Raw genomic sequence first — 54,495 nt, forward strand, 5'->3', positions numbered from 1 at the left:
GCCGGCATCGACTGGTTGCGGGAGGTCGCGCTCCAGGCGGTCGACGCCCGCGGCTTCACTGGCCTGCCGCGACGGGTGCTCAAGCAGGTCAAGCGCGGTGACGACGACCGCGCCATGCTCGTCCTCGAACGCCAGCCCCTCACCTCACCCGAGCGACACTCCGAGGTGCACCGCGGACTTGCCTGACGCTCAGGCGCCGCGCGAGTAGAGGTCGCGGATCACGTCCTCGATGTCGGGCTCCTGGATCGAGAGGTCCGCGACGTCGTACGCCGCCGCGACGGCCGCGACGATGGGGGCCGCGCTCGCGTCGGACGGGAACGACAACCACTGCCGCGGCCCCTCGACCGTGCGCACCTCGGCACCGGGTACGTCGATCGGCGGGGCCTCGTCGACGAGGTCGACCACCAGCGTGCGCCTCGAGCCGCCCTGGGCGTGCAGCCCGGCGAGCGAGCCGTCGTAGACCGACGTGCCGTGGTCGATCACGATGACCCGGTCGCACAGCGCCTCGATGTCCTGCAGGTCGTGGGTGGTGAGCAGCAACGTCGTGCCGCGCTCGGCGTTGAGGGCGCGGAGGAACTCGCGCAGCCGGCCCTTGCTCACCACGTCGAGCCCGATGGTGGGCTCGTCGAGGTAGATCACCTCGGGGTCGTGGAGGAGCGCGGCGGTGATGTCGCCGCGCATCCGCTGGCCGAGGCTGAGCTGCCGGACGGGTGTGTCGAGCTGGGCGCCGAGGTCGAGGAGGTCGACGAAGCGGTCGAGGTTCTCGCGGTAGCGGGCCGGCGGGATCCGGTACATCTTCTGGAGCAGCTCGAAGGAGTCGCGCAGCGGCAGGTCCCACCACAGCGTCGAGCGCTGGCCGAAGACCACGCCGATCCTCCGCGCGAGGTCGACCCGCTGCCGGCTGGGGTCGAGCCCGCCCACCCGGACCTCGCCGCCGGACGGCACGAGGATGCCGGTGAGCATCTTGATCGTTGTCGACTTCCCGGCCCCGTTGGGTCCGATGTAGCCGACCATCTCGCCGGCGTCGACGGAGAAGGTGAGGTCGTGCACCGCCACCACCTGCTCGCGCACGCGGCGGCGCCGACCCTCGACGCGGCGGCGTACGTCGAAGGTGCGCTCGAGGTCGCGGACGTCGATCAGCGGACCGTCGTTCGGTCGAGACATGGGTCAGCTCCCGGTGGAGGTGTAGTGGCGGACGCCGGTGCGCCACACGAGCAGCGCGGCGACCATCGTGAGGATCCCGGCGACGGGGGAGGCGAACTGGAGGGCGTCGGGCGAGCCGAACGGGTCGGAACGGCCGAGGAGGTAGAGGCAGGGGTACCAGTTCACGAAGGCGACGGGGATGACGAAGGTCAGGCCCACCATCACCTCGCGCGGGAAGATGCTCAGCGGGTACTGCGTCACGGTCGCGCCGCCGTAGGTGAAGGCGTTGGCGAACTCGGTGGCGTCCGTCGTCCAGAACTGGATGCACGAGAACCCGACGAAGAGCCCGAAGAACAGCAGGGCGCCGCTGACCAGCATCGACACGGCGACGAGGACCCGCAACGGCGTCCAGTCGACGTACGTGCACGCCCAGCCGAAGACCACCGCGGCCTGCGTGAGCCGGCCGAGGCGGCGCAGCGTGAACTGGTCGGCGCACACCTGGACGAGCAGCGGCACCGGCTTGGTCATCATCTGGTCGAGCCGGCCGGTGCGGATGTAGGTGCCGATCCGCTCGACGCTCCCGATCGCGGTGTCGGCGACGGCGAGCGCGAGCGACGCGCTGCCGTAGAGGAGCGCGACCTCGTGCAGCGTGAAGCCGGCGAGGTCGCGCAGGTGGGAGAACATGATCCAGAGCCCGACGAAGTCCAGGCCGGTGATCAGGCCGTTGCCGACGGCGAGCAGCACGAACGACGTGGGGTACTGCCACGCCGCGCGGATCCAGAGCCAGGCGATCTGGCCGTAGGTGCGCAGGTCACCCACCCTGCACCACCACCTTGCGGGTCGCGAGCCGCAGCACGCCGTGGCAGGCCGCGAGCAGCACGACGGCCCACGCCACCTGGAAGCTGAGGGCCGCGAGCAGGTCGACGCCCTGGTGCTTGCCGAGCCAGATGTCGGCCGGCACCTGGACGTACGACGCCCACGGCAGGGCGTTGGCGACGGTGCCGAGCCACCCCGGGAACAGCACGAGCGGCAGCATCATGCCGCTGAAGAAGATCGCGAACGCGCCGCTCATCACCTTCACGCCCGACTGGTCGAGCAGCCAGAAGGCGGTGCTCGCGACGAGGAACCTGATCGCAAAGCTCACCACGACCGCGAGCACCAGCGAGACGGCGAAGGCGGCCGCGTCGAGGGCCGAGCCCGGCAGCGCGATGTCGAAGACGACCAGGCCGATGACGGTCGGCCCGAAGCCGCGGGTGAGGAGGTGGTAGGCCGCACGGCCGAGGTCGCTGGCGAGGTACCACCCGACGAGGCCGACGGGGCGGTAGAGGTCGATCGCGATGTCACCGGTGCGGACCCGCTCGGCGAGGTCGTCTGTGGTGCCGCCGCCCCACAGCGCGATCGTCATCAGCAGCGCCTGGCCGAGCCAGACGTAGGTCACCGCGTCCTGGGCGTCGTACCCGCCGGCGGTGGGGTTGGCCTCCCACAGCGCGAGGTAGGCGAAGGAGTAGATGATGCCGAAGACCGAGTTGGTGAAGATCCCGGAGACGGTGGCCGCCCGGTAGGTGGAGTAGCGGCGGAACGCACGGGTCGCGACGGCGACGTGCAGCATCCCAGCCCCCTAGTGCAAGTTGATCCCCGGCCCACCCACGAGGGGGCCGGGGATCGTCTCACATCTGTGGGGTGCGCCGCACGTCAGTAGCGGCGGACGAGGTTGACGACGCCGATCACGCGACCCTGCGCGTCCTGCTCGATGGAGACGCCGGCGCGGCGGGCGCGCGGGCTGAGGAGGATCTCCCGGTGGCCGGGGGAGTCGAGCCAGAGGTCGACCATCACCTCAGGGGTGAGCCCGACACCGCGTACGAGCGTCTCGCCGGCCCACGAGTTGTCGCACTTGCGGATGACCTCGTTCTGGTCGCGGTGCTCGAAGAGGCCGGTGCGGGCGATGCGCTGGCCCCACTCCTCGGCGAGCTGGTCGGTGCACGCGTCGAAGTTCCAGATCTTGCGCAGGCCGTTGGCCGCGCGGGCGTTGTTGATCTCGACCATCAGCGCGTCCTCGAGGACGTCGCTCGCCACGGTCTCGACGTCGAGGTCCGTCCCGGCGCTCGAGACCACGTGGGCGGCCGTGCGCGGCACGGTCCAGCTCTTCGCCTCGGCCGCCCCGTGGGCGCTGCACATCGCGGCTGCGGCAACGGCGACCGTCGCCAGCCGGACGAGCGAGCGGGGGTGCGACACGGGAGTTCCTCCAGGGGCGGATCCACGCATGCGGGGGAGTGGATCTTGAGAAAAACTAGTAGAACCGAGCCTCGACGATAGGGAGTGCGGTACGTGGATGTCGAGATGTCGGGGTGTTCGGGCGTGAATCTCGCATAAAGCATCAAGGTTCAGGCCCGGTCAGATCAAAGCGTCTTGACCGTTTTTGCACGGGCGAAATCGCAAAAGGGGCCCGGTGGTCTGGACCATCAGGTCCGCGACCGCCGGGCCCCTCGAGGGCCGGACGAGTGGGCGCCGCCGGGGCGCCGGGCTCAGTGCTGGTAGGTGCCGTGGATGATCGCGCGCCCCAGCGTCTTGAAGGCCAGGTTGAACGAGACGACGGCGGGCGAGGCGTCCGCGTCGACGCCCAGGCTCGACTCGCCCACGGCGTGGACGACGAAGAAGTAGCGGTGCACCTGGTCGCCCTCCGGGGGCGCCGCCCCCATGAACCCGGACTCGCCACCGTCGTTGCGGACGTGGAACGCCGCTCCGGGCAGGTCGCCCGAGGCCGCGCCCGTGTCGAGGGACGTCACGTCCGCCGGCACGTCGACCAGCACCCAGTGCCAGAACCCGCTCGGCGTGGGTGCGTCGGGGTCGAAGCAGGTGACGACGTAGGACTGCGTGCCCTCGGGCGCGCCCGACCAGCTCAGCTGCGGCGAGGTGTTGCCGAGGGCGGCCACCTGGTCGTCCTTCAGCGGTGCGCCGTCGGTGACGTCGTCGCTGGTGACCGTGAAGGAGGCGGTCGCCGGGAGGAGGTCGTAGGGGTGGGGGGACACGGGTCGATCGATGCTCATTCCTCGAACCTAGTCAGGTCGTCCACGCGCAGGAAAGGGACAATGGGGTCATGCCCGACCCCCATCCCTACCTGGCCGGCCTCGTGCTCGCCGGCCGCAAGGTGGTCGTGGTCGGCGGCGGTCACGTCGCCCAGCGCCGCGTGCCCACGTTCCTCGCCGCGGGCGCCCGGGTCACCCTCGTCAGCCCCGAGGTGACGCCCGCGCTCGAGGGCCTCGCCGGTGAGCTGACGCTCCACCTCCGCGACTTCACCGAGTCGGACCTCGACGGCGCGTGGTACGTCGTCGCCGTCACCGACGACCCCGAGGTCAACGCCCGCGTCGCCGCTGCGGCCGAGGCCCGCCACACCTTCTGCGTGCGCGCGGACGACGCCCTCGGCGGGTCGGCGTGGACCCCCGCCGTCGGTCACCACGGGAGCGTGACGGTCGGCGTGCTCGGCAACCGCGAGCCCCGCAAGTCCGCGGCACTCCGCGACGACATCGTCACGGCCCTGCGCGACGGGCACCTGAACGCCGCCGACGCCCACGACCGAACCCCCGGCGTCGTGCTCGTCGGAGGCGGGCCGGGCGAGCCCGACTTCGTCACGGTCGCCGCCCGGCACGCGCTCGCCTCGGCCGACGTCGTCGTCGCCGACCGGCTCGCACCGCGCGAGCTGCTCGACGAGCTCGGGCCCCACGTCGAGCTGATCGACGTCGCCAAGCTGCCGCGCGGGCGCTCGGCGACGCAGGAGGCGATCAACCAGGTGATCGTCGACCGGGCGCGCGCCGGCAAGCGGGTGGTCCGCTTCAAGGGCGGCGACAACTTCGTCTTCGGCCGCGGCTTCGAGGAGCTGCTCGCCTGCGCGGCCGCCGACGTGCCGGTCACCGTCGTGCCGGGCCTCACCTCCGCGATCTCCGTCCCGGCCCGCCTCGGGATCCCGGTCACCCACCGCGGCGTCGCCCACGAGTTCACCGTGATCTCCGGCCACCTCCCGCCCGGTCACCCCGGCTCCCTGGTCGCCTGGGACGCCGTGGCACGGCTCCGCGGGACGGTCGTCCTGCTGATGGCCGTCGACAACGCCCCGGCGATCGCGACTGCGCTGGTCGACGGCGGCCGGCCGGCCTCCACGCCCGTCGCCGTGATCGTCGACGGCACGATGCCGACCGAGCGCACGGTGCTCACCACGCTCGGCTCGCTGGCCGACGACCTCGTCGCCCACGACGTACGCCCTCCGGCGATCATCGTCATCGGTGACGTGGTCGCGGTGGCGCGTCCGGCACACTTCCCCCGTGGCTGACCCCGAGCAGATCGTCGACGTCTCCGACCCCGACGATCCGCGCCTGGCCGACTACCGCGACCTGCGCGACGTCGAGCTCCGCAAGAGCCTCGAGGCCGAGCACGGGCTGTTCCTCGCCGAGGGGGAGAAGGTCGTACGCCGCTCGGTGGAGGCGGGCTTCGCGCCGCGGTCCTTCCTGATGGCGCCGCGCTGGCTCGACGGCCTCGACGACATCATCGGCAGCACCGACGCCCCCTGCTACGTCCTGTCCGAGGCCCTGATCGAGCAGGTCACCGGCTTCCACGTGCACCGCGGTGCGCTCGCCTCGCTGCAGCGGCGACCGCTGCCGACGGTCGAGGAGGTGCTGTCCGGTGCCCGGTCCGTGCTCGTGCTCGAGGACCTCGTCGACCACACCAACGTCGGCGCGATCTTCCGCTCCGGCGCCGCGCTCGGGTTCGACGCCGTGCTGCTGGCGCCACGCACCGCCGATCCGCTCTACCGCCGCTCGATCAAGGTCGGCATGGGTGCGGTCTTCTCGACGCCGTGGACCCGTCTCCCGGACTGGTACGACGCCCTGCCGGACCTGTCGCGGCGCGGCTTCACTACCGTTGCGCTGACCCTCGCCCCGGACTCCGTGCCGATCGAGGAGGCCGTCGACGGCGTCGACCGGCTGGCGCTGGTGCTCGGCTCGGAGGGCCACGGCCTCTCGTCGCGCTGGGAGTCCTCCGCCGACCGCCGGGCGATCATCCCGATGCGCGCCGGGATCGACTCGCTCAACGTCGCCGCCGCGACGGCCGTCGCCTGCTACGCCGCGGCCCGCCGCTGAACCGACACCCGGTTGCTCAGGTGCGCAGCCGGTGCCGCAGCCGCCGTGCCGCGACGACGACCAGCACGATCGCGAGCAGGACGTAGACGACGTTGCTCACGGGGCCGACGTACCCCTCGACGACGTGCCACTGCTCTCCGAGCTCGTAGCCGGCGAGGATGAGGGCCGCGTTCCAGACGAGGCTGCCCGCGGTGGTGAAGACGCAGAAGCGCAGCAGCGGCATCCGGTCGATGCCCGCCGGGATCGAGATCAGGCTGCGCACGCCCGGCACGAGCCGGCCGACGAACACGGCGGTGCGCCCGTGGCGGCCGAACCACGCCACCGCCCGGCGCACGTCGGAGGCGTGCACCAGCGGGATCCTGTCGGCGAGGGCGCAGACGCGCTCCAGCCCCCAGGCGGCACCGAGCCAGTAGAGCACCAGGGCACCGAGCAACGAGCCGGCGGTGGCCCAGGCGATGGCGGCGGTCAGGCTGTAGTAGCCCTGGCTGGCGGTGTAGCCCGCCAGCGGCAGGACGAGCTCGCTCGGCACCGGCGGGAAGACGGTCTCGAGCGCGGTCGCGAGCCCGACGCCGGGCGAGCCGACGGTGCGCATGACCAGGACGACCCAGTCGAGGACGGCCTCCATCAGCTGCGCTGCCGCAGCGTCTCGTGCAGCACGATCGACCCGGCGACCGCGGCGTTGAGGGACGAGGCCGTGCCCACCATCGCGATGCTGGCGACGTCGTCGCAGACGGTGCGCCAGCCGGTCGACAGGCCGTGGGTCTCGTTGCCGACCACGACGACCACCCGGCCACCGAGGTCGACCTCCGCGAGCGCGCTGCCCTCCTCGTCGGTCCCGACGATCCGGTAGCCGTGGGCGTGGGCGTGCTCGACCACCGGCCCGGGCCCGGGCACGCGCAGCACGGTCAGGGCGAAGAGCGACCCCGTGCTGGCGCGGACGGCCTGCGGGTCGTAGGGGTCCGCCGCGTGGCCGGTGACCACCAGCGCGGAGGCGCCGAAGGCGTCGGCGGAGCGCGCGAGCGTGCCGATGTTGCCCGGGCTGGTGGGCCGGTCGAAGACGACGATCGGGCCGTGCGGGCGAGCGGATTCCTCGAGCCGCGACACCCCGTCCTCCGGCAACTCGACGACTGCGACGAGCTCGCCGCCCTCCTCCCGGCCGCTGAGCCGCGCGTGCAGCTCGGGTGCCATCAGGACGCGCTCGCCGTCGGTGGTCGACCAGAGGTCGTCGGCCCAGGCCGACGACGTACCGTCCGCGCGGAGCAGCGCCCGCACCGTCCAGCCCTCCTCGACCGCCCGGGTGATGGGGCGGACACCCTGCACGAGGAACTCGCGGCTCCGGTGGCGCTTGGAGCGGTTGGTCAGCAGCGCCTCCCACTGCTGGAAGCGCGCGTTCTCGCGGGTGACCCGCAGCTCGGCACTCACGAAGCGGGCCAGGTGAGCGGGTAGTCCTCGGCGGCGGCGTCGTGCTTCTTGGTGAGCTTCTTGCGCGACTTGGCCGACAGCCGGTCGCCGAAGACGGTGCCGAGCGTGTGGTCGGTCTCGTGCTGGAGGCAGCGGGCGAGCAGGCCGTCGCCCTCGAAGCTGACGGGCTCGCCGTCCAGGCCGGTGCCGTCCACGCGGGCCCAGTCGGGTCGAGCGCACGGCTCGAAGGACCCGGGGAACGACAGGCAGCCCTCGTCGTCCGAGTCGAGCTGGCGGTCCTTGCCCTCGGGCAGCGTGAGCACCGGGTTGCACACGACGCCGACGGTGCGCACGCCCTCGTCGTCGGGGCAGTCGAACACGAACATCGCGACGTCCTCGCCGACCTGGCAGGCGGCCAGCCCGACGCCCTCGGCGGCGTACATCGTCGCCACCATGTCGGCCGCCAGCGTCGCCAGCTCGTCGTCGTACGCCGTCACGGGCGCCTGGGCGCGGTGCATGACAGGCGTCCCCCAGCGGGTGATCGCGCGGGGTGACCCGCCCGTCGGGAGGGGCCCGTGCGGCGCGCGGGGCTCGGTCGTGTCGTCGTCGGGCATGCGGAGAATCGTAGTGGTGGGGGTGTGGGTGACCCGCACCACGTACGACCCTCTGGTCAGGGGTGTAACTCGGAGTTACATTGAGGGCATGTCCCTTCTCAACAGCCTCCGCCCGGGAGGTCGCCACGGGTTGTCGTCCCGCGAGGTGCGCGACCCCATCGGGCTCGCCGTCGCGGCCGTGAACCGGCTCGCCCAGAGCGACCTGATCGACCGCGTCGGCCTGCGCAGGCAGAGCGAGCAGGTCGTCTACTCGACGACCCGCAACGGCTTCCGGGTCGCCACCGCAGCAGGCCGCACGTTCGCCCGTGCGGGCCGACGTACGGCGGGGGAGCGCCCCGCCCGCGCCGAGTCGCGCGGTGTCTTCGACCTCAACCCGACCGAGGACGAGGCGATGCTGGTGGCCGTGGTCGAGGAGCTCGCCGCCGAGCTGCTGCGGCCGGCCGCCGCCGCTGCCGACGACGCGTGCGCCGCCCCTGACGACGTCCTCGCCGCGGTCCAGGAGGTGGGCCTGCCCGGGCTCGGGGTGCCCGAGTCGCTCGGCGGCATCATGGAGGAGCGCTCGGCGATGGCCGGTGCGCTCGTCGCCGAGGCGCTCGCCAAGGGCGACATGGGGCTGGCCGTCGCGGCGCTCGCGCCCGGCGCCGTCGCCACCGCGCTCGGGCTCTGGGGCACCGAGGAGCAGCAGCAGACCTACCTGCCGGCCTTCACCGGCTCCGAGGTCCCCGCCGCGGCCCTGACGATCGCCGAGCCGACGGTGCTCTTCGACCCCTTCGAGCTCTCCACCACCGCGCTGCGCGACGGCGACGGCTTCGTGCTCGACGGCGTGAAGTCCGCGGTCGTCCGCGGGGCCGACGCCGAGCTGTTCGTGGTCGCCGCCATGCTCGACGGCACCCCGGCGCTCTTCCTCGTGGAGTCGGGCGCCGAGGGTCTCGAGGTCGAGGGCGACCCGTCGATGGGACTCCGGGCCGCCGCGCTCTCGCGCCTGCACCTCACCGGCGTACGGGTCGGGGCGGACGCGCTGCTCGGCGACACCGACGGCGAGGCCTACCGCGAGTGCGTACGCCTCTCGCGGCTCGCGTGGTGCGCGCTGGCCGTCGGCACCGGCCAGGCGGTGCTCGACTACGTGAAGGACTACGTCAACGAGCGACAGGCGTTCGGCGAGCCGATCAGCCACCGCCAGTCGGTGGCGTTCATGGTCGCGGACATCGCGATCGAGCTGCAGGCGATGCGGTTGCTGACGTGGAAGGCCGCCTCGCGCGCCACCCGCGGCCAGGACTTCGCCCGCGAGGTCGGCCTCGCCCGCCAGCTGTGTGCGGAGAAGGGCATGCGGATCGGGCTGGACGGCGTGCAGCTGCTCGGTGGCCACGGCTTCGTCAAGGAGCACCCGGTCGAGCGGTGGTACCGCGACCTGCGGGCCGTCGGAATCATGGAAGGCGTGGTGATGGTCTGATGATCAACCTCGAGACCCCCAAGAAGCAGGCGGCGCTGATCGACCAGGCCCACCAGCTGGCGATGAACATGCTGCGTCCGATCTCGCGCAAGTACGACCGCGCCGAGCACGAGTACCCCAAGGAGCTCGACATGCTCGCCGCGCTGATCGACGGCGTGAGCGAGACCGGCGCGACCGGCGGCGCCGGCGCGGGCGGCGTACGCCGCGATGACAAGCCCGACAGCGATCCCGACAAGGTGCGCAACGGCGCCAACCTCGCTTCCGTCCTGTCGGTCGCCGAGATGTGCTGGGGCGACACCGCCCTGCTGCTCTCGATGCCGCGCCAGGGGCTGGGCAACTCGGCCATTGCGTCGGTCGCCAACGAGGAGCAGCTCGAGCGCTACCAGGGCACCTGGGCCGCGATGGCCATCACCGAGCCCGGCATCGGCTCGGACTCGGCCAACCTCACGACCACGGCCGTCAGGGACGGCGACGAGTACGTCATCAACGGCGAGAAGATCTACGTCACCTCGGGCGACCGTGCCGACAGCGTCGTCGTCTGGGCGACGCTCGACAAGGAGCTCGGCCGCGCCGCGATCAAGTCGTTCCTCGTCCGCAAGGACAACCCCGGCCTCAAGGTCGAGCGGCTCGAGCACAAGCTGGGCATCCGCGCCTCCGACACGGCGGCGATCACCTTCACCGACTGCCGGGTGCCGGCCGAGGACCTGCTCGGCTCGCCGGAGATCGACACCAAGTCCGGTTTCGCCGGCGCGATGGCGACCTTCGACAACACCCGCCCGCTGGTGGCGGCGATGGCGATCGGCTGCGCCCGGGCGTCGCTCGACCTGACCCGTGACCTGCTCGAGCAGGCCGGCGTCACCGTCGACTACGACCGCCCGGCCGAGCGGCAGAGCGCGGCGGCGGCGAAGTTCCTGCAGCTCGAGGCCGACTGGGAGGGCGCCAAGCTGCTGATGATGCAGGCGGCGTGGATGGCCGACAACCGCAAGCCCAACTCGCTCGAGGCGTCGATGGCCAAGGCGAAGGCCGGCCGCGTCGGGTCCGACGTGACGCTGTCGTGCGTCCAGCTCTGCGGCACCCTCGGCTACAGCGAGGGCGAGCTGCTGGAGAAGTGGTCGCGCGACTCCAAGATCCTCGACATCTTCGAGGGCACCCAGCAGATCCAGCAGCTCATCGTGGCCCGCCGGATCCTGGGGCTGACGAGCAGTGAGCTGAAGTAGCAAGACCCGGAGTCCCCGAACGCACGAAGCCCCTCCCGGATCATCCGGGAGGGGCTTCTGCGTGCGGGTCAGGCCGCCTTGAAGGGGTCGTGCTCGGCGAGGATCTTGTCGACGCGGGCCTGGTCGATGCGGTGGAAGACCCGCTGGTCCTCCTGCTGGTCGCGGATCACCTTGGCGAGCGTGAAGGCCGACGTCGTCAGGTAGAGGGTGCCGAGGGCGAGGAATCCCTTGATCCACGGGTCGGCCTCCATGAAGTAGACGGCGACGAGCATCGCGAAGAGCGAGGCGCCGAAGGAGATCGCGGCCTGGGCGGCGAAGGCGGTGGTGTTCTTGGCGGTGGAATCGGTCTTGGAGGTCATGAGTGAAGCGTGCTCGCGTGGCCGACGTCCCGGACGTGCTGAACTACCCGATCCCGGCTGAGTACGTCCGCTCAACCCGCACCGGTACGTTCGGGCCATGCCGGAGCAGCTGCCAGAGCACATGTCGCCCGAGGAGTTCCGTCGCCACGGGCATGCCGCCATCGACTGGATCGCCGACTACTGGGCCTCCCTGGACGACCTGCCGGTGCGCGCCCAGGTCGCCCCCGGAGACGTACGGCGTCAGCTCCCGGAGTCGGCACCCGAGACCGGCGAGCCGTTCGACGCCGTGCTCGCGGACCTCGACCGCATCGTGGTGCCGGGCCTCACGCACTGGCAGCACCCGCGCTTCTTCGCCTACTTCCCGGCCAACTCCTCGCCGGCCGCGATCCTCGGCGACCTCCTGTCCAGCGGCATCGGCGCGCAGGGGATGATCTGGGCGACGAGCCCGGCGGTGACCGAGGTCGAGCAGGTGGTGCTCGACTGGTTCGCCGAGGCGCTCGGGCTGCCCGAGGCGTTCCGCAGCGACGGCCCCGGCGGGGGCGTCATCCAGGACACCGCGTCGACCGCGACGTTCACGGCGCTGCTGTCCGCGCTGCACCGGGCCAGCGGGGGAGAGGCCCGGGTGTCCGGCGTGGGTGACGTCGGGTGGCGGGTCTACGGATCGACGCAGGCGCACTCGTCGCTGGTGAAGGCCGCGATGATGGCCGGTCTGGGGGAGGAGGCCGTGCACGCGGTCGACATCGACCCGGACACCCAGGCGATGGACGTCGACGCCCTGCGCGACGCGATCGTCGAGGACGTCGAGGCCGGCCTGCGCCCGGTGATGGTCCACGTCGCGGCCGGCAGCACGTCGACCGGCGCGATGGACGACATCGCGGCGGTCGCCGAGGTCGTCCGGGAGTGGGGTGTCTGGGTGCACGTCGACGCCGCCTGGGCCGGCGTCGCGGCTGTGTGCCCCGAGCTGCGCGACCACCTCGCGGGTGTCGAGGTCGCGGACTCTTTCGTCACCAACCCGCACAAGTGGCTGCTGACGACCTTCGACTGCAGCACCTTCTGGGTCCGCGACCGCGCCGCCCTGACCGGCGCGCTCTCGATCCTCCCGGAGTACCTCCGCAACGCGGCCACCGAGTCCGGCGAGGTCGTCGACTACCGCGACTGGCACCCCCAGCTCGGCCGTCGCTTCCGGGCCGTCAAGCTCTGGGCCGTGCTGCGGACCTACGGCCTCGAGGGCGTGCGCGCGCACGTCCGCAGCGGCGTCGCGCTGGCGGAGCACGTCGCCGACCTCGTCGCGGCCGACGACCGCTTCGAGATGGTGACCGAGCCGGCGCTGTCCCTGGTCGTGTTCCGGCTCACGGCGGGCGACGAGCAGACGCTCGCGGCGATGGAGGCCGTCAACGCGTCGGGCGAGGCCTACCTCAGCCACACCACCGTCAACGGCCGCGCCGCCATCCGGCTCGCGGTCGGCAGCTGGCGTACGACCCAGGCCGACGTCGACCGCACCTGGCGCGCGCTGCAGGAGGCGGCGGCCGCACAGGGCTGAGCCCCGTCGGGCCGCGTAGAGTCCGCACACGTGCAGTTCCTCGACAACGCCCCCGCGCACGACCTCACCTACGACGACGTCTTCATGGTGCCGCGCTCGTCATCGGTGGCCAGCCGCTACGACGTCGACCTGAGCACCGCCGACGGCACCGGCGCCACCCTGCCGCTGGTCGTGTCCAACATGACGGCCATCGCCGGCAAGCGGATGGCCGAGACGGTCGCCCGCCGCGGTGGCCTCACCGTCATCCCGCAGGACATCCCGATCCCCGTCGTCGCCGACGTCGTCGCGTGGGTCAAGCAGCGCCACCGCGTCTTCGACACCCCGATCGAGCTGCGCCCCGACCAGACGGTCGCCGAGGCGCTGTCGCTGATCCCGAAGCGTGCCCACAAGGCCGCCGTCGTCGTCCAGGACGGCCGTCCGGTGGGCGTCGTCTCCGAGGCCGACTGCGCCGACGTGGACCGCTTCGCCCAGGTCTCGACGGTCATGAGCACGCACGTGGTCACCGTGTCCGTCGGCACCGACCCGCGCGAGGTGTACGACGCCATCGAGCGCGCGAAGGCACCCCTCGCGGTCGCCGTCTCCGAGTCCGGCGAGCTCGTCGGTGTGCTGACCCGGCTCGGCGCCCTGCGCGCGACGCTCTACACGCCGGCCCTCGACGCCAGCGGCGGCCTGAGGATCGCCGCCGCCGTCGGCGTCAACGGCGAGGTCGCCGACCGCGCGGCGGCCCTGCTCGACGCGGGCGTCGACTGCCTCGTCGTCGACACCGCGCACGGCCACCAGGACCGGATGGTGCAGGCGCTCCAGTCCGTCCGTGCGCTCTCGCCCGACGTCCCGGTGGCGGCCGGCAACGTCGTCTCGGCGGAGGGGACGCGTGCGCTGATCGAGGCGGGCGCCGACATCGTCAAGGTCGGCGTCGGTCCCGGCGCGATGTGCACGACCCGGATGATGACCGGCGTCGGCCGCCCGCAGTTCTCCGCAGTCCTCGAGTGCGCCGCCGAGGCGCGCTCCCACGGCAAGCACGTGTGGGCCGACGGGGGCGTGCGCCACCCGCGCGACGTTGCGCTCGCCCTCGCCGCCGGTGCCTCGTCGGTGATGATCGGCTCGTGGTTCGCCGGGACGCACGAGTCGCCGGGCGACCTCGTCCACGACGTCGACGGCCGACCGTTCAAGGTGTCCTTCGGGATGGCCTCGGCTCGCGCGGTGGCCAACCGCACGGCGGGCGAGTCGTCGTACGACCGGGCGCGCAAGGGTCTCTACGAGGAGGGCATCTCGTCCTCGCGGATGTACCTCGACCCCCAGCGACCGGGCGTCGAGGACCTCATCGACCAGATCTGCTCGGGCGTGCGGTCGTCGTGCACCTACGCAGGCGCGGCCGACCTCGCCGAGCTCCATGAGCGGGCGCTGGTCGGCGTGCAGTCCGCCGCCGGGTTCCACGAGGGTCGACCGCTGGACCGGTCGTGGTGAGTCCCGGGGGCGACCTCCGGCACGTCTTCGTCATGACCTACGGTCGGTCGGGCTCGACGCTGCTGATGGGCATCCTCAACTCGATCCCCGGCTGGCTGCTGCGCGGCGAGAACCGCCACGCGATGCGCCACCTCTACGACTTCCACCGCAGCGGGCTGGCCGAGAGGGCGCGCGTCGACCCCGACCGGGCCGCCGAGCCGACGCACCCGTGGTTCGGCATCGAGTCGTTCCCCGAGCAGGCCTCGCTCGAGCACATCCGGGCCCTCGCCGAGGCGACGCTCCTGCGGCCGGAGCCGACCACGCGGGTCACCGGCTACAAGGAGATCCGGTGGTACGACGCCGACCTCGCGGACTACGTCGGCTTCCTCCGGCAGGTGTTCCCCGGCGCGCGCTTCGTGGTCAACACGCGCCGGCTCGAGGACGTCGCGGCCAGCAACTACTGGACGCACAAGGACGACCCGCTGGCCCAGGTGACGGCGATCGAGGACAAGATCCTCGCCACGGTCGACGGTCTCGGCGACGCGGCGTACCGCGTCCACTACGACGACTACGTCGCCGACCCCGGTGTGCTGCGCGGGCTCTTCGACTGGCTCGGCGAGGACTTCGACGAGCAGCGGATCCGCGAGGTCATGGCGACGCCCCACTCGCGCCGGGGCAAGCACCGCGACTGACGTCGAGACGTCATACGGACGGGGCGAGCGGATGCCCGCTCCGGATGACGTCCTGCCGGGGCCAGCTAGGACCGCCCCCGCTCCACGACGACCTCGGCTCCGCGGCGCACCGCACGAGCCACCCGCAGCCTCAGCACCCAGCTGTAGGCGAGCACGAGCTGGGAGTAGCCGGGAGTCGGACCGTGGTAGCCGAGGAAGCCGCGGGGCCCCTCGACCATTGTCCCGGTGGTGACGTCGTACCTCGCTTGGTGCCACGGGCACACGAGGCAGCCGTCGGCGTCGATCGTGCCCTCCGAGAGGTCGCCGAGCTGGTGCCGTCAGCGCCGGCAAACGGCGAACAGCTCGCCGTCGTCGCGGTTGCCGACCGCCCACGCGTCCGCGCGTCGTACGGATCCGGACGGCAGCTGGTCTGCCGGCACGCTCGGGTCGTCACTCACGGCGCACGCCGGATGCTGACGGGGCCCTTGCGCGCCGCGCGGACGAGCGAGCTGGCCACCGTGCGCGGACGGAGCACCGGCGAGCCTCCCGAGGCGCCGTCGCGCATGCCCGCGATGGTCTCGTCGAGCACCTCGACCGCGTCGTGGGTGGGCGCCCAGCCGAGCTCGGACGCTGCACGTGAGGTGTCGAGCAGGGGGACGGCGAAGGCCAGGTCGATCCATCCCGGGTCGAGGGGCTGCACCCGGGCGTGCCAGCTCGCCGACACCGTCGCGCGCAGGACTGCGGACGGCACGTGGAGGAGCCGGGCACCGAGGGCGACGGCGATCAGGTCCGCGGTGACCGCCGGGGTGGCGGAGAGGTTGAAGGCGCCCGGCGCCCTCGCGTCGAGCACCCGGGCGACGGCGTCGGCGACGTCGTCGGCGTGCACCATCGGGATCGCGAGCGCTCGGTCGAGCGGCAGCACGGGCACGTGCGCCAGGATGCGCGAGGGCACGACGGCCGGCAGTCCGTACCGCAGCAGCGCACTCCCGGCGGTGCGCTGGCCGACGATGCCCGGACGCAGGCGGCTCACCGTCATCGCAGGCTCGTGCCGCTCGAGCATGTCGAGCCGGCGCTCGGCGGCCGCCTTGTGCCGGCTGTACATCGAAGTGGGGACGCCGTCCGTCGGCCAGGACTCGTCGACGGGCTCGTCGCCGCGCCTGGGGGAGTACGCGCCCACCGAGGACATGTGCACCAGGTGCGGGACCCCGGCGGCCGTCGCGGCGTCGATCACGCGGCCCGTGCCGCCGACACCGAGCTCGCGCAGGTAGTCCTCGCGGTGCGACGGCTGGAAGCCCCAGGCGAGGTGCACGACGGCGTCCGCCCCCGCGAAGACGCTGCTGAGGGCGGTCACGTCGTCGCGGGCGAGGTCGACGGACGCCCACCGCACGCCGGCGAACGGCCCGACGGCCTCCGGGGGGCGGCGGGCGACACCGACCAGGTCGTGCCGGCCGTCGGCGTGGAGCCGCCGCAGGACGGCGGAGCCGACGTTGCCGCTCGCTCCCGTGATCACGATTCTCATGCCGCCCCGTACCCCGACGACGACGTCCCAGACGGCCGACGGTGTGCGACGGCGCAGGCTCCTGGTCCTCGTCGCCGACCGTCTGGTCTCAGGTCGACGACGGGAGGTCGGCGGCCCGGACGACGAACGTCCCCGCTGCCATGTCGCCGAGTCGCTGCCTGTGGCGCGACGAGAGCACGGCGATCCCGGCCGGGACCCCGCCCAGCAGGAACGGGTTCACCTCGACGAGACGGGTCAGGGTCCGGATCGCGGCGCGACGGAGGCCGGGCAGGTCGCCCTCCGCGGTCACCACCCGCGTGCCCGTCACCACCTTGCCCAGCGACCGACCGGTGAGCCCCTCGCTCACCGGGAAGTAGAGGACGAGGAGCAGCAACCACACCGGCAAGGTTCGCTGGTAGAGGTCGTTGCCCAGCACCGCATCGGGGACCAGGAGGAAGAGAACAAGGACGACGAAGTCGATCCACGCACCGATCCACCGGCGGGGCAGGATGCCCGGTGTCAACGCCAGCTCCCGAGCCGGCTCACGTTCTGTCACGGGCGCGATCGTAGGGGCTCTCAGCGCGACGTGCGGGGCGTCCGTCCCTTGGTGACCCCGACGAACGCCTGGGTGACCTCGTCGTCACGCTCGACCTTCCACACCAGCGCGATCGTGGTCGGGTCGAGGTCGGACACCAGCCGGTGGACGACGTCCTTGCGCTGGTGGAGCCGCGCGACCGACATCGGGAGGATCACGACGCCCGTGCCGGCGGCGACCGTCTCGATGGCCTCCTGCTCGGTCATCGGCGGCCACTCGAGCTGGTCGACCGTCGGTCGCCAGCCACTGGCGTGGGGGCGTACGAGCTGCTCGTCGACGAGGTCGTCGGTCGTGACCTCGTCGTCGGCCGCGGCGAGCACGTGCTCGCGCGACGCGACCGCGACCTGCAGCTCGTCGTAGAGGCGTACGCAGTGCAGGCCGTCGCGGTCGACCGGCAGCCGCACGATGGCCATGTCGAGGCTGCCGTCGCGGACGCCGTCGACCTGGTCGGCCTCCGTCACCGGCACGAGGTGCAGGCTCTCGCGGCGGCCGGCCCGCCAGCTCCGCGCCCACTTGTCGGGGGTCGCACCGGTGACGAAGCCGACGCGGAGAGGCGCGATCATGTGCTCGATCCTAGGCCGTCGGGTCCTTCTCGACCGACAGCACGAAGTCGTCTCCGTGCTCGGTCACGCCGGTCACGACCGCGGCCTCGACGGCCTCGATGGCGTACTGGCGGCGTACGACGAGGGGGTCGGCGGACAGGTCCTTCACCAGCGCGACCGCCAGGGCGACCATCACGAGGACGAACGGCAGCGCGGCGATGATCGTGATCGTCTGGAGGCCGCTCAGCGCGTCGGCGCCGCCGGCGAGCAGCATCACCATCGCGACCAGGCCGGTGGCGACGCCCCAGAACACGACCGTGGGCCTCCGGGGCTCGAGGGAGCCGTGCTCGGAAAGCGAGCCCATCACGATGGACGCGGCGTCGGCGCCGGAGACGAAGAAGATCGCGACGAGCACCATCACGAGGATGCTGGACACGGTGGCGAGCGGGAACTGGTCGAGCACCGTGAAGAGCTGGGTCTCGATGCCGCCCGCGCCGGCGATGTCGACGCCGTCCTGCTGGAGCTTGATCGCGGCGCCGCCGAAGATCGCGAACCAGACCAGGCTCACCAGGCTCGGCACGAGCAGCACGCCGGTGACGAACTGCCGGATCGTGCGGCCGCGCGAGATGCGAGCGATGAACATGCCCACGAACGGCGTCCACGAGAGCCACCAGGCCCAGTAGAAGACCGTCCAGCCGGCGAGCCACTCGCTGACGTCCGAGCCCTCGGCACCGGTGCGCGCGGCCATCTCGGGGAGCTGGCTGACGTAGCTGCCGAGTGCGGTGGGCAGGAGGTTGAGCATGAACACGGTCGGGCCGACGACGAAGACGAAGAGGGCCAGGGCGAGCGCCAGCACCATGTTGATGTTGGACAGCCACTGGATGCCCTTCGCGACACCGGACACGGCCGACAGCACGAAGGCCACGGTGAGGATCGCGATGATGCCGATCAGGAGGCGGTTGCCGGTCACGCCGATGCCGCCGACGATCTCGAGGCCGCTGCGGATCTGGAGGGCGCCGAGGCCGAGCGAGGCCGCGGAGCCGAAGAGCGTCGCGAAGATCGCGAGCATGTCGATGACCTTGCCGGCCGGTCCGTGGGCGCGCTCACCCAGGAGCGGCTCGAAGGCGGCGCTGATCAGCTGGACGCGGCCCTTGCGATAGGTGCCGTACGCGATCGCCAGGCCGACGACGGCGTAGATCGCCCACGGGTGCAGGGTCCAGTGGAAGAGGGTGGTCGCCATCGCGGTCTCCGCGCTGCCGGTCTCGCCCGTGCCGGGCGGCGGGGTGGCGAAGTGGCTCACGGGCTCGCTGACGCCGTAGAACATCAGGCCGATGCCCATCCCGGCGCTGAACATCATCGCGACCCACGAGACGGTCCGGAACTCCGGCTGCTCGTCGTCGCGGCCGAGGGGGATGTTGCCGAAGCGGCCCATCGCGAGCCAGATCACGAAGACGACGAAGGCCGACGCGGTCAGCACGAAGAGCCAGCCGGTGTTGGTGATCGTCCAGGCCAGGCCCTTCTCCGACGCACTGCTGAGCGAGGCGGTGCTGACCAGGCCCCACACGAGGAAGCCGACCGCGATGAGGGCGGTGACACCGAAGACGGCCTTGTCGAGACCGGAGCCGCGGGGCTCCACGGGCTCGATGGAGGCGTCGAGCGCGGGGTGGGTGTCGTCGGCCGTGCCGGTGTCGTCGGTGGGTGGCTGGGTCGGGGGTGCTGCGATACGTGTAGCCATCGGTCGACCAGACCAAGAATCACGACATCAAGCAAACCGGCGGTATGCGGCTCCGCTCAGGTCGAGAGAAGGCTCACACGTCGGGCGGAGGCGGACCACCGGGCTTGCCGGCGTCGGCATAGGACCGGACGACGGACACGTTGAGCGGGAAGTCGACGGGGAGCTCGCGGAAGAGCAACGCGCCCGCGGTGGACGCGGCCGCCGTGATCTCGGCGGCGACCCGGTCGGCGAGATCGGCGGGCGTGTGGACCACGACCTCGTCGTGCAGGAAGAAGACGAGGTGGGGCCGTGACTCGAGCGGGCCGTCGTCGACCAGGCGCCAGAGCCGGTTGCGGAGGTCGGCGAGCCAGCACGACGCCCACTCCGCTGCCGTGCCCTGGACGACGAAGTTGCGGGTGAAGCGGCCGTAGGCCCGGCGGTGACGGTCCTGGTCGTCGAGGTCGGCGGGCGGTGCGTCGGGCGACTCGTCCCACGACCCGCCGCCCAGCGCCGGGCACCCGCGGCCCAGGAGGGTGCGGACGACCTGTCCGCGCTCGCCGGCCCGGGCTGCCTCCTCGACCAGCCCGAACGCCGCGGGGTAGCGCCGGGTCAGGCCGGCGACCATGCGCCCGCTCTCGCCGCTCGTGGCGCCGTACATCGCCCCCAGGAGGCCGAGCTTGGCGTCCTGCCGGGTCGCGACGGCACCGTCGTCGACCATGCCCTGGTAGAGGTCGGCGCCCCGCGCCGCCCGTGCCAGCGCCCTGTCGCCGCTCATCCCGGCCAGCACGCGCGGCTCGAGCTGCGCGACGTCGGCCACGACGAGCACCCAGCCGTCGTCCGCGACGGCGGCCGACCGCACCTGGACGGGGAACGACAGCGCCCCGCCGCCGTTGGACGACCAGCGGCCGGTCGCCGAGCCGGCGGGTTGGTAGACCGGCCGGAAGCGGCCGTCGCCGACCCACTGGTCGATCCACGCCCAGCCGTTGGTCGAGAAGAGGTGCGCGAGCTGCTTGTAGCGCACGAGCGGCTCGACGACCGGGTGCTCGATCCGGTGGAGCGTCGACCGGCGGGTGTCGGGCACCTCGATCCCGGCCCGTCGCAGCGCTGCCAGCAGGTGGGGGCGTGAGTCGGGATTGAGGTCGGGGCTGTCGAGGATGCCGCGCACCTCGACCGCGAGCTCCTCCAGCAGTCGTGGCCGGGCTCCTCGGGGCGGTCGCGGCCCCAGCAGGTCGGTGAGCAGCCGGTCGTGGACCTCGACCTGCCACGGCACGCCGGCGTGGGTCATCTCCGCCGCGACGAGGGCGCCCGCGGACTCGGCGGCGAGCAGGAGCCCGAGTCGTACGGCCTCCGGCGAGGCCTCGACGGCGGCGAGCTGGCGGGCGTCCTCGAGGTCGGCGCGCAGGTGCTCGGTGGCGTCGTCGGCGCTGACGAGCACGGGCTCGGTCGGCTCGGCCGGGCGCAGCCGGTCCCACAGGTCCGCCTCCTCGCCGTCGAGCAGCCGGGCGTCGACGGCCGGGGCACGGCGCAGCACGCGGTGGCAGAGCCGCAGGTCGTGGCACCGCTCGACCCGGACGCCGGCGGCGAGCAGCGGGGCGTACCACCGCGCGGTGTCGTCCCAGACCCAGCGCGGCGCGTCGTCCGCCTCGCGCCGGGCGACGAAGGCCGGCAGCGCGGTGACGTCGAGCACGTCGACGTGCCCGTCGTCGACCACCTGCACGCGCTCACCGGGCAGCCGGGAGAGGTGGACGCGCGCCATGGGGACACCTTCCCGCACGGCACCGACGACGCCCTCGTTTTGACCATTCGGCCCTCGATGTCGTCCTCTAGTCCTACGGGTGTGCGGTTGGCGCACGGTCCGGGGAGGGATGTGTCGTGTCGAGGTTCTCGCCCGTACTGGTGGCGCTGTCGCTGGCGCTCGGTCTGTCGTTGGCTGCCGGCGTCCCGGCGAGCGCGACCACGGCTGCGCAGTCGTCCGTCGGCCAGCTCGCTGCTTCCGCGCCTGCAGCTGCCGCCGCCAAGCTCGGCAAGAAGAGGTGGAAGGCGCCCAACGGCCCCTTCTTCAACGACCCGCACCGCAAGGCCAACCACTTCGCCATCGAGCGCAAGATCATCGAGACGATCCGCCACACCAAGCGCGGCTCGATCATCCGCATCGCGGTCTACTCCTTCGACCGCGTGCCGGTGGCCAACGCGCTCGTCGCGGCGCACAAGCGTGGCGTCAAGGTTCAGATGCTCCTCAACGACCACCTCGAGACCCGCGCCATCCAGCTGGTGCGGGCCGAGGTCGGCAAGAACCGGAACAAGAAGAGCTTCATCTACAAGTGCGTGGCGAGCTGCCGCAGCACGCAGAACGAGTACAACAACCTGCACACGAAGTTCTACTCGTTCAGCAAGGCCGGGAAGTCCCGCGACGTGATCGCCGTCGGGTCGGCCAACCTGATGCTCAACGCCGCGCTCCACCAGTGGAACGACCTCTACTTCAGCCACGGCGACCACGAGCTCTTCCGCCAGTTCGTCTCGCTCTTCAACAACATGAAGAAGGACTGGGACGTCCGCCGTCCGCCGCGCTTCTTCTGCGGCACCCCGACGGGCGCCGCGTGCGACGACTCGGTCGACAAGTACACGGTGTGGGCCTTCCCCAAGCTGTCCGGCCCGAAGAACGACCTCGTGCTCGACATGCTGGGCAAGATCCAGTGCGTCACGCCGGACGCCGCGGGCAACCCCGTCCGCACCAAGCTCGCGCTGTCCATGCACACGATGCGCGGTCGCCGCGGCGACTACCTGGCCGAGGCGATCCGCAACAAGTTCGCCGAGGGTTGCGACTTCCGCGTCAGCTACGGCCTGATCGGCTACCACACCAAGCAGATCCTCGGCGCGCCCACGGCTCGCGGCCGGATCCCGCTGCGGTCCACCGGCATGGACTACAACACCGAGGACGACTACGACCTCAACAAGGACGGCGAGGACGACCTGATCCTCGACTACTACAGCCACCAGAAGTACTTCACCATCCAGGGCACCTACAACGGCGTCCCCGGCACGGAGATGGTGCTGACGGGGTCGTCCAACTGGGCCAGCCTCAGCACGGCCAACGACGAGCTGTGGATGACCATCCGGGGCGCCCGGACCGTCAAGAAGTACCTCAAGAACTTCAACTACCAGTGGGACCTCGCCCGCAACTCGCGCGACGCCTACACGACGACGTACTCCACGTTCCGGGTCTCGCGGATGGTGAAGCAGGCTGATGGCACCTACGCCAAGCGCTACGCCACCGTGCGCCGCCCGATGACCACGATCGAGCGCGACAACTACAGCAAGGGTCCCTACTGGGAGTCCGACTGATCGGCCGGGCGGCGGCCGGGGGGACCTAGGCTGCCGCCATGCCGACCGACCCGCGCGGGCTGCGCGCCGACGCGCCGCTGCTCGACGCGTGGCTCCGGTTCCACGAGGTGGCGCCGACGCCGTTCACGATCCCCGGCCACAAGCAGCGCCACGACCTGGTGGGTGACGTGGTCGCCGGCGACGTGCCGCTCTACGCGGGTCTCGACACGATGAAGCTGACCGCCGGGGTGCTCGCCGAGGCGGAGTCGCGTGCCGCGCGCCTGTGGGGTGCGGACGTCTGCCGGTTCTCGACGGGCGGGTCGACGCATGCCAACCAGGCCGTCGCCCTCGCGGTCGCCGACGACGGCGACACGGTCGTCGTGAGTCGCACCCTGCACCGCTCGATGCTGCTCGGCCTCGTCCTCGCCGGGCTGACGCCCGTGTGGGTGCGGCCCGAGGTCGACCTCGCGACCGGGCTGCCGCTCGGCGTCGCCCCGGACTCCGTACGACGTGCGCTCGACGCGCACCCGCAGGCCCGGGCCGTCTTCGTGGGCGACCCGTCCTACGTCGGGACGGTCGGTGACGTCGCGGGCCTCGCCGAGGCGGCGCACGAGCACGACGTGCCGCTGGTCGTGGACGCGGCGTGGGCCGCGCACTTCGGCTTCCACCCGGACCTGCCTCGGCACGCGCTGCAGCTCGGCGCGGACGTGATGGTGACGAGCGCGCACAAGACCCTCCCCGCATGGAGCCAGGCCGCGATCGTGCTGGCGCGCACCGAGCGGGTGGACCCGGCCCGCCTCGAGGCCGGGGTCGAGGCCACCGCGACCACGAGCCCGGCAGGCGCGATCCTCGCGAGCACCGATGCCGCCCGCGCCCTGCTGGAACGCGACGGCGCGGAGCTGCTCGGTGCGGCCATCGAGGCGACGCGCGAGGCCCGGACCCGGCTCGGTGAGGTCGACGGCCTCGTCGTCCTCGACGGCGCGCACGTCGACCCGCTCAAGCTCACGGTCGTCCTGTCGGGGGCCGGCGTCGACGGCAATGCCGTGGAGCAGGACCTGCTCGCCGCAGGCCTGCCGGTGGAGTCGGCGGACCGCGACGTCCTGATGGCCGTGGTGTCGCTCGCCGACACCCGTACGACCCTGGCTGCGCTCGCCGACGCGATCGTCGGCTCGGTCGAGCGGCACCGAGGGCCGGCGCGCGGCGTCGTCGGCCCGGCGGCGTACGGCGTGGAGCCGGAGACCGTGGTGCCACCGCGGCAGGCCTACTTCGCCAGGTCGGAGCACGTCCCGGTCGAGCAGGCGGTCGGGCGCACCAGCGCCGAGCTCGTCGCGCCCTACCCGCCCGGCATCCCGGTGCTCGCGCCGGGGGAGCGGGTCACCGACGCGACCCTGGCGGCCCTCGGGCACGCCCGCGCCGCCGGCGTCCGGATCGCCTACGCGGCCGACCCGACATTGGGGATGTTGCGCGTCACGGTCGACTGAACGACGGGGAGGTGCGCCCATGATGCCGGGGTGCCGCGCCGACCCCCGCTCCTCGCCGTCGTCAGCGTGCTCTACCTGGGCTTCCTCGGCGCCGTCACCCTGACTCCCGGGCAGGGACATCCCGACTACTACGACCTGGCCGAGCGCATCCTCGCGCGGATGCAGCAGTACCCCGACCTCGACCCGCTGACCTACCGGCTGTCGCCCGAGCGGATCGAGTTCCTCGCCAACGTCGGGCTCTTCGTCCCCCTGGGCGTGTTCTTCCAGCTGCTCGCCGGCAGGCGCCCGTGGTGGTCGGCGCTGATCGCGGGTGTCCTGCTCACCGCGACCATCGAGACGGTGCAGGGACTCATCCCGGACCGGGTCTCGGACCCTCGCGACGTCGCGGCCAACTCCGTCGGGGTGCTGGTCGGCATCGCGCTCGCCGCTGTCCTGTCGTCACCCGACACGGGGGACCGGGCCCGCGAGCGGGAGCGCGCGCGGCTCTAGCGAGGGAGCTCAGGTCGCCCGCGGCTCGGCGGCGGCGAGCAGCCGCAGCCCCTCGTGGCTCGGGCTGCCGGGCGTCGCGGTGTGGACGAGCAGCGAGTGCGACTGGAACGGGTCCTGCACGATCTGGCAGCTGAGCTCGAGCTCGCCGACCGAGGGATGCAGGTAGCGCTTGACCTCCCGGGGTCGGATGCCGACCTCGTGCTCGGCCCACCGGGCGCGGAACTCCTCGCTCCGGGCCAGCAGCAGGTCGGCGAGCTCGGCGGCCCGCGAACCGGGCCCTCGCAGCGTGACGATGCCGCGCAGCCCGGAGGCGTACATCCGCGAGTAGAAGTCGTGGTCCTCGCGCGGGTGGAGGCGCCGCGCGGTCGGGTCGGTGAACCACCGGTAGCCGATGCTGCGGGCCGGGCCGGTGTGGCGGGTCGAGTCGCCGACCAGTGCCACGCTGAGCGGTGTCTGGCGCAGCGTCTCGCCGAGCTCGGTGACGATCTCGGCGGGGGTGTCGGTGAGCCGGTCGAAGATCCGGAGCATCCCCGGCGCGACGTGGTCGCCGGCGGGGCCGCGGGTGGGTGGCCGGTGGCCGGCGAGGCGGAAGAGGTGGTCGCGCTCGTCGAGCGAGAGGTGCAGCCCCTGGGCGATCGAGGCGACCATCTGCTCGGACGGCTGCGGACCCCGCTCGCGCTCGATGCGCGAGTAGAAGTCCGTCGACATGTGGCTCAGGGCGGCGACCTCCTCGCGTCGCAGTCCGGGCGTACGACGGCGCGCACCGCGCGGCAGCCCGACGTCCTCGGGCTGGAGGGCCTCGCGGCGCCGGCGCAGGAAGTCCGCCAGTCCGGCGCGATCGATCATGCCGCCATCCTCGCCTGTCCCCGCGAACGGATCCACGGATCGTCAGGCCGTGGCTGGGGTCGGGCCACGCAGGCACGCTGGTCGGACACCACCGAACCGAGGAGACACCCCGTGCGACCCAGGCAGTACGAGCTCACCCTTCCCGACCTCGCCGGCCGGCGCGCGCTGGTCACCGGCGCCAGCGACGGGATGGGTCTCGGTATCGCCGCCGCCCTCGCCGGGGCGGGCGCCGAGGTCCTGCTCCCCGTGCGCAACCGGGCGAAGGGCGAGGCCGCGGCCGCGACGATCCGCTCCGACGTGCCGGGTGCGCGCCTGGTGCTGCACGACCTCGACCTGTCGTCGCTCGACTCGGTGGCGACGCTGGGGGAGCGGCTGGTCTCCGAGGGCGAGCCGATCCACCTGCTCGTCAACAACGCCGGCGTGATGACGCCGCCGGAGCGCCGGTCCACCGCAGACGGCTTCGAGCTCCAGCTCGGCACCAACCACCTCGGGCACTTCGCCCTGGTCGGGCGGCTGCTCCCGCTGCTGAGGGCCGGCCGCGCCCGGGTCACGACCCAGGCCAGCGTGGCCGCACGCCGCGGCGCCATCCACTGGGACGACCTGTCGTGGGAGCGGTCGTACGACCCGATGGCGGCCTACCGTCAGTCGAAGATCGCGTGTGGCCTCTTCGGCGTCGAGCTGAGCCGGCGCAGCGCAGCGGCCGGGTGGGGCATCACCAGCAACATCTCGCACCCGGGCGTCGCACCCACCAGCCTGCTCGCCGCGCGTCCGGAGCCGGGGCGTCCCGACGACACCACGGAGGTGAAGGTCATCCGCTGGCTGTCGTCGCACGGTCTGCTCGTGGGGACGGTCGACTCCGCCCGGCTCCCCGCCCTGATGGCGCTCACGACGGGGGACGACGGCGGCTTCTACGGGCCCCAGTGGCCGGGCAGCACGGGTGGCCCGCCGGGACAGCAGTCGCTGTGGGCACCTCTGCGGCGTACGGACGACGCGGCACGGCTGTGGGACGTGTCGGAGCGGCTGACGGGAGTGGCGTACGCCTGAGCGGTAGGTCCGACCCGGATGATGGGTGGGGTGCTGCACCGACATCCGTTCCTGAGCCTGCTGACCCTGCTCTACGTCGGCTTCGTCGGCCTGGTCACGCTGACGCCCGGGTCGGACACCCCGGACTACTACGACCTCGCCGCCCGCGTGCTCGCGCGGATGCAGCGCTACCCCGAGCTCGACCCGCTGACCTACCGGCTGTCGGTGGAACGGATCGAATTCCTGGCCAACATCGGCCTCTTCGTGCCGCTCGGCGTGTTCCTGCTGCTGCTCGTCGGCACCCGCGCGTGGTGGGTCGCGCTGATGGCGGGCATCGTGCTCACGTCGATGATCGAGCGCGTCCAGGGGGAGATCCCGGGTCGGGTGTCGGACCCGCGTGACGTCGCGGCCAACTCCATCGGGATGTTCGTCGGCATCGCGGTGGCGATCGTCCTGACCCTGCCCGCGACCCTGCGCCGCAACCGGGAGCGGCAGGCGTAGTCGCGCGCACCCCGATCCGCACACGTGTCCGAGTCGTGGCCCTCAGCCGGGATGCCCGAGGGCCACGTCTCGGACACGTGTACGCCGACCGGGGCTGAGGACTACCGCGCGCCGCCCGAGGCGTGCTCGCGGGCGGCGGCGACGAGGCCGGCCATCAACCCGATCTCGACCCGTGTCTCCGGGTGCCACTGGACCGCCATCCGGAACCGGTCGCCGGCGGCCTCCATCGCCTCGACGGTCCCGTCGGTGGCGCGGGCCACGGCCGTGAAGCCGGGGTGCGTGGCCACCGACTGGTGGTGGTGGCAGCCCACCTCGACGCGCGGGCCGACCAGGGTCGCGAGCCGGGAGCCGGCCGCGGTCTCGACCTCGACGTCGCCGTAGGCGTCACCGCCGGGCGAGTGCTCGTCGTGGCCGACCAGGTCGGGGGTGTGCTGGTCGAGCGTCCCGCCGGCGTGCACGGCCATCAGCTGCATCCCGCGGCAGATGCCCAGCACGGGGAGCCCGGCCTCGTCCGCAGCGGTGAGCAGCGCGAGCTCCCACGCGTCCCGGTCGGGCCGCCAGCCCGTCGTCCGCTCGTGCGGCTCGGCGCCGTAGCGCGCCGGGTCGACGTCCGCACCGCCCGAGATCACCAGCGCGTCGATCCGCGACACCACGCGTGCCGCCGCCCCGGGTGCAGCCACGGGTGGCAGCAGCAGCGGCACGCCGCCCGCGGTCTCGACCGCGACGGCGTACTCGGTGGGCAGCAGGTCCGCGCGGGTGCTCCACACGCCCCACGCGGCCTCCTGGCGGTACGTCGTCAGCCCGACGACGGGAGAGTCCACCCCGACCTGCCTCAGAGCGGCGTCACGTAGGCGCCCGAGATGCCGCCGTCGACGAGGAACGTGTTGGCGGTCATGAAGCTCGACTCGTCGGAGGCGAGGAACAGCACCGCGTTGGCCATCTCCTCGGGCTCGGCGAAGCGGCCCATCGGGACGTGCACGAGGCGGCGCGCGGCCCGCTCCTCGTCCTTGGCGAACAGCTCCTTGAGCAGCGGGGTGTTGACCGGCCCCGGGCAGAGCGCGTTGACCCGTACGCCCTCGCGGGCGAACTGCACGCCGAGCTCCCGCGACATCGACAGCACGCCGCCCTTGGAGGCGGAGTAGGAGATCTGCGAGGTCGCGGCACCCATCACGGCCACGAAGGACGCGGTGTTGATGATCGAGCCGCGCTTCTGCTCGAGCATGTAGGGCAGCGCCGCCTTGCAGCACAGGTAGACGCTCGTGAGGTTGACCTCCTGCACCCTGCGCCAGGCGTCGAGGTCGGTGTCGAGGATCGAGTCGTCCTCCGGCGGCGAGATGCCGGCGTTGTTGAACGCGATGTCGACCGAGCCGTAGGTTTCCTTCGCCGTCCTGAAGAGCGCGTCCACCTCGTCCTTGGAGGTGACGTCGACGTGGACGTAGGTCGCCACGTCGGGGCCGCCCAGCTCGGCGACCAACGCCTCCCCGCCGGCGTCGTCGATGTCGCCGATCACCACGCGCGCCCCCTCCTCGACGAAGCGGCGTACGGTCGCGAGCCCGATGCCGCTGCAACCACCGGTGACGACGGCCGTACGGCCCTCGATGCGTCCTGCCATGTGTCTGTTCCTCGACTCTCGTGCTGGGGGGATCAGTGGGCGATGAAGACGTTCTTCTCCTCGGTGAACGCCTGGGGCGCGTCGGGGCCCAGCTCACGGCCGAGGCCGGACTGCTTGTAGCCGCCGAACGGCGTCCAGTAGCGCACCGAGGAGTGGCTGTTGACCGACAGGTTGCCGGCCTCGACGCGGCGCGCGACCCGCAGCGCGCGGCCCACGTCGCTGGTGAAGATCGATCCGGACAGGCCGTAGTCGGAGTCGTTGGCGAGCGCGACGGCCTCGTCCTCGTCGTCGAAGGCCATCACCGCGACCACGGGGCCGAAGACCTCCTCGCGCCACACGGCCTCGCCGGTGTCACGGGACTCGACGACGGTGGGCGGGAGCCACCAGCCCGGTCCGTCGGGTGCGCTGCCGGTGAAGGCGACGCTCGCTCCGTCGATGTAGGCCTGGACGGCGTCGCGCTGGCCCGACGAGACCATCGGGCCCATCTCGCTCTGCTCGCTGGCGGGGTCGACGACCCGGAACGCCTTGACCGCCGTCTCGAGCCGCCCCACGAACTCGTCGTACGCCGATCGCTGCACGAGGATCCGCGAGCGGGCGCAGCAGTCCTGGCCGGCGTTGTCGAAGACGGCGCCGGGCGCACTCGCCGCGGCCGCCGCGACGTCGGTGTCGGCGAAGACGATGTTGGCGCTCTTGCCGCCGAGCTCGAGGGTCACCCGCTTCACCTGGTCGGCACAGCCGGCCATGATCTGCTTGCCGACCCCGGTCGAGCCGGTGAAACAGACCTTGCGCACGAACGGGTGGGTCACGAAGCGCTCGCCGACCACGGACCCCTTGCCGGGGATGACGGTCAGGACGCCCTCGGGCAGGCCGGCCTCGATCGCGAGCTCGCCGATGCGGATGGCCGTCAACGGCGTGAGCTCGGCGGGCTTGAGGACGACGGTGTTGCCGGCCGCGAGTGCCGGCGCGAAGCCCCATGCGGCGATCGGCATCGGGAAGTTCCAGGGGACGATGATGCCGACGACGCCGAGCGGCTCGTGGAAGGTGACGTCCGTGCCGCCGGGCACCGGGATCTGGCGGCCGAAGAGTCGTTCGGGGGCTGCCGAGTAGTAGTTCAGGCAGTCCCGCACGTTGCCCGCCTCCCACCGCGCGTTGCCGATCGTGTGGCCGGCGTTGAGCACCTCGAGCCGGGCGAGCTCCTCGTTGTGCGCGTCGACGATCGCGGCGAACGCGCGCAGCAACCGGGCACGCTCGCCCGGGGCGACGTCGCGCCACGCGGCGAAGGCGTCGTGCGCCCGCGCGATGGCGGCGTCGGCCTCCTCCAGGGTCGCGGAGGCGGGGGAGTGGTCGAGCTCCTCGCCGGTGACGGGGTTGATCAATGTGCTCATCGTTGCCCTTCCTCACAGCCTCTCGAAGCCGCGTCGCAGCTCCCAGTCGGTGACCGTCGAGTTGTACGCCGCCAGCTCGACGTCGGCCATGTTGGCGTAGTGCTCGACGACGTCGTCGCCCAGGGCGGCGCGGACCACCGCGGACGTGTGGAACCTCTCGCGGGCCGCGCCCATCGTGTTGGGCACCTTCGGCTTGTCGGAGGCGTACGCGTTGCCGGTCAGCTCCGGCTCGAGCTCGAGCTCCTCGTCGATGCCGTGCAGGCCGCCCGCGATCATCGCGGCCAGCGCGAGGTAGGGGTTGGCGTCTGCGCCCGGGATCCGGTTCTCCATCCGCGCGCCGGCGCCGCGCCCCACCAGCCGCATCGCACAGGTGCGGTTGTCGAGGCCCCAGCCGAGCGTGGTGGGGGCGAACGAGCCGTCGGCGAAGCGCTTGTAGGAATTGATGTTGGGCGCGAAGAACAGCGTGAAGTCCGCTGCCGTCGCGAGCACGCCCGCGATGAACCTGTCGTAGAGCGGCGTCCGCGCGTCCTTCTCCTCGTCCCAGAAGACCAGCTCGCCGTCTGCGCCACGGAACGACATGTGGATGTGGCAGGAGTTGCCCTCGCGCTGGTTGGGCTTGGCCATGAAGGTCACCGACCTGCCGTGCTGGGCGGCGATCTCCTTGGCGGCGTTCTTGTAGACGGCGTGGTTGTCGGCGGTGGTCAGGGCGTCGTTGAAGAGGAAGCCGATCTCGTGCTGGCCGAAGTTGCACTCGCCCTTCGCGCCCTCGACGTCGAGCCCCGCGGCGTACATGTGGTTGCGGATGTCGCGCAGCAGCGGCTCGACGCGGGTCGTGCCGAGGATCGAGTAGTCGATGTTGTACTGGTTGGCCGGGGTGAGGTCCGTCCAGCCCTTGCGCGCAGCGTCCTCGTAGGTGTCGTCGTAGATCACCAGCTCCAGCTCGGTGCCGGCGAGGGCGACGAGGCCGCGCTCGGCGAGCCGGTCGAGCTGCGCCTTGAGGATCGCGCGCGGGCTCGCCGACACGGGTCGGTGGTCGGTCCACTCGAGGTCGCACTGGACCATCGCGGTCGCCGGCAGCCAGGGGAGCAGCCGGATGGTCTGCTCGTCCATCACGAACTCCATGTCGCCGTAGCCCTGCTCCCACGACGTCATCGCGTAACCGTCGACGGTGTTCATGTCGACGTCGACCGCCAGGAGGTAGTTGCACCCCTCGGTGCCGTGCCCGACCACGTGGTCGAGGAAGTAGCGCCCGTGCAGCCGCTTGCCCTGGAGGCGGCCCTGCATGTCGGTGAAGGCGAGGACGACGGTGTCGATCTCGCCGCCCTCGATGCGCTGGCGCAGCCCCTCCATGGTCAGGTGCCGGTCGTTGCGTGTGCTCACGGGTTCTCCTGGTCGCAGTACGGGTGGGTCATCCGCGCCTCATCCCAGCAGGCCGCGGAGGAGTGCGGCGGTGTCGTCGCAGTGGTCCTCCATCACCTTGCGGGCGCGGTCGGGGCGACCGTCGACGATGGCTCGGCAGATCTGGCGGTGCTGGCGGTGCGAGTGGCCGATGTTGGGCTCGAGCGCCGGGATCGCGCCGAGCATCGAGTCGAGGGTGGACTGGACCGCGGTGACCGCCTGCTGCAGCAGTGCCGATCCGCTGAGCGAGGCGATGGTGAGGTGCAGTCGCGAGTCGGCCTGCCGGTGGGCGCGCTTGCCGTTGGCGTCGTGGACCCCGGTCTCCGCGGCGGCGAGCCGGTCGCGGTCTGGACCGGTCAGGTCGTGGCTGGCCGCCAGGTGGGCGGCACCGGGCTCGACCACCCGGCGGAACTCGAGGGCGTCCAGCCACTCCGACTTCGTCGTCGCGGACACCTTGGCCAGGCCTCCGGTGAAGCGGCCGCGCGCCTGCGACGTGACCGTCGAGCCGCCACCTCGGCCGCGCTTGGTCTCGACGAGTCCCGCCTGCCGCAGCGCGGCGATCGCCTCGCGCAGCGTCGCCCTGCTGACCGCGAGCCGCTCGGCGAGCTCGCGCTCGGGAGGGAGCAGCGTGCCGACGGGATAGACGCCCAGCCGGATGGCCGTCGCGAGCTGCTCGACGCACCCTTCGAAGGCGTGGTGACCGCGCACCGGTCGGAGCACCGCGGCGGTGAGGTGCTCGTGCGGCTGGGCGGTCATGCGCGCCAGTCTCGGCGTGACGACCTGCACACGTCAATGGTCGGAGTTCATACCAATTTTCCGGAGTTCTGGTCCGGGGTATTCACAAGCGGGCAAGGGCGGGTCTAGGTTGCCGACGACCCACTTGACGCCCGAGAGGTGTGCCCATGTCTGCTGAGTCCGCATCCGAGACCCCTGCCCAGCGCAGCATGACCGAGGACGAGGAGCACCTCGCCAGGCTCGGCTACAAGCAGGAGCTCGCCCGGTCCTGGTCCGGCTTCTCGAACTTCGCGATCTCGTTCTCCATCATCTCGATCCTCGCCGGCTGCCTGACCACCTACGGAGCAGGCATCGCGAACGGCGGTCCGGTCTCGATCTCGTGGTCGTGGCCGATCATCTCGGTCTTCATCCTGATCATCGGCTTCACGATGTCCGAGCTGGTCTCGGCCATGCCGACCTCGGGAGGCATCTACTACTGGGCGTCCAAGCTCGGCGGTCCCGCGGCCGGGTTCTTCACCGGCTGGCTCAACCTCATCGGCCTCATCGCCGTCACGGCGTCCGTGGCCTACGGCTGCGCGACGTTCTTCCACCTGACGTTCCTCGCCTGGGGCTGGCAGGACGAGTTCTCGCTCAACGTGGTGTTCGTGTTCTTCCTGGTGATCCTGGCCTTCATCACCATCGTGAACATCTTCTCCAGCCACCTGCTCGCCGTGATCAACAACATCTCGGTGTGGTGGCATGTCGCCGGCGCCGCGTTCCTCGTGCTCGTCCTGATCATCGTCCCCGACCAGCACCTGAGCGTGTCCCAGGTCTTCACCGACAAGTTCAACGGCTCCGGGTGGGCCGACGGGTCGACGAGCAGCCTCGTCTACTTCTTCGCGATCATCCCGTTCGGATTCATCCTCACCCAGTACACGATCACCGGGTTCGACGCCTCGGTGCACCTGTCGGAGGAGACCCAGGGCGCCGCGAAGACGGCGGCCAGGGCCATCTGGCAGTCGATCTTCTACTCCGCCGTCGGCGGCTACATCCTGCTGCTCGCGGTCACCTTCGCGATCCCGCAGGTCGACGGCGCCCCGGACTACGCGAGCATCCCGGCAGGCGGTGTGGCCTACATCTTCGACACGGCCCTCGGGTCGACGTGGGGTGGCCTGCTGCTGTTCATCTCCTCGGCCGCGCAGCTGTTCTGCGCGACGGCCTGCCTGACGTCGACGTCGCGGATGATGTTCGCCTTCAGCCGTGACAGGGCGGTCCCCGGCTCGCGCTACTGGTCCAAGGTCAACGCGTCGCGCACCCCGGCCAACGCGGTGATCTTCGCCGCCGTGCTCGGGGCGCTCATCACGCTGCCCGCGCTGAAGTCCGTCAACGGCATCCCGACGGCCTTCTACGCGGTCACGTCGGTGTCGGTCATCGGTCTCTACTTCTCCTTCGCGATCCCGATCTACCTGCGCTGGCGTGCCGGCGACTCGTTCGAGGTCGGCAGCTGGAACAACGGCAGCAAGTACAAGTGGATGAACCTCGTCGCGGTGATCGAGATCATCGTCGTCGGCTTCTTCCTCATGATGCCGACCTCGCCGTTCGGTGCGCCGTGGCGTGACGAGTTCGACTGGGCCGCGGTCAACTACGCCCCGATCATGGTCGTGGCCGTGCTGCTGCTCCTCCTGCTGTGGTGGCAGGTCTCGGCGAAGAACTGGTTCAAGGGGCCGGTCAAGACGATCGACGAGGACGTCGTCAGGGCCTTCGAGAGCTGACGCGACGAGCCCCGAGCTGAGGACCCCCGGGTCATCGACCGGGGGTCCTCTGCGTGTGTGCACGATCTGTCAGTGGTCGGCGCGCCAGTCGTCGTACGCCACCAGCTCCTCGCCGGCGAAGCACTTCCCGTCGGGGACGACGGAGGCCGGGACGTCGTACCTCCCCAGCACGCGGCAGCGGAATGGCTCCTGCGCGCCCAGCCTGGTCGGCGTACGCCATCCGGTGTCGGTGCGGACGGCGATCTGCACGTAGCCACCGCCGGGGCACGGGGCAAAGTTGCCCATGTCGCTGATCAGCGCGTAGCCGTCGGAGCGCCAGGTCTTCACGATCATCGTCGCGGCCGTACGGCACCTCGGGCGTGGGTCGTTGTCCTGCCAGAGCCGGGTCAGCCGACGCTCGACGAAGTCCTGGAACGGCTGCGACGTCCGCGAGATCCGGTCGAGGTGGTCGAGCGTCACGGTGGCACCGAAGCCCCGGTAGGTGACCGTGCGGACGGACTCGGTCGCGGCCCCGGCGGAGGCGGCGGGCAGCAGGGCTGCGACCAGGACGATGATGGACAGGGTGCGACGCATGCAGTCTCCCGAGTGGGGGCGGCCGCTGGTCGGCCGGTCACTCATCAGGACGCCGCGGCCGTCGCGAAGGTTGCGCCGGAGAACGACGAAGCCCCAGGCCGATGACCTGGGGCTTGCGTGCTGATCTGTGTCCGAGGGGGGACTTGAACCCCCACGCCCTAATACGGGCACTAGCACCTCAAGCTAGCGCGTCTGCCAATTCCGCCACCCGGACGAGTGCTGGAGAACAGTAGCAAAGGGATTCGCTGCACCTCACATCGGGGAAGACGTGCACTTCTGGGGCAGGATGGACGGCATGGATGCCGCCTCCGCACAGCCGTCCCGGGACCTCTCGTACGACCCCGCGAAGGAGGTCGTGCAGCTCTGCCAGGAGCTCATCCGGATCGACACGTCCAACTACGGGACCGACGACGGACCGGGGGAGCGCAAGGCCGCCGAGCACGTCGCGACGCTGCTCGACGAGGTCGGGATCGAGAGCCGGGTCATCGAGGGCAGCCCCGGTCGCACCAACGTCGTGGCCCGCTGGGGTGGCGGTGACGGCCGTCCTCCGCTGCTGCTGCACGGGCACCTCGACGTCGTACCGGCCGAGGCGTCGGACTGGCAGGTCGACCCCTTCAGCGGGGAGATCAGGGACGGGTACGTCTGGGGCCGTGGCGCCGTCGACATGAAGGACTTCGACGCGATGCTCCTCAGCGTCGTCCGGGCCCGCGCCCAGGCCGACGCGGCGCCCGACCGTGAGGTCGTGCTCTGCTTCACCGCCGACGAGGAGGCCGGCGGCCACGACGGCGCCCAGGTCCTCGTCGAGGAGCACGCCGACCTGCTGGCGGACTGCACGGAGGCCGTCGGTGAGGTCGGCGGGTTCTCCGCCACCGTGCGCGGTCGCCGGGTCTACCTGATCGAGGCCGCGGAGAAGGGGATGGCCTGGATGCGCCTCACCGCCCGCGGCCGCGCCGGGCACGGCTCGATGATCAACTCCGACAACGCGGTGACCCGGCTGTCCGGAGCCGTCCACCGGATCGGCGCCCACCAGTGGCCGGTCCGGCTCACCCCGGCGATGGAGGTGCTGCTCGCGACGATCGGCGACCTCGCCGGCACCGAGGCCACCCCGGCCAACGCCGAGGCCCTGGTCGAGGAGTTCGGCGACGCCGCCAGGATGCTCGGCGCCGTCATCCGCAACACCGCCAACCCGACCACGCTCCGCGCCGGCTACAAGACCAACGTGATCCCGACCGACGCCCACGCCACGGTCGACGGTCGCTTCCTGCCCGGCTACGAGGACGAGTTCTTCGCGACCCTCCACGAGCTCGCCGGCGACGGCATCGACATCGAGTTCGAGTCGCACCAGCAGCCGTGGGAGACGCCGTACGACGGCGACCTGGTTGACGCGATGACCCGGAGCCTGATGGCCGAGGACCCCGACGCCCTCGTCGCGCCGTTCCTGATGAGCGGCGGCACCGACGCCAAGCACTTCCGCAAGCTCGACATGCGGTCCTACGGCTTCGCGCCGCTGCGGCTGCCCGCCGACCTCGACTTCACCGCGCTCTTCCACGGCGTCGACGAGCGCGTGCCGGTGGATGCGCTCGAGTTCGGTGCGCGGGTCTTCGACCGGTTCCTCGACGACATCTGAGCCGCAACGTCATACGCACGGGGCATCCGCTTGCCCTGTCCGTATGACGTCCGTGGACAGCCGGGGGTGATCGCCGACGCCGACCGGGGCCACGGAAGGTGTTGCGCACGTCACGGCCGGACATCGGTGAGGGAATGCGCCGCGCTGTGGCACAGTTGCCACCACGAAGAGCTTGCGTGCTCTGGGGGCGGTGGAACTCCGCACCGGCGGTCACAGTCCGCGACCCGACCACAGCCAGTGGCCGGTTGACCAGGTGGAAATCCTGGACCGACGGTCATAGTCCGGATGAGAAGTGCACGCTGACGGCTCCGCGCATGCCCGTCGAGGGTGTGTGTCCACCGTCGCCCGCCCCCCGGAGTCCCCACGAGAGGACCCGAGGCGGAGATGACGACCAGCGAGGCAGAGCGCAGCGCCATGCGGCGCGCACTGGCGCTCGCCGTGACGCCCGGCGTCCCCCTCGGCCCCAACCCGCGTGTCGGCTGCGTGCTCCTCGACGACGCGGGAGCGACGATCGCGGAGGGGTTCCACCGCGGGGCCGGCCACCCGCACGCCGAGGTCGAGGCCGTGCGGGCCGCGGGTGATGCCGCGCGCGGCACGACCGCCGTGGTCACCCTCGAGCCGTGCAACCACACCGGCCGGACCGGACCGTGCTCGGAGGCCCTCGTCGCCGCCGGCGTACGCCGGGTCGTGTTCGCGCAGACCGATACCAACCCGGTCGCCGTGGGTGGCGCCGCCCGGCTGCGCGAGGCGGGCATCGAGGTCGACGGCGGCCTGCTCGCCGACGAGGCGCGAGCGGTCAACCGCACCTGGACCTTCGCCCTCGAGCACGGTCGGCCGTTCGTCACGTGGAAGTTCGCGACCACCCTCGACGGCCGCAGCGCCGCAGCCGACGGCACCAGCCGCTGGGTCTCCAGCCGCGCTGCGCGTCTCGACACCCACCGGCTCCGCGGGCTCTGCGACACGATGCTCGTCGGCACCCACACCGTCGAGGTCGACGACCCCGAGCTCACCGTCCGTGACGAGGTCGACGAGCCGGTCGAGCACCAGCCGCTCCGCGCGGTGATGGGGCTGCGCGACCTCGCTCCGGACCGGCGGATCCTCAACGACAGGGCCGAGACCGTGCACCTGCGGACGCGCGACCCACGCGAGGCGCTCGCGACGCTCTTCGCCCGTGACCGCCAGCACGTCTTCCTCGAGGGCGGGCCGACGCTGGCCCGCGCCTTCCTCGAGGCGGGGCTCGTCGACGAGATCGTCGCCTACGTCGCCCCGATGCTGCTCGGCGCCGGCACGAGCTCGGTGGCCGACCTCGGCATCACCACGATCGCCGACGCCCGCCACCTCCACGTCTCCGACGTGACGGTGCTGCAGGGCCACGACGGCCAGGACACCAACGTCCGTCTCACCATGACCCCTCTCCCCACCGACAGGAGCAGCTGATGTTCACCGGCATCGTCGAGGAGCTCGGCACCATCGCCGAGGTCACCGACCAGGGCGACGCCATCCGCCTGACCGTCGAGGCGGCCACCGTGCTCGAGGGCACCGGTCTCGGCGACTCGATCTCCGTCAACGGCTGCTGTCTCACCGTGTCCGAGCTCGGCGACGGTCGCTGGACCGCCGACCTGATGCAGGAGACGCTCGACAAGACCTCGCTGCGTGGCGTCGCGCCAGGTGACCGGGTCAACCTCGAGCGCGCCGTCACCGTCGACAAGCGGCTCGGCGGGCACATCGTCCAGGGCCACGTCGACGGCGTTGGCGAGATCGTCTCCCGCTCGCCCAGCGAGCACTGGGACGTCGTCGAGGTCTCCCTGCCCGCCCACCTCTCGCGCTACCTCGTCGACAAGGGCTCGATCACCGTCGACGGCGTCAGCCTCACCGTCGTCGAGGCCCGCGAGACCAGCTTCACGGTCAGCCTCATCCCCGAGACCCTGGCGCGCACGACGCTCGGCAGCCGCCGCGTCGGCGACCTGGTCAACCTCGAGGCCGACGTCATCGCCAAGCACGTCGAGAAGCTCCTCGGCGGTTACCTCCCCACCCCCGCACCCCTGCAGAACAAGGAACTCTGATGAACGACGTCCTCGAGTGGCTCGTCCACGGCACCATCCCCGTCCCCGGCGGCGAGCTCGGCGCCCGTGAGGTGATCGGCAACCTCTTCGGCCTCGCCAGCGCCATCCTCGGCATGAAGCGCTTCGTGTGGGCCTGGCCGATCGGCCTGATCGGCAACGTCCTGCTCTTCACCGTCTTCGCGACCGGCGAGCTCTCCGGCCAGATCGACGAGCCGCTCTGGGGCCAGGCGGGCCGCCAGGTCTTCTTCGCGATCGTCTCGGTCTACGGCTGGTGGCGCTGGTCGCAGCTCCGCCAGGCCGGTGGCGCCTCCGACGGCGGCGCGATCGCACCGCGCTGGGCGACCAACGCCGAGCGGCTCCAGCTGCTCGTCATGGGCGTCGTCGGCTACGCAGCGGCGTACGTTCTGCTGACGCAGGTGCTCGGCTCGTGGGGGCCGACGACCGAGGCGTGGATCCTCGCCGGCTCGATGCTGGCGACGTACGGCATGGCGCGCGGCTGGGTCGAGTTCTGGCTGATCTGGATCCTCGTCGACGTCGTGGGCGTGACCACGCTCGTGCAGGCCGGCTACTACCCGACCGCCGGGATGTACCTCTTCTACGCCGTCTTCGTCGTGATCGGCTTCGTCGTCTGGCTGCGTGACGCCCGCACCGTGACGGACGCCCACGACGACACCGACGACAAGCAGGCGATCCGCGTATGAGCGACACCGTGCGCCTGGACTCCGTCGAGCGGGCCATCGAGGACATCGCGGCCGGCAAGGCGGTCGTGGTCGTCGACGACGAGGACCGCGAGAACGAGGGCGACATCATCTTCGCCGCCGCCAAGGCGACGCCGGAGCTGATGGCCTTCACGATCCGCCACTCCAGCGGCGTGATCTGCGTGCCGATGCCGGGCGACATGCTCGAGCGGCTCGAGATCCCGCTGATGACGCCGCACAACAAGGACAAGCTGCGCACGGCCTACACGATCTCGGTCGACGCCCGCGACGGCGTCAGCACCGGGATCAGCGCCGCCGACCGCGCCCACACCGCGCGCACGCTCGCCGACTCGGCGACCGAGCCGTGGGAGCTGACCCGCCCCGGGCACGTCTTCCCGCTGCGCTACCGCGAGGGCGGCGTGCTGGTCCGCCGTGGCCACACCGAGGCTGCCGTCGACCTGGCCAGGCTCGCCGGGCTGACACCGGCCGGCGTCCTTGTCGAGGTCGTCAACGACGACGGCACCATGAAGCGCGGGCCCGAGCTGCGCGAGTTCGCCGACGAGCACGGCCTGGCGATGATCTCGATCGAGGACCTCGTCCGCTACCGCCGCCGGCACGGGCGCCACGTCGTCCGCGTCGCGGAGACGCGGCTGCCCACCCGGCACGGCGAGTTCACGGCCGTCGGCTACCGCATCACCATCGACGACAGCGAGCACGTCGCACTCGTCCACGGCGACATCTCGGGCGACGAGCCCGTGCTCACGCGCGTGCACAGCGAGTGCCTGACCGGCGACGTCTTCGGCAGCGAGCGGTGCGACTGCGGCCCGCAGCTCGACGAGGCACTGGCCGCGGTCGTGGCCGAGGGCAGGGGAGTGGTGGTCTACCTCCGCGGCCACGAAGGTCGCGGGATCGGGCTGCTCGCCAAGCTCCAGGCCTACGAGCTCCAGGACGAGGGGCGCGACACCGTCGACGCCAACCTCGACCTCGGCCTGCCGGCCGACGCGCGCCACTACGGCACCGCGACGCAGGTGCTGCGCGACCTCGGCGTCTCGTCGGTGCGCTTGATGACCAACAACCCCGACAAGTGCACGAGCCTGGCCGACTTCGGGATCCACGTGGCCGAGCGGGTGCCGCTGACGCCGCACCCCAACGACCACAACCTCACCTACCTGCTGACCAAGCGCGACCGGATGGGCCACGAGCTGCCCGACCTGACAGGAGAGTCCTCATGAGCGGAGCGGGTGCACCCACGTCCCAGCCCTTCGACGCCAGCGACCTGAAGGTCGCCGTCGTCGCCGCGAGCTGGCACACCCAGGTGATGGACGGCCTCGTCGACGGCGCGACCCGCGCCCTGACTGCGTACGGCATCCGGGAGCCCGAGGTGATCCGGGTGCCCGGCACCTTCGAGCTGCCGGTCGTCGCCTCGGCGCTCGCCAAGGCGGGGTACGACGCCGTGGTGGCGCTCGGTGTCGTCATCCGGGGTGGCACGCCACACTTCGACTACGTCTGCTCGGCCGCGACCGACGGGCTCACCCAGGTCAGCGTCGCCCACGCCATGCCGGTCGGCTTCGGCGTGCTCACCTGCGACACCGAGGAGCAGGCCCTCGACCGCGCCGGCCTCGAGGGGTCCGCGGAGGACAAGGGCTGGGAGGCGACGGCGGCCGCGCTCGACACCGCCCGGGTGCTGGCGGCCCACCGCTGACGGCTGCCGCTCAGGACGTCCGGTCGTTGGCCGCCTTGAGGCGCTCGATGTGCTCGGACGCCTCGGCCTTGGTGAGGTCGGCCGAGATCTCCTCGCCGGCCTCGCGGGCGAGCGTGTCGAGGTAGCTGCGCTGGGCGCCGGTCATCGGCTCGTCGCCGGTGACCCACTCGTCGGGGTCCTTCCGCGTCGAGTCACCCTGCGGGCCGCCGAGGGTCTCGCCGGTCGTGGTGGTCGGGTCGTCCGAATGCATGTTCGAATCAGTCATGTCTCGACACTAGCCCGCACCACCGACGACGCAACCCCCACTCGGGTGGTCCGCGCACGGGTCCGATGACGCGTCACGGCACGGAGCGCCGTAGGCTTGCCCACCGTGAAGACGTTCGAGGACCTGTGGGCAGAGCTGTCCACCAAGGCCGCGGAGCGCCCCGAGGGGTCCGGCACCGTGCAGCAGCTCGACGCCGGCGTCCATGCCATCGGCAAGAAGCTCCTGGAGGAGGCCGCCGAGTCCTGGATGGCCGCCGAGCACGAGGGCAAGGACGCGACGGCGCTGGAGATCAGCCAGCTGCTCTACCACGCGCAGGTGCTCATGCTCGCCTCCGGCCTGACCCTCGACGACGTCTACGCACACCTCTGAGTGAGACCCGGATGACCCTTCGCATCGCCGTCCCCAACAAGGGATCGCTGTCCCTCGCCGCCACCGAGATCCTCCGTGAGTCGGGCTACCGCCAGCGCACCGACTCCAAGGAGCTCGCGCTCGTCGACCACGAGAACGACGTCGAGTTCTTCTACCTCCGCCCGCGCGACATCGCGCTCTACGTCGGCGAGGGCACCCTCGACGCCGGGATCACCGGCCGCGACCTGCTCCTCGACTCCGGCGCCAAGGCCGACGAGGTGATGAGCCTCGGCTTCGGTCGCTCGCGCTTCCACTTCGCCGGTCCCGTCGGGCGCTACTCGTCGCTGGCCGACCTCAACGGGTTGCGGATCGCGACGTCCTACGTCGGCGTGGTCGAGGACCACCTGTTCCGCAACGGCATCGACGCGACCGTCACCCGCCTCGACGGTGCGGTCGAGACCAGCATCCAGCTCGGGGTCGCCGACGTCATCGCCGACGTCGTCGAGACCGGGTCGACGCTGCGGGCCGCCGGGCTCGAGACCTTCGGCGAGGTCATCCTCGACTCGCAGGCCGTGCTCATCACGCGCGGCGGGGAGGTGCCCGAGGAGTTCGACATCTTCCAGCGCCGCATCGAGGGCGTCATGGTCGCGCGCAGCTTCGTGATGATGGACTACGACATCGAGGAGTCCCACCTCGACGCGGCGACCGCGCTCGCACCGGGCCGCGAGGGTCCGACGATCTCGCCGCTCGGCAAGCCCGGCTGGGTGGCCGTCCGGGTGATGGTGCCGCGCGCCGGGTCGCAGCGCCTGATGGACGACCTCTGGTCGATCGGCGCCCGCGCCATCCTGCTCACCGACATCCATGCCTGCCGACTCTGAGCCCCGGGCGGTGCCCTCGCTGCCGTCGCTGCCGCGGACGTGGCGCCCCTTCGGCGTACGCATCGCGGTGATCGGCTTCGGCCTGATGCTCGTCGCGGTCTGCGCCGCTGCCTGGTTCGGCTTCGACGACTCCGTCCGTGAGCGGTTCAACCTGCTCCAGCGCATCACCGTGCTGCTGATGGGTGCCGGCCTCGCCACGTGCGGCTGGGCGCTCGCGCGGGCCCGGGTGACCGCCGAGATGGAGGCGCTGGTCGTCGTCAACGGCTTCCGCACCCGCCAGCTCGACTGGGAGCAGGTCCTCGCGATCCACCTGCCCGACGGTGCACCATGGGCGACCCTCGACCTGGCCGACGGCACGACGATCTCGGCGATGGCGCTCCAGGGCTCGGACGGCCGGCGCGCCACCGACGGCGTACGTCAGGTGCGTGCCCTCATCGACCGGGTGGGGCGGGACGGGGGGTAGTGTCTCCCGTCGCACACGACCGGCGACGCAGGGCATGAGGGGGATGTGACACGTGATGAGGGCCAAGCGCCAGAAGAAGTCAGTGGACGAGTCGCAGGCGGCCGGAACGTCCCGGCCTGAGGCGGGTGCCGACCGCGGCGCGAGCTATCGGGCCTACGTGGCCAACCACCTCGATTCCGACGACGCGGAGAAGGGCATCCGCGAGGCGATCGGTGGCAACTTCGACACGATGGGCCTGATCCAGCGTGACCTGCTGGTCGCGCACGGGCTCCGGCCCGACGGGGTCGTGGTCGACGTGGGCTGCGGTTCCGGACGACTGGCCCTGCCCCTGGCCTCCTACCTCGACGACAACGGCCACTACACGGGCACCGACGTGGTGCCGCAGCTGGTCAAGTACGCGCGCAAGCTCGTCGGCCGGCCCGACTGGAAGTTCCGCGTGGTCGAGGACCTGCGGATCCCGGCGCCGAAGGACTCGGCCGACATCGTGTGCTTCTTCAGCGTGATGACCCACCTGCGCCACGAGCACTCCTACCGCTACCTGCGCGCTGCGAAGAGGGTGGTGAAGCCGACCGGCCGGATCATCGTGTCGTTCCTGGAGTTCAGCGTGCCGGCGCACTGGGCGGTGTTCGAGCAGAACTACGAGGACCCGTTCGCGGACAAGCCGCTCGACCAGTTCCTCAGTCGTGATGCTCTCGTGGCGTTCGCCGAGCACCTGGAGCTCGACATCGTCGCGCTCCACGGCGGCGACGAGCTCGCGATCCCGCTGCGGGAGCCGATCACCATGGAGAACGGCACCGAGTACACCGACGCCGGGTCGATGGGTCAGTCGTTCGTGGTGTTCGCCCCGAGGTCCTGAGCCTGCGGGTCACGCCGCGTGGATGCCCCACGACACCGAGAGCTCGTCGCCCCCGGTGCCCGCGGGAGCCAGAGTGACGAGGTCGGTGCCGGAGTTGAAGGCGTCGGCGGGCGCGGTCATCGGCTCGACCGCAAGCCCGGGGCGTACGCCGTCCACGGCCGGCGGTGTGAACAGCTGGAGCCACCGGTGGTGCTCGTCGACCCACAGCGCCACCCCGCGCCCGCTGACCGGGTCCGTCAGGGTCACGGTGCAGCGGCCGTCCTCGTGCACCAGGTCGCCGTACCCGTCGTCGAGCACGCCGTCGCCGATGCGGCGGGCCGAGGTGAAGTCGTACGCCCCGGCCACCGGCTCCGTGCCGACGGGGAGCTGGCGCTCGTCGACGAGCAGGCGGGTGCGAGCAGGCACCAGCAGGTCGAGGTCGTCGATCGCGGAGCCGACGGCGAGGTAGGGGTGCGCGCCGCTGGCGTACGGCGCGGGCTCGGGCGAGAGATTGGTGGCGGTCTGGGTGACGACGAGGCCGTCGGCGGACAGGTCGTAGAGCACGTGCAGGTCGAGGGCCCACGGGTAGCCGGTCTGCGCCATCACCCGGTAGACGAGCGATACCGACGTGTCGGTGTGCTCCTCGAGCGTCCACGCAGCCCAGCGCGCGAGGCCGTGCGACGCGTTGCCCTTCGAGGGGTCGGTGAGGCCGAGCTGGAGGTCCCGCCCACCGAAGGAGTAGCGCCCGTCGCGGATCCGGTTGGGCCACGGCATCAGCAGCTGGCCGCGGCCGCCGCTGGACATCTCGGTCTCCGCGAACCCGTGCACCAGGTCGCGGCCGTGGTGCCGCAGCAGCCGAAGCGCGGCGCCGCTCTCGGTCACCACGGCGACGTAGCCCGCCGCCGAGATCTCGAACTGGTCGCCGCTCGGAAACACCATGACGGCCACCCTAGACGTGGCTACCGTTCCGTCATGGGGATCACCACCCGCTACCTCACCCCTGAGGACGCCGACCTCCTCGCGGCGCTGATGCTGCGGGTCGAGGGCGACCACCCGACGCAGTTCTGCCTCGCGGCCGGCGAGATCCGCGAGATCATGGCGGGGCAGCCGGACTCGGTCTTCGACGGTGCCTTCGACGGCGGCGACCTGGTCGGCTTCACCACGCTGCTGCCCGGCCGCCCGCACGCCGCGGGGCACAGGTTCATCCTCTTCGGGGACGTGGACCCCGCGCGCCTGGGGCAGGGGATCGGCACGCTCATGCTCCAGCGCGCCCTCGACGCCGGGCGCCGGATCCACACGTCGGTCGCCCCGGACGTCGGTGCCCGCTACGCCTCCGCCGCCCTCGAGGGCCGTGACGACCAGGTCGGGCTGCTGCGGAGCGCGGGCTTCGAGCCGGGACGCCACAGCTTCTTCATGGTGGCCGACCTGTCGGGACCTTTGCCTGCTCCCGAGCTGCCGCCCGGCCTCGTGGTCGAGCCGTTCGACCCGGTACGCGCCGACGAGCTGCGCCTGGCCCACAACGACGCGTTCGCCGACTACCCGGAGTTCACCGGGACCGGCGAGGAGTTCTGGAACACCTTCATGGTCACCGCCGCGCACAGCCGGCACCACCTCTCGGCCGTCGCCCGGACCGTCAGCGGCGACGTCGCCGGCTACGTCTACCCGCACGAGTACGCCGTCGCGCCCTCCGGCGGCTCGGACCGGGAGATCCACATCGCCTACGTCGGCACCCTGCCGGCGTACCGGGGCCGGGGGCTCGCGACGGCCCTGCTCGGCCGGGTCCTCCACCTGAGCCAGGAGGCCGGCTACCAGGTCGCCAGCCTCAACGTCGACACCGCCAACCCGACGGGGGCGCTCGGCATCTACGAGCGGGCCGGCTTCCGTCAGCGCTACCGCCAGGACTCCTACCACCTCGACGAGTAGCCCGCCGGGTGGTCAGCCGTCGGTCGACACGACCAGGTCGGCGTGGTCGCGGGTGCGGTGGGTGGTGTGGAGCTCGCGCTCCTCGACCTGCCAGCGCACCCAGTGCTCGCGCATCGCCTCGCCGTCGCGGGCCATGCCCCGGTCGAGCCGCAGCCCGAGGTCGGCCTCGACCCAGACCAGCATCCCGACCAGGTGCGCGATCGCGGGCGACCACGAGCCCACGCCCTCCAGGACGAGCAGCCCGCCGGGCTCGACGAGGTGGGACTCGGCCCAGTCGTCCGCCAGCCAGTCCCACCGCGTCCACCGGCTGGGCCGCCCCTCCGCGAGCGGGGTCAGGAGCGTCTCGACCGTCGCAGCGAGGCCGGGGAGCCCGCCCCAGCCCAGGAGCAGCTCGTCGCAGTGGATGACGACCGCGTCGTCCGACGTCGCGCCCAGGGCGTCCGCGAGGGTCGTCTTGCCCGACCCTGCCGGCCCGTCCACGCAGACCAGGCGTCCCGTGCCCAGGGTCGGCGGCGCGGAGAGGACGCGGTCGGCGACGTCGCGGGCGACCAGCGTGGGGTCGGCAGGCACGTCAGAAGGCGAGGCCGCAGCCGCGGTAGGACGGGACCACCTCGGTGACCGACTCGCCGCTGACCAGGTGGACGTCGCGGACGTGCTCGAACAGCTCGCCCGACTTGGCGTGCCGGAACCACACCAGGTCGCCGATCCGCAGCAGCGCCGCGGGGTGCCCGGTGAGGGGCGTCTGGACCTCGCCGGCGCCCTCCAGGCCCGTGAGGTGGAGGCCGGGCGGCGCCCAGGGGACGGGGGAGCGGTCCTCGCCCGTCGCGCCGCTCGCGATCAGGCCGCCGCCGTGGACCGTCGCCATGGCCGGCGTGGGCTTGCGGGTGACCCGGAGCCCGAAGTACGCCGCCGGGTGCGGGTCGAAGGACGCGTAGTGGTCGAAGATGCCGGGCACCAGCAGCCCGGAGCCCGCGGCGACCTCGGTGACGGCGGGGTCGGCGGCAGTGGCCTCGACCGAGCCCGAGCCGCCGCCGTTCCAGAACTCGAGGGTGATGACGGCCGCGAGCGCGTCGGAGATCTCGCGCCGGCGGACCTCGAGCTGCGCCATCGACGCCTGCTTGAGCCGGCGTACGAGCAGGGACTTGGTGCGCTGGTCCGGGACGTCGTCCTGGACGCCGGCGACCTGCCCCTCGTAGGTCATCACGCCCACCAGGCGTACGCCGTCGTGCTCGTGGACGCGGCGGGCCATCGCGACGACGTCGGCGGTGTCGAAGAGCGGCGAGCGCTTCGGGCCGATGTGCTGGCGGCCCAGCCGGAGCCCGGCGTCGAGGTCGAGGGCGATCCTCACCTCGACGGCGTCACCCGAGCGGGCGGCGTCGATCACCGCGAGGTGGGCGGGGTCGTCGACCATCAGCGTGATCGCGCCGGCGGCATCGGGGGAGGAGGTCAACCGGCGCAGTGCGGCCGCGTCGACCGTCGGGTAGGCCACGACGATGTCGTCGCTGACCCCGGACTCGTGCAGCCAGAGGGCCTCGGCGAGCGTGTAGGCCAGGACGCCGGCGAAGCCCTCGTGCGCGAGCGCGCGCGAGATCAGGGCGGGGACGCGCAGCGACTTCGACGCGACCCGGATCGGCTTGCCGCCGGCACGACGTACGAGGTCCGCGGCGTTCGCGTCGAACGCGTCGAGGTCGACGACCGCGATCGGGGTCGGAGGTGGCTCCGGGAGGGCCGCGACCGCAGCGTCGAGCCGCGACCACAGGCGGTTGCGGTCGACGAAGTGGTCGCTCACTCGATGCCGCGCTTCTTCAGCAGCGCCTCGATGTCGGCCATCTCGTCGTCGATGGGCGAGCCGCCCTTCGAGCGCGGGGACGTGGGCGGCAGCTCGCGGCCGCTCGACGTGGCCGGGTCCGCGGCAGCCGTGCCGCCGGCCGCCTGCCCACGGGCGAGCTGGCGGTCCCGGATGAAGCCGCTGACGACGAAGAGCAGCAACGCGAGCCCGGCAAGGCCGACGCCGCTCCAGGTGAGGACGTTGAAGACCAGGCTGGTCGCCCAGTCCGTCACCGAGCCCGCGATCTCGACGACCATCTCGAGCGTCCCGGTCAGCCAGGCGGCGGCCGGGAGCAGGGTGAATCCCAGGGCACGCAGCCCGTTGGCCGCGCCCCGGCGACGGAACGCGATCCACGTCCAGATCGCCCCGGCGATGGTGAGTGCGGCGGTCAGTGCGGCCCAGGTTGTCCCTTCCACGGGGCCAGAGTCCCACAACGGTCCACGCCTCCGGGACAATGGCGCCGTGGACCACGACCCTTCCCGACCGGACGCCGAGCCGCTGGTGCGGACGATCCCGGACCCCGGCTTCGCCGACGACGCCGGAGCCGGCGACCCGGCGCTCGCCCGTGTGCTGGCCTCGCACCAGGCCGGGGCGGCGTCGTCCGGGGCGGTGCTCGCCGTGCTCCAGGACGCGCGCCTGCTGGTGCCGGTGGTCGCGGTGCTCGGCGAGGTCGAGCTCGACGAGCAGGGTCTCGCCCACGACAAGTCGTCCGACATGGCAGCCGTCCTCGTCCGCGCCGCCGACGGGAGCACGGGACTGCTCGCGTTCACCTCGCTCGAGTCGATGACCCGCTGGGACCCGGACGCACGTCCCGTGCCCGTCACGACGGTGACGGCCGCCACCGCGGCGATCCAGGACGGCGCCGAGGCGCTGCTGGTCGACCTCGCCGGCCCGGTGACGTACGTCGTGGAGGGCGACGACCTGACCCGCCTTGCGGCCGGATGGCGCCTGGTCGGCGTCGGTGAGGGCCACGGCTGGATGGAGCCGCAGGCCAGGTCGGGAATTGGGTCCGAGCCGGAATGATCCGCTAGTCTTCCGTGTTGACCGATCAGTGCCGCAGAAGTTCTTGCGACACCGATCCCGCCAAGCGGAGGCAAGCACCACCGTCTCCCACCCGCACCGATCGCCCTGCACCACAGATCGTCGGGTCCCGGTCCAGTGCCACAGCTGCGTACGTCGCAGGTGTGGGACAGCAGTTTCCCCGAGAGGGGAGACGCGTGACGACTGGCTCCCGCTTGGCACACAGCGGGAGCCTTCTGCATTTCCCCACCGGTTCGACGACATGTCGAGGGTGAGGAGCCAGGAGCGGCTCCCACCCACCCGAACCACTGGAGGAAGCATCAGCACCGAGCTGCGCATCAACGAGCGGATCCGCGTACCCGAGGTCCGGCTCGTCGGACCCAACGGTGAGACCGTTGGGATCGTGCCGACCGACCAGGCACTCAAGCTGGCCCAGGAGGCCGACCTCGACCTCGTCGAGATCGCCCCGCAGGGACGCCCCCCGGTCTGCAAGCTCATGGACTACGGCAAGTTCAAGTACGAGAACGCCCAGAAGGCGCGCGAGGCCCGTCGCAACCAGACGAACGTGATCATCAAGGAGATGAAGCTTCGTCCGAAGATCGACTCCCACGACTACGAGACCAAGAAGGGTCACGTCGTGCGGTTCCTCGGCGCGGGCGACAAGGTGAAGATCACGATCATGTTCCGCGGTCGCGAGCAGCACCGTCCCGAGCTGGGCTTCCGCCTGCTGCAGAAGCTCGCCGAGGACGTGCAGGAGCTCGGCTTCGTCGAGTCCTCGCCCAAGCAGGACGGCCGCAACATGACCATGGTCATCGGCCCGCACAAGAAGAAGGCCGACGCCAAGATCGACGCCGACGCCGCCCGGGCCACCAAGGCCGAGGCCCGCGCCGCCGCGAAGGCCGAGGAGGACGCGGAGCGCGAGGCAGCGCACGCAGCCGGCCCCGTGGCGCAGAAGAAGGAGCGTCGCCGCTCCGAGAACCTGGATCCCGAGATCGAGGCCTGAGCGAAGCGAAGGACTCGATCGAAGTGGGTGGCGACGAAGTCGTCACATCAAGCACCTCGATCGGCGTCACATCAACCCAGAACCACGTAAAAGGAAGTTGAGGCAGACATGCCGAAGAACAAGACCCACTCGGGCGCGAAGAAGCGCTTCAAGGTGACCGGCTCGGGCAAGATCATGCGTCTGCAGGCCGGCCGCAAGTCCGGTGCTGCGTTCGCGTCCGCGCCGACCACGGGCAGCCGCAAGAAGCACCGTCGCAACGCCGGCATGGTCGAGCTCGAGAAGAGCGACGTCGCCCGCGCCAAGAAGATGCTCGGCATCTGAGCCTCCTCCCCTCGGTGGCTGGCTCAGCCGCCTTCCCCGTCTTCATCCCACAGCATCAAGGAGTAACCCCATGGCACGCGTGAAGCGCGCAGTGAACGCCCAGAAGAAGCGTCGTACCACCCTCGACCGTGCGAGCGGCTACCGCGGCCAGCGCTCGCGGCTCTACCGCAAGGCCAAGGAGCAGGTCACCCACTCGCTGGTCTACAGCTACAACGACCGACGCAAGAACAAGGGCAACTTCCGCAAGCTCTGGATCCAGCGCATCAACGCTGCGGCCCGCGCCAACGGCATGACCTATAACCGGTTCATCCAGGGCCTCGGCCTCGCCGGCATCGAGGTCGACCGCAAGATCCTCGCCGAGCTCGCCGTCAACGACGCCCCGGCCTTCGCCGCGCTCGTCGAGGCCGCCAAGGCCGCGCTGCCCGAGGACGTCAACGCGCCCAAGGTCTCCGCCTGATCAAGCAGGTCCGATCCACATGAGCACTCCCCTCGTCGCGACGAACAGCCGCGTCAAGGAGGCTCGCAAGCTGAGCCGCCGTTCGGTACGCACCGAGCGGCGGCTCTTCCTTGCCGACGGCCCGAAGGCCGTCGAGGGGGCGCTGTCGGTCGCCGGCTGCGTGGTCGAGGTCTTCGCCACGCCCTCGGCGCTCGAGCAGTACGCCGACCTGCTGGCCACCGCGACCGTCACGCTCGTCGACGAGCGCGCGCTCGCGTCGCTGTCCGACTCGGTCTCCCCGGCCGGGGTCGTGGCTGTGTGCCGCCACATCGACGCCCCGTTGACGCACGTCATCAACGCCTCACCTCGCCTGCTGGCCATCTGTGCCGACGTGCGCGACCCGGGCAACGCCGGCACCGTGATCCGTACGGCGGATGCGGCCGGCGCCGACGCGGTGGTGCTCGCCGGTCAGTCGGTGGACGCCTACAACCCCAAGACGGTCCGCAGCACGGTCGGCAGCCTGTTCCACCTGCCCTTCGCGGTCGAGCCCGATCCGGCCACCGCGGTCCGGGCTGCCCAGGCGCGCGGGCTGACCGTGCTCGCCGCCGACGGCGCGGGCGAGGTCGACCTGTTCGACGCCGACCTGGCGGGCCCGACGGCCTGGCTCTTCGGCAACGAGGCGTGGGGGCTGCCGACGGAGCTCGCCGCACTGGCCGACCACCGCGTCGCCATCCCGATCCACGGACGCGCCGAGAGCCTCAACCTCTCGACCGCCGCGGCCGTCTGCCTCTACGCCAGCGCACGGGCGCAGAGGTCACGATGATCCTCATCGATCCACCTGCCGTGGCCAGGTGGGACCGGCTCTGGTCGCACCTGGCCAGCGACACGTCGTACGACGAGGCGCACGAGTTCGCGGCCGCCCACGGGATCCCTGCCCGGGGCTGGGACCGCGACCACTACGACGTCCCGTCCGACTTCTACGACGCGATGGTGGCCGCCGGCGCCGTGCCGGTCACGTCGCGCGAGCTGGTGGCGGCGCTGCGCGCCGCGGGGCTGCGACGGCCGAAGGCGCAGTCCGGACGCTGAATCTGCCCTAGGGTGACCGACGTGCCCGGGGAGAGGAAGGTCGACAGCTCGCCCACCCGGCTGCGGTCGCTGGCCGACTACTACCCCGACGGTGTGCTCGGCGCGACCAGGGACGGCGTCGTCACGATCATCAACGCGCAGGCGGCTGCGCTGCTCGGTGTCGATGCCCAGGAAGCACTCGGTCTTCCGCTGTCCGACGTCCTCCGGCTGCTGGACCAGGACGGACGGACCTGGCTGGACGTGAACCACCCGTTCGAGAGCATCTCGATCGTCCGCGGCGTGCCGGAGCAGTCGTGGCTCAGCGCGTCGGGCGAGGAGGTCCTCACGACCGCCACCCTGATCCGCGACCAGGCCCTCGCGCCGGTGGTCGGCATCGCCGTCGGGCTGCGCAGCGGTCGCGGCCGGGCCCGGCTCGACCGGGAGCGCTCCGACCTCGTCGCCACCGTCGCCCACGAGCTCCGCTCGCCGCTGACCGGGGTGAAGGGCTTCGTGCAGGCGCTCCTCAACCGCTGGGACAAGCTCACCGACGACCAGCGCAAGCTGATGCTCACCACCGTCAACGCCGACGCCGACCGGCTGGCGCGCCTGATCGCCGAGCTCCTCGACGTGGCCCGCATCGACACCGGCCGGCTCCAGCTCTACCCCCGCGAGTCGTCCGCGGAGGTGCTGGTGCGTCGTGTGGTCGACTCGATCGAGGCGGGCACCTCCCGGGAGATCCGGCTCGACGTCGCGAGCGACCTGCCCGACGTCTTCGCCGATCCCGACAAGTTCACCCAGGTCGTGACCAACCTCGTCGAGAACGCCATCCGCCACGGACAGGGCCAGGTCTGCGTGACCCTCTCGCACTCGGAGAGCCACGCCGGCGTACGCATCACGGTGGACGACGAGGGCGACGGCATCCCCGTCGAGCTGCGTCGGCGGGTCTTCACGAAGTTCTGGACGACCGGGGACTCCGGTGGGAGCGGGCTCGGGATGTACATCGTCGGCGGCCTCGCCCGCGCGCACGGCGGCTGGGTCACGATCGACGACGCCCCCGGTGGTGGCGCCCGCGTGATGGTGGACTGGCCGAGCGACGACCTGCGACCTGAGCAGTAGACCTCCACACAACCTTCACGAGTCGTCCCCGCCTCCTGCGCTGCCGGGATCCTAGGGTCGGTCCATGACGTCGAGCACGCCTGCCCGCACCGCCCTCGTGGTGGAGGACGAGCGCACCATCAACGATGCGCTGGCCCAGCGGTTGCGCGCCGAGGGCTACACCGTCGAGCAGGCCTTCGACGGTCCGTCGGCGGTCGACCTCGCCGCCTCGGCACGCCCGGACGTGGTGCTCCTCGACGTGATGCTGCCCGGCTTCGACGGCCTCGAGGTCTGCCGCCGGATCCAGGCCGCGCGACCCGTACCGGTGCTCATGCTGACCGCTCGCGACGACGAGGCGGACGTGCTCGTCGGACTCGGCGTCGGTGCGGACGACTACCTCACCAAGCCCTTCTCGATGCGCGAGGTCGTCGCACGGGTCGCCGCCCTCCTGCGGCGCGTCGAGCGGGCCGAGGCCCTCGCTGCCGATCGGCCGGCCCCGCTGGAGGTCGGCGCGATCAGCATCGACCCCGGCACCCGGCGTACGACCGTGGCGGGGGAGCCGGTCCACCTGACCCCGACGGAGTTCGACCTGCTGCTGTGCCTGGCCCGCGAGGCCGGGCAGGTGCTCGGCCGCGACCGGCTGCTCCGCGAGGTGTGGGACTGGGGTGACGCCTGGGGGAGTGCCGGCGCCGCCCGGACGGTCGACAGCCACGTCAAGGCGCTGCGGGCCAAGGTCGGCGCCGCGCGCATCCGTACGGTCCACGGGGTCGGCTACGCGCTCGAGGCCATCTGATGACTCCCCGCACCCCGACGCCGCTCGACACGGTGTCGAGCCTCAAGGTCAAGCTCGGGCTGCTCGTCGCCGCCTCCGTGGTCGTCGCCGTGCTGCTGAGCCTGCTCGGCTCGGCAGCCCACGTCTCGCCCCTCCTGGTGCTGCCGGTGAGCGTGGCCCTCGCCCTCGGTGTCACCCAGCTGCTCGCCGCCGGGATGGTGGCGCCGCTGCGCCGGATGACCGAGGTCTCGCGGGCGATGGCGCGCGGCGACTACTCCGGTCGCGTCCGCACCACTGCCACCGACGAGGTCGGCCAGCTCGCCGCCGCCTTCAACCGGATGGCCGAGGACCTCGCGACCGTCGACCGCGAACGCCGCGACCTGATCGCCACCGTCTCCCACGAGCTGCGTACGCCGCTCACCGCGATGACCGCGCTGCTCGAGAACCTCGCCGACGGCGTGGTGCCCGCGGACTCCGAGCACCTCGGCGCCGCGCTCGAGGAGGCCCAGCGGCTCGGACGCCTCGTCGACGACCTGCTCCAGCTGTCGCGGCTGGAGGCCGGGGTGGTCGAGCTCGACCGCGAGCCGGTCGCGCTGCGCACGCTGGTCGAGGAGTCCGTCGCCCAGGTGGCCGCGGCCGGACGCACGGGCGACTTCGACGTCGCCGTCCCGGCGGACCTGGCGGTCGAGGGCGACCCGGCCCGGTTGCGGCAGCTGCTGGTCAACGTCCTCGACAACGCGGGCCGGCACGCGCCCGCAGGGACCGCCGTCCGGGTCACGGGGGGCACGGGTGGCGACGGGGACGGAGGGGGGTGGTGGCTCGAGGTGGCCGACGACGGTGGGGGAGTCGCCCCCGAGGACCGCGAGCGGGTCTTCGAGCGCTTCGGCACCGATGCCGGCGGGGGCACCGGCCTCGGCCTTGCCGTGGCCCGGTGGGTCGCCCAGCTCCACGGCGGCACGCTGCGCTTCCTCGACCCCCGCTCCGGCAGCGGGGCGCGGCTGCGGCTGGACGTGCCCACGCGTCCCGAGCGGACGTCCACCCCGGTCCCTTCCCCGATCCCTTCGCCGGTCCCTTCCCCCGTCCCTTCCCGCGTCCAGGAGGCAACGATGACCCACGCCGCACCCGTCCACCCGTCCGTCCCTCCCCACCCCGCGGCCCCTCCCCACCCCGCGGCCCAGCAGCAGGGCATGGACGCCCTGTTCGGCCGGTTCTGGCCCGAGTCCGGCCTCTCGTCGGGCTGGCGGACGGTCCTCGCCGCCGCGATCGCCGGCGTCGTCGCCGGGGTGGCGCTGTCCTTCCACGGCCCCGGCATCAGCTGGACCCTCGTCGCCCTGTGCTGCGGCACCGCCGCCCTGCTCACGGCCCGCCACCGCCGCGACCCCTGGACGCTCGCGTGCACCGGCCTCGCGATCCTGCTCGTGCTCCCGATGACCCTGCTCGCCGCCGTCTGGGTGCAGCTGCTCTGCCTGCTCGCGGCCACGGCGGTGTTCCTGTGCGGCGTGACGGGGGCCCGCACGTTGCCCGGCTTCCTGCTCACCGGCATCTCCTGGCCGCTCGCCTCGCTGCGCGGCCTGCCGTGGTTCGGCCGGTCGCTCCGGCTCGCCGGCACCGGGTCGCACATGCCCGCCGTGGTGCGTACGGCGGCGTGGTCCGTGCTGGCGCTCGGCGTGTTCGGCACGATCTTCGCCACCGCCAACCCGGTCTTCGGCTCGTGGGTCGACGCGCTCG

General features: G+C 71.9%; 60 protein-coding genes, 1 tRNA gene, 1 pseudogene and 1 riboswitch (2 of these 63 only partly in view). Of the genes and pseudogenes, 34 read left to right on the forward strand and 28 right to left on the reverse strand.

Annotated elements, in window-relative coordinates:
- A protein-coding gene (locus JI751_RS21785; RefSeq protein WP_201935690.1) for a PP2C family protein-serine/threonine phosphatase crosses the window boundary here: on the forward strand, positions 1-186 show its end. It extends 963 nt beyond the left edge of the window; the window shows 186 of its 1,149 coding nt (coding positions 964-1,149); the start codon falls outside the window, past its left edge; it ends in the stop codon at positions 184-186.
- Positions 187-189: 3 nt separating this feature from the next.
- On the opposite strand, the gene JI751_RS09350 is transcribed toward JI751_RS21785, so the two are convergent.
- The 5 genes from JI751_RS09350 to JI751_RS09370 all read right to left on the reverse strand — a co-directional run bounded on the left by JI751_RS09350 (position 190) and on the right by JI751_RS09370 (position 4,187).
- Positions 190-1,164 carry an ABC transporter ATP-binding protein gene (locus JI751_RS09350; protein ID WP_201935692.1) on the reverse strand — a complete coding sequence of 325 codons (975 nt, stop codon included), beginning with the start codon at positions 1,162-1,164 and terminating at the stop codon, positions 190-192.
- A 3-nt stretch (positions 1,165-1,167) separates the two neighbouring features.
- Positions 1,168-1,962 carry an ABC transporter permease gene (locus JI751_RS09355; protein ID WP_201935695.1) on the reverse strand — a complete coding sequence of 265 codons (795 nt, stop codon included), beginning with the start codon at positions 1,960-1,962 and terminating at the stop codon, positions 1,168-1,170.
- A complete protein-coding gene (locus JI751_RS09360) occupies positions 1,955-2,752 on the reverse strand; it encodes an ABC transporter permease (protein WP_201935696.1) in 798 nt (265 codons plus the stop codon). The genes JI751_RS09355 and JI751_RS09360 overlap by 8 nt, the downstream gene beginning before the upstream one ends.
- A gap of 83 nt (positions 2,753-2,835) precedes the next feature.
- Positions 2,836-3,375, reverse strand: coding sequence for a CAP domain-containing protein (locus JI751_RS09365; RefSeq protein ID WP_201935698.1), 540 nt, complete (start codon positions 3,373-3,375; stop codon positions 2,836-2,838).
- Positions 3,376-3,665: 290 nt separating this feature from the next.
- Positions 3,666-4,187: a YbhB/YbcL family Raf kinase inhibitor-like protein gene (locus JI751_RS09370; protein WP_201935700.1), complete on the reverse strand. Its 522-nt coding sequence runs from the start codon at positions 4,185-4,187 to the stop codon at positions 3,666-3,668.
- A 50-nt stretch (positions 4,188-4,237) separates the two neighbouring features.
- On the opposite strand from JI751_RS09370, the gene cobA reads away from it, so the two are divergent.
- Together cobA and JI751_RS09380 are read left to right on the forward strand one after the other, a co-directional pair.
- Positions 4,238-5,461 carry a uroporphyrinogen-III C-methyltransferase gene (gene cobA, locus JI751_RS09375; RefSeq protein ID WP_201935702.1) on the forward strand — a complete coding sequence of 408 codons (1,224 nt, stop codon included), beginning with the start codon at positions 4,238-4,240 and terminating at the stop codon, positions 5,459-5,461.
- On the forward strand, positions 5,454-6,266 hold the full coding sequence (locus tag JI751_RS09380; RefSeq protein WP_307814043.1) for a TrmH family RNA methyltransferase: 813 nt from the start codon (positions 5,454-5,456) through the stop codon (positions 6,264-6,266). The genes cobA and JI751_RS09380 overlap by 8 nt, the downstream gene beginning before the upstream one ends.
- A gap of 16 nt (positions 6,267-6,282) precedes the next feature.
- On the opposite strand, the gene JI751_RS09385 is transcribed toward JI751_RS09380, so the two are convergent.
- From JI751_RS09385 to def, 3 genes are read right to left on the reverse strand one after another with little or no spacing between them, the layout of a single operon-like run.
- On the reverse strand, positions 6,283-6,891 hold the full coding sequence (locus tag JI751_RS09385; protein WP_201935704.1) for a DedA family protein: 609 nt from the start codon (positions 6,889-6,891) through the stop codon (positions 6,283-6,285).
- The gene (locus JI751_RS09390) at positions 6,891-7,688 is read right to left on the reverse strand and encodes a TrmH family RNA methyltransferase (protein WP_307814045.1); all 798 of its coding nucleotides are present in this window, start codon (positions 7,686-7,688) and stop codon (positions 6,891-6,893) included. Before JI751_RS09390 ends, JI751_RS09385 begins: the two co-directional genes overlap by 1 nt.
- Complete coding sequence (gene def / locus JI751_RS09395; RefSeq protein WP_201935706.1) at positions 7,685-8,281, reverse strand: peptide deformylase; 597 nt, start codon at positions 8,279-8,281, stop codon at positions 7,685-7,687. The genes JI751_RS09390 and def overlap by 4 nt, the downstream gene beginning before the upstream one ends.
- Before the next feature lie 88 nt (positions 8,282-8,369).
- On the opposite strand from def, the gene JI751_RS09400 reads away from it, so the two are divergent.
- The gene (locus JI751_RS09400; protein ID WP_201935708.1) at positions 8,370-9,731 is read left to right on the forward strand and encodes an acyl-CoA dehydrogenase family protein; all 1,362 of its coding nucleotides are present in this window, start codon (positions 8,370-8,372) and stop codon (positions 9,729-9,731) included.
- Complete coding sequence (locus JI751_RS09405) at positions 9,731-10,948, forward strand: acyl-CoA dehydrogenase family protein (RefSeq protein WP_201935710.1); 1,218 nt, start codon at positions 9,731-9,733, stop codon at positions 10,946-10,948. The genes JI751_RS09400 and JI751_RS09405 overlap by 1 nt, the downstream gene beginning before the upstream one ends.
- A 68-nt stretch (positions 10,949-11,016) precedes the next feature.
- Here the strand turns inward: JI751_RS09405 and JI751_RS09410 are convergent, their stop codons facing one another.
- Positions 11,017-11,307 (reverse strand): YiaA/YiaB family inner membrane protein, encoded by a 291-nt coding sequence (locus JI751_RS09410; protein WP_201935711.1) that lies wholly within the window; start codon positions 11,305-11,307, stop codon positions 11,017-11,019.
- Positions 11,308-11,404: 97 nt separating this feature from the next.
- On the opposite strand from JI751_RS09410, the gene JI751_RS09415 reads away from it, so the two are divergent.
- The 3 genes from JI751_RS09415 to JI751_RS09425 are packed head-to-tail and all read left to right on the forward strand — an operon-like array spanning position 11,405 to position 14,982.
- Complete coding sequence (locus JI751_RS09415) at positions 11,405-12,847, forward strand: pyridoxal phosphate-dependent decarboxylase family protein (RefSeq protein ID WP_201935712.1); 1,443 nt, start codon at positions 11,405-11,407, stop codon at positions 12,845-12,847.
- A 30-nt stretch (positions 12,848-12,877) separates the two neighbouring features.
- Positions 12,878-14,311 carry a GuaB1 family IMP dehydrogenase-related protein gene (locus tag JI751_RS09420; RefSeq protein ID WP_201935713.1) on the forward strand — a complete coding sequence of 478 codons (1,434 nt, stop codon included), beginning with the start codon at positions 12,878-12,880 and terminating at the stop codon, positions 14,309-14,311.
- A 32-nt stretch (positions 14,312-14,343) separates the two neighbouring features.
- Positions 14,344-14,982 (forward strand): sulfotransferase, encoded by a 639-nt coding sequence (locus JI751_RS09425; RefSeq protein WP_201935714.1) that lies wholly within the window; start codon positions 14,344-14,346, stop codon positions 14,980-14,982.
- Between the two features lie 65 nt (positions 14,983-15,047).
- Here JI751_RS09425 and JI751_RS21470 read toward each other — a convergent pair.
- From JI751_RS21470 to JI751_RS09455, 6 genes and pseudogenes are all read right to left on the reverse strand, one after another.
- Positions 15,048-15,287, reverse strand: a pseudogene (locus tag JI751_RS21470) (Rieske 2Fe-2S domain-containing protein); the annotation flags it as partial.
- 128 nt (positions 15,288-15,415) lie between these two features.
- Positions 15,416-16,480: an NAD-dependent epimerase/dehydratase family protein gene (locus JI751_RS09435; protein WP_201935715.1), complete on the reverse strand. Its 1,065-nt coding sequence runs from the start codon at positions 16,478-16,480 to the stop codon at positions 15,416-15,418.
- An 88-nt stretch (positions 16,481-16,568) separates the two neighbouring features.
- Entirely contained in the window at positions 16,569-17,015 is a 447-nt protein-coding gene (locus JI751_RS09440; protein ID WP_201935717.1) for an RDD family protein, read from the reverse strand.
- Between the two features lie 20 nt (positions 17,016-17,035).
- Complete coding sequence (locus tag JI751_RS09445) at positions 17,036-17,617, reverse strand: LysR family substrate-binding domain-containing protein (protein WP_201935719.1); 582 nt, start codon at positions 17,615-17,617, stop codon at positions 17,036-17,038.
- 10 nt (positions 17,618-17,627) lie between these two features.
- The gene (locus JI751_RS09450; protein ID WP_201935721.1) at positions 17,628-19,331 is read right to left on the reverse strand and encodes a BCCT family transporter; all 1,704 of its coding nucleotides are present in this window, start codon (positions 19,329-19,331) and stop codon (positions 17,628-17,630) included.
- Between the two features lie 73 nt (positions 19,332-19,404).
- A complete protein-coding gene (locus tag JI751_RS09455) occupies positions 19,405-21,066 on the reverse strand; it encodes a bifunctional 3'-5' exonuclease/DNA polymerase (RefSeq protein WP_201935723.1) in 1,662 nt (553 codons plus the stop codon).
- Between the two features lie 116 nt (positions 21,067-21,182).
- On the opposite strand from JI751_RS09455, the gene JI751_RS09460 reads away from it, so the two are divergent.
- From JI751_RS09460 to JI751_RS09470, 3 genes are read left to right on the forward strand one after another with little or no spacing between them, the layout of a single operon-like run.
- Positions 21,183-22,652 (forward strand): phospholipase D-like domain-containing protein, encoded by a 1,470-nt coding sequence (locus JI751_RS09460; protein ID WP_201935725.1) that lies wholly within the window; start codon positions 21,183-21,185, stop codon positions 22,650-22,652.
- Between the two features lie 38 nt (positions 22,653-22,690).
- A complete protein-coding gene (locus JI751_RS09465; protein ID WP_201935727.1) occupies positions 22,691-24,112 on the forward strand; it encodes an aminotransferase class I/II-fold pyridoxal phosphate-dependent enzyme in 1,422 nt (473 codons plus the stop codon).
- 30 nt (positions 24,113-24,142) lie between these two features.
- A complete protein-coding gene (locus JI751_RS09470; RefSeq protein ID WP_201935729.1) occupies positions 24,143-24,601 on the forward strand; it encodes a VanZ family protein in 459 nt (152 codons plus the stop codon).
- A gap of 9 nt (positions 24,602-24,610) precedes the next feature.
- Here the strand turns inward: JI751_RS09470 and JI751_RS09475 are convergent, their stop codons facing one another.
- Entirely contained in the window at positions 24,611-25,447 is an 837-nt protein-coding gene (locus tag JI751_RS09475) for a helix-turn-helix transcriptional regulator (protein WP_236665852.1), read from the reverse strand.
- Between the two features lie 111 nt (positions 25,448-25,558).
- Here JI751_RS09475 and JI751_RS09480 point away from each other — a divergent pair, with 111 nt between their 5' ends.
- Together JI751_RS09480 and JI751_RS09485 are read left to right on the forward strand one after the other, a co-directional pair.
- Complete coding sequence (locus JI751_RS09480; protein ID WP_201935731.1) at positions 25,559-26,491, forward strand: SDR family oxidoreductase; 933 nt, start codon at positions 25,559-25,561, stop codon at positions 26,489-26,491.
- Positions 26,492-26,521: 30 nt separating this feature from the next.
- A complete protein-coding gene (locus JI751_RS09485) occupies positions 26,522-26,971 on the forward strand; it encodes a VanZ family protein (RefSeq protein WP_201935732.1) in 450 nt (149 codons plus the stop codon).
- A gap of 101 nt (positions 26,972-27,072) precedes the next feature.
- Here JI751_RS09485 and JI751_RS09490 read toward each other — a convergent pair whose 3' ends face one another.
- The 5 genes from JI751_RS09490 to JI751_RS09510 are packed head-to-tail and all read right to left on the reverse strand — an operon-like array spanning position 27,073 to position 32,122.
- Complete coding sequence (locus JI751_RS09490) at positions 27,073-27,792, reverse strand: gamma-glutamyl-gamma-aminobutyrate hydrolase family protein (protein WP_201935733.1); 720 nt, start codon at positions 27,790-27,792, stop codon at positions 27,073-27,075.
- Between the two features lie 11 nt (positions 27,793-27,803).
- Positions 27,804-28,583: a 3-oxoacyl-ACP reductase gene (locus JI751_RS09495; protein WP_201935734.1), complete on the reverse strand. Its 780-nt coding sequence runs from the start codon at positions 28,581-28,583 to the stop codon at positions 27,804-27,806.
- A 32-nt stretch (positions 28,584-28,615) separates the two neighbouring features.
- Positions 28,616-29,968, reverse strand: a complete 1,353-nt coding sequence (locus tag JI751_RS09500; RefSeq protein WP_201935735.1) for an aldehyde dehydrogenase family protein — start codon at positions 29,966-29,968, stop codon at positions 28,616-28,618.
- A gap of 12 nt (positions 29,969-29,980) precedes the next feature.
- Positions 29,981-31,348 carry a glutamine synthetase family protein gene (locus JI751_RS09505; protein ID WP_307814046.1) on the reverse strand — a complete coding sequence of 456 codons (1,368 nt, stop codon included), beginning with the start codon at positions 31,346-31,348 and terminating at the stop codon, positions 29,981-29,983.
- Positions 31,349-31,387: 39 nt separating this feature from the next.
- Positions 31,388-32,122 (reverse strand): FadR/GntR family transcriptional regulator, encoded by a 735-nt coding sequence (locus JI751_RS09510; RefSeq protein ID WP_201935736.1) that lies wholly within the window; start codon positions 32,120-32,122, stop codon positions 31,388-31,390.
- Between the two features lie 146 nt (positions 32,123-32,268).
- Here JI751_RS09510 and JI751_RS09515 point away from each other — a divergent pair, with 146 nt between their 5' ends.
- Complete coding sequence (locus JI751_RS09515; protein ID WP_236665853.1) at positions 32,269-33,852, forward strand: amino acid permease; 1,584 nt, start codon at positions 32,269-32,271, stop codon at positions 33,850-33,852.
- A gap of 69 nt (positions 33,853-33,921) precedes the next feature.
- On the opposite strand, the gene JI751_RS09520 is transcribed toward JI751_RS09515, so the two are convergent.
- Positions 33,922-34,425, reverse strand: coding sequence for a hypothetical protein (locus tag JI751_RS09520; protein WP_201935737.1), 504 nt, complete (start codon positions 34,423-34,425; stop codon positions 33,922-33,924).
- Positions 34,426-34,553: 128 nt separating this feature from the next.
- Positions 34,554-34,639, reverse strand: a tRNA-Leu gene (locus tag JI751_RS09525).
- Between the two features lie 81 nt (positions 34,640-34,720).
- Here JI751_RS09525 and JI751_RS09530 point away from each other — a divergent pair.
- The 6 genes from JI751_RS09530 (at position 34,721) to ribH (ending at position 40,515) form a co-directional block, all read left to right on the forward strand.
- Entirely contained in the window at positions 34,721-36,052 is a 1,332-nt protein-coding gene (locus JI751_RS09530; RefSeq protein WP_201935739.1) for a M20/M25/M40 family metallo-hydrolase, read from the forward strand.
- Positions 36,053-36,224: 172 nt separating this feature from the next.
- A riboswitch (FMN riboswitch) is annotated at positions 36,225-36,354 on the forward strand.
- Positions 36,355-36,436: 82 nt separating this feature from the next.
- On the forward strand, positions 36,437-37,489 hold the full coding sequence (ribD, locus tag JI751_RS09535; RefSeq protein ID WP_236665854.1) for a bifunctional diaminohydroxyphosphoribosylaminopyrimidine deaminase/5-amino-6-(5-phosphoribosylamino)uracil reductase RibD: 1,053 nt from the start codon (positions 36,437-36,439) through the stop codon (positions 37,487-37,489).
- Positions 37,489-38,115, forward strand: a complete 627-nt coding sequence (locus JI751_RS09540) for a riboflavin synthase (protein ID WP_201935741.1) — start codon at positions 37,489-37,491, stop codon at positions 38,113-38,115. Before ribD ends, JI751_RS09540 begins: the two co-directional genes overlap by 1 nt.
- The gene (pnuC, locus tag JI751_RS09545) at positions 38,115-38,816 is read left to right on the forward strand and encodes a nicotinamide riboside transporter PnuC (protein WP_201935743.1); all 702 of its coding nucleotides are present in this window, start codon (positions 38,115-38,117) and stop codon (positions 38,814-38,816) included. Before JI751_RS09540 ends, pnuC begins: the two co-directional genes overlap by 1 nt.
- On the forward strand, positions 38,813-40,045 hold the full coding sequence (locus tag JI751_RS09550; RefSeq protein ID WP_201935745.1) for a bifunctional 3,4-dihydroxy-2-butanone-4-phosphate synthase/GTP cyclohydrolase II: 1,233 nt from the start codon (positions 38,813-38,815) through the stop codon (positions 40,043-40,045). Before pnuC ends, JI751_RS09550 begins: the two co-directional genes overlap by 4 nt.
- Complete coding sequence (ribH, locus tag JI751_RS09555) at positions 40,042-40,515, forward strand: 6,7-dimethyl-8-ribityllumazine synthase (RefSeq protein WP_201935748.1); 474 nt, start codon at positions 40,042-40,044, stop codon at positions 40,513-40,515. Before JI751_RS09550 ends, ribH begins: the two co-directional genes overlap by 4 nt.
- Before the next feature lie 10 nt (positions 40,516-40,525).
- On the opposite strand, the gene JI751_RS09560 is transcribed toward ribH, so the two are convergent.
- Positions 40,526-40,780 carry a DUF3072 domain-containing protein gene (locus JI751_RS09560; RefSeq protein ID WP_236665855.1) on the reverse strand — a complete coding sequence of 85 codons (255 nt, stop codon included), beginning with the start codon at positions 40,778-40,780 and terminating at the stop codon, positions 40,526-40,528.
- A gap of 105 nt (positions 40,781-40,885) precedes the next feature.
- Here JI751_RS09560 and JI751_RS09565 point away from each other — a divergent pair, with 105 nt between their 5' ends.
- From JI751_RS09565 to JI751_RS09580, 4 genes are read left to right on the forward strand one after another with little or no spacing between them, the layout of a single operon-like run.
- Entirely contained in the window at positions 40,886-41,149 is a 264-nt protein-coding gene (locus JI751_RS09565; RefSeq protein WP_129424718.1) for a phosphoribosyl-ATP diphosphatase, read from the forward strand.
- A gap of 11 nt (positions 41,150-41,160) precedes the next feature.
- Positions 41,161-42,006: an ATP phosphoribosyltransferase gene (gene hisG / locus JI751_RS09570; protein ID WP_201935750.1), complete on the forward strand. Its 846-nt coding sequence runs from the start codon at positions 41,161-41,163 to the stop codon at positions 42,004-42,006.
- Positions 41,990-42,469 (forward strand): PH domain-containing protein, encoded by a 480-nt coding sequence (locus JI751_RS09575; protein ID WP_201935752.1) that lies wholly within the window; start codon positions 41,990-41,992, stop codon positions 42,467-42,469. Before hisG ends, JI751_RS09575 begins: the two co-directional genes overlap by 17 nt.
- Positions 42,470-42,524: 55 nt before the next feature.
- Entirely contained in the window at positions 42,525-43,325 is an 801-nt protein-coding gene (locus JI751_RS09580; protein ID WP_201935753.1) for a class I SAM-dependent methyltransferase, read from the forward strand.
- Between the two features lie 9 nt (positions 43,326-43,334).
- On the opposite strand, the gene JI751_RS09585 is transcribed toward JI751_RS09580, so the two are convergent.
- Positions 43,335-44,243, reverse strand: coding sequence for an aldose 1-epimerase family protein (locus JI751_RS09585; RefSeq protein ID WP_201935754.1), 909 nt, complete (start codon positions 44,241-44,243; stop codon positions 43,335-43,337).
- A 33-nt stretch (positions 44,244-44,276) separates the two neighbouring features.
- Here JI751_RS09585 and JI751_RS09590 point away from each other — a divergent pair, with 33 nt between their 5' ends.
- Entirely contained in the window at positions 44,277-45,227 is a 951-nt protein-coding gene (locus JI751_RS09590) for a GNAT family N-acetyltransferase (protein WP_201935755.1), read from the forward strand.
- Positions 45,228-45,239: 12 nt separating this feature from the next.
- Here JI751_RS09590 and JI751_RS09595 read toward each other — a convergent pair whose 3' ends face one another.
- The 3 genes from JI751_RS09595 to JI751_RS09605 are packed head-to-tail and all read right to left on the reverse strand — an operon-like array spanning position 45,240 to position 47,471.
- Positions 45,240-45,797 (reverse strand): uridine kinase family protein, encoded by a 558-nt coding sequence (locus JI751_RS09595; RefSeq protein ID WP_201935756.1) that lies wholly within the window; start codon positions 45,795-45,797, stop codon positions 45,240-45,242.
- A gap of 1 nt (position 45,798) precedes the next feature.
- A complete protein-coding gene (locus tag JI751_RS09600) occupies positions 45,799-47,016 on the reverse strand; it encodes an amino acid deaminase/aldolase (RefSeq protein ID WP_201935757.1) in 1,218 nt (405 codons plus the stop codon).
- Positions 47,013-47,471, reverse strand: coding sequence for a hypothetical protein (locus tag JI751_RS09605; RefSeq protein WP_201935759.1), 459 nt, complete (start codon positions 47,469-47,471; stop codon positions 47,013-47,015). The genes JI751_RS09600 and JI751_RS09605 overlap by 4 nt, the downstream gene beginning before the upstream one ends.
- A gap of 46 nt (positions 47,472-47,517) precedes the next feature.
- On the opposite strand from JI751_RS09605, the gene JI751_RS09610 reads away from it, so the two are divergent.
- The 9 genes from JI751_RS09610 to JI751_RS09650 form a co-directional block, all read left to right on the forward strand.
- Positions 47,518-48,078, forward strand: a complete 561-nt coding sequence (locus JI751_RS09610; protein ID WP_307814048.1) for an SseB family protein — start codon at positions 47,518-47,520, stop codon at positions 48,076-48,078.
- Positions 48,079-48,337: 259 nt separating this feature from the next.
- The gene (infC, locus tag JI751_RS09615; RefSeq protein WP_201935761.1) at positions 48,338-49,078 is read left to right on the forward strand and encodes a translation initiation factor IF-3; all 741 of its coding nucleotides are present in this window, start codon (positions 48,338-48,340) and stop codon (positions 49,076-49,078) included.
- Between the two features lie 108 nt (positions 49,079-49,186).
- Complete coding sequence (locus tag JI751_RS09620; RefSeq protein WP_129473670.1) at positions 49,187-49,399, forward strand: large ribosomal subunit protein bL35; 213 nt, start codon at positions 49,187-49,189, stop codon at positions 49,397-49,399.
- Between the two features lie 70 nt (positions 49,400-49,469).
- Positions 49,470-49,856, forward strand: coding sequence for a 50S ribosomal protein L20 (gene rplT, locus JI751_RS09625; protein WP_201935762.1), 387 nt, complete (start codon positions 49,470-49,472; stop codon positions 49,854-49,856).
- Between the two features lie 19 nt (positions 49,857-49,875).
- Positions 49,876-50,658 (forward strand): TrmH family RNA methyltransferase, encoded by a 783-nt coding sequence (locus JI751_RS09630; protein ID WP_201935763.1) that lies wholly within the window; start codon positions 49,876-49,878, stop codon positions 50,656-50,658.
- On the forward strand, positions 50,655-50,921 hold the full coding sequence (locus JI751_RS09635; RefSeq protein WP_201935764.1) for a DUF4031 domain-containing protein: 267 nt from the start codon (positions 50,655-50,657) through the stop codon (positions 50,919-50,921). The genes JI751_RS09630 and JI751_RS09635 overlap by 4 nt, the downstream gene beginning before the upstream one ends.
- Positions 50,922-50,942: 21 nt before the next feature.
- Entirely contained in the window at positions 50,943-52,016 is a 1,074-nt protein-coding gene (locus JI751_RS09640) for a sensor histidine kinase (RefSeq protein WP_307814050.1), read from the forward strand.
- Positions 52,017-52,080: 64 nt separating this feature from the next.
- On the forward strand, positions 52,081-52,788 hold the full coding sequence (locus JI751_RS09645) for a response regulator transcription factor (RefSeq protein ID WP_201935765.1): 708 nt from the start codon (positions 52,081-52,083) through the stop codon (positions 52,786-52,788).
- Positions 52,788-54,495, forward strand: the 5' portion of a protein-coding gene (locus tag JI751_RS09650; RefSeq protein ID WP_201935767.1) for a DUF4153 domain-containing protein. It continues 947 nt past the right edge of the window; only the first 1,708 of its 2,655 coding nucleotides appear in the window; the start codon lies at positions 52,788-52,790; the stop codon falls past the right edge of the window. The genes JI751_RS09645 and JI751_RS09650 overlap by 1 nt, the downstream gene beginning before the upstream one ends.

The organism is Nocardioides baculatus (assembly GCF_016735675.1).
GTDB classification, from domain to species: Bacteria; Actinomycetota; Actinomycetes; order Propionibacteriales; family Nocardioidaceae; genus Nocardioides; species Nocardioides baculatus.

Bases quoted from the DNA above. Each gene is read 5' to 3' on its own strand.
- JI751_RS09415 (WP_201935712.1), top strand. From the start codon at position 11,405: ATGCCGGAGCAGCTGCCAGAGCACATGTCGCCCGAGGAGTTCCGTCGC.
- JI751_RS09385 (WP_201935704.1), bottom strand. From the start codon at position 6,891: ATGGAGGCCGTCCTCGACTGGGTCGTCCTGGTCATGCGCACCGTCGGC.
- JI751_RS09410 (WP_201935711.1), bottom strand. From the start codon at position 11,307: ATGACCTCCAAGACCGATTCCACCGCCAAGAACACCACCGCCTTCGCC.
- cobA (WP_201935702.1), top strand. From the start codon at position 4,238: ATGCCCGACCCCCATCCCTACCTGGCCGGCCTCGTGCTCGCCGGCCGC.
- JI751_RS09455 (WP_201935723.1), bottom strand. From the start codon at position 21,066: ATGGCGCGCGTCCACCTCTCCCGGCTGCCCGGTGAGCGCGTGCAGGTG.
- ribH (WP_201935748.1), top strand. From the start codon at position 40,042: ATGAGCGGAGCGGGTGCACCCACGTCCCAGCCCTTCGACGCCAGCGAC.
- JI751_RS09520 (WP_201935737.1), bottom strand. From the start codon at position 34,425: ATGCGTCGCACCCTGTCCATCATCGTCCTGGTCGCAGCCCTGCTGCCC.
- JI751_RS09575 (WP_201935752.1), top strand. From the start codon at position 41,990: ATGCCTGCCGACTCTGAGCCCCGGGCGGTGCCCTCGCTGCCGTCGCTG.
- JI751_RS09515 (WP_236665853.1), top strand. From the start codon at position 32,269: ATGTCTGCTGAGTCCGCATCCGAGACCCCTGCCCAGCGCAGCATGACC.
- infC (WP_201935761.1), top strand. From the start codon at position 48,338: ATGTCGAGGGTGAGGAGCCAGGAGCGGCTCCCACCCACCCGAACCACT.
- JI751_RS09590 (WP_201935755.1), top strand. From the start codon at position 44,277: ATGGGGATCACCACCCGCTACCTCACCCCTGAGGACGCCGACCTCCTC.
- JI751_RS09630 (WP_201935763.1), top strand. From the start codon at position 49,876: ATGAGCACTCCCCTCGTCGCGACGAACAGCCGCGTCAAGGAGGCTCGC.
- hisG (WP_201935750.1), top strand. From the start codon at position 41,161: ATGACCCTTCGCATCGCCGTCCCCAACAAGGGATCGCTGTCCCTCGCC.
- JI751_RS09360 (WP_201935696.1), bottom strand. From the start codon at position 2,752: ATGCTGCACGTCGCCGTCGCGACCCGTGCGTTCCGCCGCTACTCCACC.
- JI751_RS09620 (WP_129473670.1), top strand. From the start codon at position 49,187: ATGCCGAAGAACAAGACCCACTCGGGCGCGAAGAAGCGCTTCAAGGTG.
- JI751_RS09495 (WP_201935734.1), bottom strand. From the start codon at position 28,583: ATGGCAGGACGCATCGAGGGCCGTACGGCCGTCGTCACCGGTGGTTGC.
- JI751_RS09550 (WP_201935745.1), top strand. From the start codon at position 38,813: ATGAGCGACACCGTGCGCCTGGACTCCGTCGAGCGGGCCATCGAGGAC.
- JI751_RS09435 (WP_201935715.1), bottom strand. From the start codon at position 16,480: ATGAGAATCGTGATCACGGGAGCGAGCGGCAACGTCGGCTCCGCCGTC.
- JI751_RS09405 (WP_201935710.1), top strand. From the start codon at position 9,731: ATGATCAACCTCGAGACCCCCAAGAAGCAGGCGGCGCTGATCGACCAG.
- JI751_RS09560 (WP_236665855.1), bottom strand. From the start codon at position 40,780: ATGACTGATTCGAACATGCATTCGGACGACCCGACCACCACGACCGGC.
- rplT (WP_201935762.1), top strand. From the start codon at position 49,470: ATGGCACGCGTGAAGCGCGCAGTGAACGCCCAGAAGAAGCGTCGTACC.
- JI751_RS09445 (WP_201935719.1), bottom strand. From the start codon at position 17,617: ATGATCGCGCCTCTCCGCGTCGGCTTCGTCACCGGTGCGACCCCCGAC.
- JI751_RS09540 (WP_201935741.1), top strand. From the start codon at position 37,489: ATGTTCACCGGCATCGTCGAGGAGCTCGGCACCATCGCCGAGGTCACC.
- JI751_RS09580 (WP_201935753.1), top strand. From the start codon at position 42,525: ATGAGGGCCAAGCGCCAGAAGAAGTCAGTGGACGAGTCGCAGGCGGCC.
- JI751_RS09400 (WP_201935708.1), top strand. From the start codon at position 8,370: ATGTCCCTTCTCAACAGCCTCCGCCCGGGAGGTCGCCACGGGTTGTCG.
- def (WP_201935706.1), bottom strand. From the start codon at position 8,281: ATGCCCGACGACGACACGACCGAGCCCCGCGCGCCGCACGGGCCCCTC.
- pnuC (WP_201935743.1), top strand. From the start codon at position 38,115: ATGAACGACGTCCTCGAGTGGCTCGTCCACGGCACCATCCCCGTCCCC.
- JI751_RS09585 (WP_201935754.1), bottom strand. From the start codon at position 44,243: ATGGTGTTTCCGAGCGGCGACCAGTTCGAGATCTCGGCGGCGGGCTAC.
- JI751_RS09500 (WP_201935735.1), bottom strand. From the start codon at position 29,968: ATGAGCACATTGATCAACCCCGTCACCGGCGAGGAGCTCGACCACTCC.
- JI751_RS09350 (WP_201935692.1), bottom strand. From the start codon at position 1,164: ATGTCTCGACCGAACGACGGTCCGCTGATCGACGTCCGCGACCTCGAG.
- JI751_RS09370 (WP_201935700.1), bottom strand. From the start codon at position 4,187: ATGAGCATCGATCGACCCGTGTCCCCCCACCCCTACGACCTCCTCCCG.
- JI751_RS09530 (WP_201935739.1), top strand. From the start codon at position 34,721: ATGGATGCCGCCTCCGCACAGCCGTCCCGGGACCTCTCGTACGACCCC.
- JI751_RS09465 (WP_201935727.1), top strand. From the start codon at position 22,691: ATGCCGACCGACCCGCGCGGGCTGCGCGCCGACGCGCCGCTGCTCGAC.
- JI751_RS09510 (WP_201935736.1), bottom strand. From the start codon at position 32,122: ATGACCGCCCAGCCGCACGAGCACCTCACCGCCGCGGTGCTCCGACCG.
- JI751_RS09425 (WP_201935714.1), top strand. From the start codon at position 14,344: ATGACCTACGGTCGGTCGGGCTCGACGCTGCTGATGGGCATCCTCAAC.
- JI751_RS09635 (WP_201935764.1), top strand. From the start codon at position 50,655: ATGATCCTCATCGATCCACCTGCCGTGGCCAGGTGGGACCGGCTCTGG.
- ribD (WP_236665854.1), top strand. From the start codon at position 36,437: ATGACGACCAGCGAGGCAGAGCGCAGCGCCATGCGGCGCGCACTGGCG.
- JI751_RS09475 (WP_236665852.1), bottom strand. From the start codon at position 25,447: ATGATCGATCGCGCCGGACTGGCGGACTTCCTGCGCCGGCGCCGCGAG.
- JI751_RS09450 (WP_201935721.1), bottom strand. From the start codon at position 19,331: ATGGCTACACGTATCGCAGCACCCCCGACCCAGCCACCCACCGACGAC.
- JI751_RS09645 (WP_201935765.1), top strand. From the start codon at position 52,081: ATGACGTCGAGCACGCCTGCCCGCACCGCCCTCGTGGTGGAGGACGAG.